This window comes from Massilia alkalitolerans DSM 17462 (genome assembly GCF_000427785.1).
GTDB lineage: Bacteria > Pseudomonadota > Gammaproteobacteria > Burkholderiales > Burkholderiaceae_D > Telluria > Telluria alkalitolerans.
The window spans coordinates 57,672-112,786 of the sequence record NZ_ATYR01000013.1 but is presented as its reverse complement, the minus strand read 5'-3'; the positions used below and the strand labels follow the sequence as shown (position 1 = coordinate 112,786).

Below are 55,115 nucleotides of genomic sequence, written 5' to 3'. Positions count from 1 at the left end.
GACCGCGCGCGCCGCGCACTGGCCGACGCAGGTTTCGACAATGGCCGCATCAGCGGGTTCTACCTGAGCCAGCCGGGCCAGCACGACCAGACCCCGATCGGGGGCGATCATCTGCAGTCTCCCGGCGCCAAGGAAACGCCGGAAGGCGTCGTCAAGGGTGTCGCCACCGGCGGCGCGGTCGGCGCGGTGATCGGCGCCGCCACCGCACCCGTCACCGGACCGCTGGGCCCGGTCGTCGGCGGCCTGGTCGGCGGTCACGTCGGCTCGCTGTTCAGCTTTTCCAAGATGAAGGACCGCGGCGAATCGGAAGAGGGCAGCAGCGAGAACCGGGTGCCGCCGCGCGAAGCCGGCATGCTGGTGGCGGTCGCGTTCGACGATGCCGGCATGGCGGACCGCGCGGTCGACGTGCTGCGCCAGCTCGGCGCCCACCACATCGAGCGCGCCGAGGGCAACATCGTCGACGGCGACTGGGCCGATTTCGATCCGGACAGCCGCCCCGAGCTCGTCGCTTGAGCTTCGGTCTTGCCTTGATCTTGGTCAACAAGGCTCGGAAGCCGCTTCCCTACACTCTGTAGATCGCATCCCGGGACAGTCCCGCCAGGCTTGTCCTTGAAGGATGCCGTATACCAAGTCCAAGGGATCCTTCATGAGCAAACGTGTCGCCCTCGTCACCGGGGGCATGGGCGGACTCGGCACGGCCTTGTGCCGCCGCCTGCATCTCGACGGTTTCACCGTCGCCGCCACCTTTTCGCCATCGAACCACCATGGTCGCGAATGGCTGGCCAGCCACCGCCGCGACGGCATGGAATTCATCGCGCTCGAGGCCGACGTGGCAGACTTCGAGTGCGCGGGCCGCGCCGTCCAGCGCCTGCTCGGGCACACCGGCCGCATCGACGTGCTCGTCAATAATGCCGGCCTGGCGCGCGACCGCAGCATGTGCAGGATGGGCCTGGACGACTGGCATGCGGTCATGGGCGTCAACCTCGACGGCGCCTTCAACATGGCGCGCCATACGATCGACACGATGGTCGCGCAGCGCTGGGGACGCATCGTCAACATCGGCTCCGTTACCGGGCAGCAGGGAGCGCTGAACCAGGCCAATTACGCAGCCGCAAAGGCCGGCCTGCACGGCCTGACCAAGGCGCTGGCGCTGGAGTCGGGGCGCCACGGCGTCACGGTCAACACCGTGTCGCCGGGCTACCTCGACACCCGCTCGACGCACGACGTGTCGCCCCAGGTGCTGCACGAACGCATCCTGCCGCAGATCCCGGTCGGACGCCTGGGCCAGCCCGGCGAAGTGGCGGCCATGGTGTCCTGGCTGGTGTCGGACGCGGCGGGTTTCGTCACCGGCGCCAACCTGGCGATCAATGGCGGGCAGCACATGTGCTGACGGCGGCCGCAAGGCGGCGCATCTTCGTGCCGGACTCAGCCTGCCTTGGCCGGAGGCTTCGGCTTGAGCGCATTGAGGGCCTTGCCGTGCTTGTCGATCTTGTCGACGGCGGCCAGGATCAGTGCCGGCTGGCCGGTCGCGGCGGCGCCGGCCAGGGCCAGCAGGCCGCCCACCAGGCCGGTCGCCTCGCCGATGGCGCCGATCTTGCGGATCTTCTCGGCGGCGTCGGCGGTCAGCTTGACGAGCTGGGCCTGCTGCTTGCCCAGGCCCTTGACGATGAGGGTGGCGGCGTCGGCGTGCAGGCCGTTGGCGCGCTGGCGCAGCAGCACTTCGTCCTCGAACAGGGCGCGGGCCTTGTCCTGCACGTGTTCGGGCACCGGACCGCCGGCATAGCTGCGGATCTCCTTCATCACGCGCTCGTGCAGCTGGTCGGCGCAGGCCGACAGGTGGTCGGCCAGCTCGACGATCTTCTCGGTGCTGGACAGGGCGGGGCCAGCGGTGGCGCCCGGGGCCTTGGCGGCCGGTCCGGCCGGCGCCGCGGCATCCGCCGCGTCGAGGACGGCGGCGGCATCGACGTCGGCCTCGGCCGGGGACGCAAGGTCGGCGGATGCGCTGCCGGAACGGGTCGGGGTGGTAGCCATGTGTCCTCCTGTTTACCGCGATAGGTTCTCAGTCGCCGGACAGCCCGTCGCGGATGGTGCGCAGGTCGCGTCCGTAGTTGGCCAGCAGGCGCCGGATTTCCGCGTCCGACAGCTTGCCGAGGTTCTCGCGCATTTTCTGGTGCCCGAGGGCCACCTTGGTCAGGCCCTGCAGGGCCAGCTCGTAGCGGCGGTCTACCAGCTTGTATTCGGTGGCCTTGTTCAGGTAGTGCACCTTGGCGAGCGTCACCAGCATGCGATCCGAGTTGCGCGTCGAAAATGGGATCTCGACATCGAAGATGCCGAGGATCGTCTTCTTCTCATTCTCGTTGGTCTTGTAGTAGAGGCGGGTGAGCGAGATCATGGCGTCCAGCAGCACCTGCACGTCGGCGTCGCCGTCGCGCACCATGGTTTCCACGCTGCGGTTCTGGTAGCCGGAGGCGATCACGCGCGTCAGCAGGCGGGTCAGGCCGGTGTAGGCCGTGATGTGGCGCTGCTGCAGGCCGGACTCGGCATTGGCTTTCAGGCCGTTACCGAGGTCGTCGATGCGCTCGGACAGGTCGTAGCGCGCATCGCCGGCGAGCAGGCTCAGGGTCTGCATGTAGAGCACCAGGGTCTTCTGGATAGCGATGAAGTCCTCGTGCACCGCCTTGCGCTTGGCGTCGTTCTCGCGCGCCAGCTTGTCGGCGGCGGGGGACAGGTAGGGTTGTTCGCGCTCGTAGGTGTCTCGGTAGCGGCGCGCCAGTTCGGCATAGCCGCCCAGCCGCGCGGAGGCATCGGCGAATTCGCGCACTTCCTGCAGGCTGACCGGGCCGCCGGTGGTTGTCCCGCAGCCGCCCAGCAGCAGGCCGCACAGGACAGGAAGGACGACGAGCAGGCGGATCGAGAGTTGTCGCAACATGGGGATCCTTTCTGGCCTGGGGGAGCGGCCCGAAAGTCCCCATTGTTTCAAACTCCGCGCGGCAAAGTCTTGCTGGCGGTCAAGTGCCAGAGCTTACACAAGCACGTATGCACGCCTTATTCGACTTTGCTGCGGTCGAAATGCGGGTTCTGGATCACGCCGAACAGGTTGCCGTAGGGATCGCGCACGGTCGCGACGCGGATGCCGCCACCGACGTCGGTCACGGGCGCGTCCACTTCCGCACCCAGGCCCGCCAGGCGCGCGACCTCGGCCTCGATGTCCTGGCTGCCCCAGTAGGCGGTGGCGCCGGCGCTGCCCGGCTGGCCGTCGGGGATCAGGCCCAGCTCGAAGCCGCCCACCTCGAAGCCGACGTAGAAGACTTCCTTGAAGTAGGGCGCCTTGCCGAGGACCTGCTCATACCAGGCGCTCGCCTCGGTCAGATCGGTGACGGGGTAAATTACGGTGCGCAATCCCTGGATCATCGTGGCTCCTTTGGCCGGGTAAAGCATCGATGCTGCCCGAAGCTTCAGGCCCTGTCCAGCCAGGATGCATGACGCTTGCGTTCTTCGTGCAGCCAGGCGAGTGAAGCCTGCGTGTCGCCCTGCGGCAGGTATTCGCAGCCGACCCATCCTTCGTAGCCGAGTTCGTCCAGCAGGCCGAACAGGAAGGGGAAATTGATCTCGCCGGTGCCGGGCTGGTGGCGGCCCGGCACGTCGGCCAGCTGGACATGGCGGATCAGGGGGAAGTAGCGGCGGATGGTTTCCGCCAGCTCGCCTTCCATCCGCTGCATGTGGTAGATGTCGTACTGCAGGCCCAGGTTGGGGGCGCCGACTTCCTCGATGACCGCCGCCGCCTGGCGCGTGCCGGTGAGGAAATAGCAGGGCATGTCGCGGTCATTGATCGGCTCGATCAAGAGGGTGATGCCGTGTTCCCGGCAGCGCGCCGCCGCATGGCGCAGGTTGGCGACGTAGGCGGCGTGGGCCCGTTCATGGCCGAGGTTCGGCGGCAGCCTGCCGGCCAGGCAGTGCAGGCGGCGCACGCCCAGTTCGAGCGCATAGTCGAGGGCCAGGCCGACCCCGTCCTGGAATTCCGCGCTGCGGCGCGGATCGCAGGCCAGGCCGCGTTCGCCCGCGGCCCAGTCGCCCGCCGGCAGGTTGTGCAGCACCAGTTCCAGTCCGTAGCGCTGCAGGCGCGCGGCGATCTGCTCGGCCTCGAAGGCATACGGAAACAGGAACTCGACCGCATCGAAGCCGGCCGCGCGCGCGGCGGCAAAGCGCTCGAGGAAGGGGAGCTCGCTGAACAGCAGGCTCAGGTTAGCGGCGAATTTCGGCATGCGGCAGGTCGGATGGCGGCGATCCCGCTATCCTAGCCGATTCGGCCCCATGCTTCCTGGCTTACTGACTACCGCCCAGCTCCGCCAGCAGGGTCGAAGTCGACTCGATCTGCTCACGCGAGGTCGCACCGAGCAGCATGCGGCTGACGTTGTGCACCACCAGGCTGGCATTGAGCACCAGCTCGCTGCCGGTGGGCGTGATGATGGCGTAGCCGACGCGGGCATCGCGCGGGTCGCTCTGGCGCCCGACCAGGCCAATTTTTTCCAGCGGCAGCAGCGAGCGGGTCACGCCGGACGCCGTCAGGCCCAGCTTCTCGGCCAGGTCGACCCGGCGCAGCCGCCCGCCCGGGGCGCGCTGCAGGTTCAGCAGCAACTGGTAGTCGGCAAAACTGATGCCGTGCAGGCTGCCGAGCGAACTGTCGAGGCGCCGCGACAGGGCCGCCCAGGCCCGTGCCATGCGCAGGCAGAACTCGCTGGTGGGGCTGTCGAGGGGGGCGGCGGTATCGGGAGCGTCGTTGGTGTCGGTCATGGCAGTGTCCAATTGTTGAGATAAAGTTGATTACTCAAATATATACCCGCCTGCGACACTTGGCAAGTACCTGAGTAATCAAGTATCACGAAAGGGCGAGAAAAAAGCCGGCGTCGATGTCGTCGACGCCGGCCTTCATGCGAAACGGGCAGGGCAGCGCTGGCTGCCCGTGCGATCAGCGCTCGCGGCGCGGTGCGGAACCGGTGCGGGGGCCGCGGCTGGCACTGCTGCCGTTGCGGTTGCCGCCGTTGGCACCCGCGGGGCGGCTGCCTGCCGGACGGCCGCCGTTGCCGCCACCGCCACCGCTTCCGGCACTGGCGCCGGCACTGCGCGGCTGGCCCTGGCCGCTGCGGTTGCCGCCAGGACGGCCGCCACGGTTGGCATGGCCCGGCGCGCCGCTGCGCAGCTGGATCGGCTGCGCCTTGGCGTTCAGGTCCGGCTCGAAGCCCGGAATCACGTGGCGGGGCAGGGTCTGCTTGATCAGCTTCTCGATGTCCTTCAGCATCTGGTGCTCGTCCACGCACACCAGCGACACCGCTTCGCCGGTCGCGCCGGCACGGCCGGTACGGCCGATCCGGTGCACGTAGTCTTCCGGCACGTTCGGCAGGTCGTAGTTCACCACGTGCGGCAGCTGGTCGATGTCGATGCCGCGCGCCGCGATGTCGGTCGCCACCAGCACCTGCAGGCTGCCGTCCTTGAACTCGGCCAGCGCCTTGGTGCGCGCCGACTGGCTCTTGTTGCCGTGGATGGCCATCGCGCCGATGCCGTCGCGGCCCAGCTGCTCCACCAGCTTGTTGGCGCCGTGCTTGGTGCGGGTGAACACCAGCACCTGGTTCCAGCTGTTTTCCTTGATCAGGTGGGCCAGCATCGGGTGCTTCTTGTCGCGGTCGACCGGGTGGATCTTTTGCGCGATCACTTCCACGGTCGAGTTGCGGCGTGCGACCTCGATCGACTGCGGGTTGTTCAGCAGCTTGTCGGCCAGGGCCTTGATGTCATCCGAGAAGGTGGCCGAGAACAGCAGGTTCTGGCGCTTCGCCGGCAGCAGGGCCAGCACTTTCTTGATGTCGTGGATGAAGCCCATGTCGAGCATGCGGTCGGCTTCGTCCAGGATCAGGATCTCGATCTTGGACAGGTCGACGGTGCGCTGGCCGGCGTGGTCGAGCAGGCGGCCCGGGGTGGCTACCAGCACGTCGACGCCGTGCTTGAGCAGCTTGATCTGCGGGTTGATGCCGACGCCGCCGAAGATCACGGCCGAGTTCAGGTTGGTGTACTTGCCGTACAGGCGCACGCTTTCCTCGACCTGGGCCGCGAGCTCGCGGGTCGGGGTCAGCACCAGGGCGCGGATGGCGCGCGGGGCAGTCTTGCTCTTCAGTGCGCTGCCGACCGCATCGGTCGACAGGCGTTGCAGGATCGGCAGGGTGAAGCCGGCGGTCTTGCCGGTACCGGTCTGGGCGCCGGCCAGCAGGTCGCCGCCGTTCAGGACGGCGGGGATCGCCTGGGCCTGGATCGGGGTCGGCGAGGTGTAGCCTTGTTCAGTTACCGCGCGAACGATCGCATCGGACAAACCGAGAGTAGAAAATGACATAGATTCTTTATAAAAAGGGGGCCTGCGCAACACAGCGCCGGTCCAGGCAAATCGGATTAGTCATTGCAGGCGGGACGCAGTACAAACCGCGGGAACGCCGGACGCTGCCGCGCACCGTAGACGCGCGCTGGCAGCCGGGATTATAGAGGACTTGTTTCTCTATGGAAAGTTTCTGACCGGGACTTTCCGTCCGGTGAAGCGGGTGCATTGTCTGCACCCGGAACCACAAAGCGTATTCTACGCGAAATCCCTGAAGCGGGCCTTAGGCGAACGCCGCCAGCAGCGGCACCATGGCGCCGAACACCTTCGGCCCGGCGGCGATGATGTCGCCCTTGTGCAGATAGTCCGACTCGCCGTTGAACTCGCCGACGATGCCGCCCGCCTCGGTCACGAGCAGGGCGCCCGCGGCGATGTCCCACACCTTCAGGCCCTTTTCGAAGTAACCGTCGATGCGGCCGGCGGCCACGTTGGCCAGTTCCAGCGCGGCCGAACCGCCGCTGCGCACGCCGTGGCAGCGCGAGGCGACCGTTTCGTACATGCGCAGGTATTCGGCCAGTGCGCGCGGATCCGGACCGTGGCCCGAAGCCAGCAGGGCCTTGCCGATGCGGTCCTTGCTGCTCACGCGGATGCGCTTGTCGTTCAGGTAGGCGCCGGCGCCCTTGGTGGCGGTGAACAGGTCGTTGCGCACCGGGTCGTAGACCAGGGCGTTGGTGATCACGCCTTTCTGTTGCAGGGCGATCGAGATGCAGAAGTTGGGGTAGCCGTGCAGGAAATTGGTGGTGCCGTCGATCGGGTCGATGATCCACACGTTTTCGCTCTCGTCATTCAGGTTCTTCGACGCGCCCGATTCCTCCGCCAGGATGGCGTGGTCCGGGTAGGCCTTCAGCAGCGTTTCCACGATCGCCTGTTCCGACGCCTGGTCGATGTCGGTGACGAAATCGTTGTGATTTTTTTCAGAAATGGTGATGCGATCGAGGTCGAAGGACGCGCGGTTGATGACGGTGGCGGCGCGGCGGGCGGCCTTGACGGCCGTATTGAGCATTGGGTGCATGGGCTTTCCGTGGAAAAACGCGAACGCCCACCGCGCCTGGATGCGCCGTGAACGGTCAGCTGAATAGAGAATGACAAAGAGCAAAGCGGTGTCGAACCCGTTACAATCCACGACTTTCCAGTCCTGGATTACAACAGTCCGCACCGCGCGTTGGCGCTATTTTAAATGAACCCGACCGAAATCAACACATCTCTGTTCAAAAGGCTCCGATTCGTGCTGGTCGAGACCAGCCGCGCGGGCAATGTCGGCTCGGTGGCGCGCGCCATGAAGACAATGGGATTCAGCGAGCTGGTGCTGGTGTCTCCGCGCTGCGACGACCCGCTGAACGATGCCGAGGCGGTGGCGTTCGCGAGCGGCGCGGGCGACGTGCTGGCCAATGCGCGCATCGTCGGCAGCATCGGCGAAGCGCTGGAAGGCTGCAATTTCGCCGCCGCCGTGTCGGCGCGCCTGCGCGAATTCTCGCCGCCGGTGTGGACGCCGCGCGCCTTCGCGGCCCACGCGGCGGATCAGGGCGAGCTGCAGCCCGCACTGGTTTTGGGCAACGAGCGGGTCGGCCTGCCGAACGAGATCGTCCAGCAGTGCAACGTGCTGATCAACATTCCCTCTAACCCGGATTATTCCTCGCTCAACCTGTCACAGGCGGCCCAGGTGCTGGCCTACGAATGCCGGCTCGCGGCGACCGGCGACACCGTCGAGGAACGCGGCGTGGGCTTCCACGGCGACGCCGCCAGCGTGACGCAGATCGACGGCATGTACGCCCACCTCGAAGAGGCGCTGGTGGCGATCGGCTTCCTCAACGCGAACAACCCGAAGAAGCTGATGCCGCGCTTGAAGCGCCTGTTCGCGCGCACCGGGCTCGAGACCGAGGAAGTCAACATCCTGCGCGGGATCGCGCGCGCGATCATCGAGCAGAAGCCCAGGGAATAGCGTGCAAATAATATTTGCCTCTGCAGCCCGCGCTGCAAATATCCTTTGCAAGCACTAGACGCCAGCCTCTAGTTTCCGGTCCCGCCCTGTTTTTCCTTTGACGTACACTAGGAAAAACACAAGAGGCAGCAATGGGGACATCACGACGGACTTTCCTGAAAGCCGGCGGCCTGGCCGCGCTCGCGCTGGCGGCCGGCGGCGCGTTCTATCGCGCCAGGTACAGCGGCACGCCACACCGCTTCGCACTGGACGGCGAAGCGCGCGCGGCCCTGCACGCGATCCTGCCGGCGATCCTGGCCGGCGCGCTGCCGCAGGATGCCGGCCGTGAAGCTGCGCTCACCAGCACCGTCGACGGCGTCCACCAGGCCATCCTCGGCCTGCCTCCCGGCACCCAGAAGGAAGTCCAGGACCTGTTCGGCCTGCTCGCGCTGGCGCCCGCGCGCCGCCTGCTGACCGGCATCGCAGGCGGCTGGGAAGGAGCACATATCGACGAGGTGAGCGCTTGCCTGGAGGACTGGCGCCAGCACCGCCTCGGCCTGCTGCGCAGCGCCTACCACGCGCTGCACGACCTGGCGCTCGGCGCATGGTATGCGCAGCCGGCCAGCTGGGCTGCCATCGGCTATCCCGGCCCGATGAAGGAGCTGGCGTGAACACGCCGATCGTCCCGGACCCGATCGCGGCCGGCGTCGCCAAGGGCTGGAAGATCATCGACGCCGCGACGCTGGCGCAGGACCGCACATTGGAAGCCGACGTGGTCATCGTGGGCAGCGGCGCCGGCGGCGGCGTCACGGCCGAGATCCTGGCGCGTTCGGGCCTGTCGGTCATCGTGGTGGAAGAGGGCGCACTGAAATCCTCGCGCGACTTCAGGATGCGCGAAGCCGAGGCCTACCCTGCGCTGTACCAGGAATCGGCCGCGCGCAAGACCGTCGACAAGGGCATCAACATCCTGCAGGGCCGCACCGTGGGCGGCTCCACGGTGGTCAACTGGACCTCGAGCTTCCGCACTCCGCCCGCCACCCTCGACTGGTGGCGCCGCCACTACGCGCTGCCCGACAGCACGCCGGAAGCGCTGGCGCCATGGTTCGCCATGATGGAGGCGCGCCTGCACATCGCCGACTGGCCGGGTGCGCCCAACGAGAACAACGCGGTCCTGCGCCGCGGCGCCGAGAAGCTCGGTATTCCCACGGGCCTGATCCGCCGTAACGTCAATGGCTGCTGGAACCTCGGCTACTGCGGCATGGGCTGCCCGACCAATGCCAAGCAGTCGATGCTGGTGACGACCATCCCGGCCGCGCTGGAGCAGGGCGCGCTGCTCATCACGCGGGCCCGCGCGCAGCGCTTCGTCATCCAGGGCGAGCGGATCGAGGAGCTCCTGTGCCAGGCCCTCGATGCGCCCGGCGTCCTGCCCACCGGCCGGATGCTGCGCCTGCGCGCGCGCCATTTCGTGGTGGCGGGCGGCGCGATCAATTCGCCCGCGCTGCTGCTGCGTTCGAAGGCGCCCGACCCCAGCGGCCAGCTGGGCAGGCGCACGTTTCTCCACCCGACCATCATCTCGGCCGCCTTTTTCCCGCAGCGCGTGGAAGCCTGGGCCGGCGCACCGCAGACCGTGTATTCCGACCACTACCTGTCCGGCCCCATGGACGGCCCGATCGGCTACAAGCTGGAAGCACCGCCGCTGCATCCGCTGCTGCTGGCCACCACCATGAACGGTTTTGGCGAGACCCACGCCGCCATGATGCGCGACTTCCCGCACCTGGCGGGCATGCTGGCCCTGCTGCGCGACGGCTTCCACGAGGACGCGCCGGGCGGCAGCGTGCGCCTGCGCGGCGACGGCAGCCCGGAACTCGACTATCCGATGAGCAGTTATCTATGGGACGGCGCGCGCCGCGCGCTGCTCACGATGGCCGAGATCCAGTTCGCCGCCGGCGCCAGCGGCGTGCAGCCGGCCCACGAGATGGCGCGCCGCTACGCCTCTTGGCGCGAGGCGAAGGCCGCCATCATGGCCCTGCCGCAGGGACTGCAGCGCACGCGCGTGGCGTCGGCCCACGTGATGGGCGGCTGCGCGATGTCGGGCGACGAGCGCCTTGGCGTCACCACGCCGGAGGGCCGTTACCGCGGCCTGGCCAACCTGTCGGTGCACGACGGCTCGCTGTTCCCGACCTCGCTCGGCGCCAATCCGCAGCTGACCATCTACGGGCTCGCCGCCAGGCTGGCAAGCAGCCTTGCCGCGTCGCTCACCGGCAGGCCGGCGGCCCGGCCGGCCGCATGAGGGCAGGACCATGAGCGCGCGCCGCCTGCTCCAGTTGCTGCTCCTGATCCAGGCGCTCGCCGCGCTGGGCATCGGCCTGGCCGCCGTCCAGATTTTCGGCGCCAGCCGCTGGCAGGCCCTGGCCCTGGGCCTGGGCAGCGTAGTGCTGGTGCGCCTCTTCATCAACCTCAACAACTTCTTCATGAGCGCGCGCTTCGCCAGCCCCACGCCGGGCGAGTACCGGCTCGGCTTCACGGCGCGCGTGCGCATGTTCCTGGAAGAGTTCAGCGCCAGCATGCTGCAGTCCTCGTGGACCATGCCGCGCGCCAGCGCCCGCACCCGCATCCATCCGGGTTCACGCACGCCGCCGGTCCTGCTGCTGCACGGCTATGGCTGCAACAGCGGCTACTGGGCACACCTGGTGCCGCGCCTCGACGCCGCCGGCATCAGCCACGCCTCGGTCGACCTCGAGCCGATCACCGGCGACATCGACGGCTACGCGCCGCTGGTCGAGCGCGCGGTCGAGGCACTGAGGACGGCGACCGGCGCGGACCAGGTGACCATCGTCGCGCACAGCATGGGCGGGCTGGTGGCGCGGGCCTGGATGCGCGCCTGCGGCACGCAGCGGGTGGCGCGCCTGATCACGCTCGGCACGCCGCACCATGGCACCTGCCTGGCCGCCTTCGGCCTCGGCCTGAACGCGGCCCAGATGCGACGGGCCGCGCGCGCCGAGCCGCCCGAATGCGCCTGGCTGCGCGCGCTCGCCGGCGCCGAGGACGCGACGGCGCGCGCCCTGGTCACCTCGATCTACTCCCATCACGACAACATCATCGCACCCCAGACCTCGAGCGAGCTGCCGGGGGCGCGCAACCTGGCCTTCGGCGGCGTCGGCCATGTCGCGCTGGGGCGCAATCCGCGCGTGCTCGACGCCGTGATGGAGGAGATTGCCCGCCAGGGCCTGGCGGCGCAGCAGGCGCGCGTCTAGCGAATCCGGTACTGGCCGTATTTACTGGCGCCGTGTTACAGTAAGCGCAACGCCGCAACTGGAGCGCCGAACTTGGCCCGCATCCTGATCATCGAAGACAATCCAGCCAACGTCGAGCTGATGGCGTTTCTGCTCACCGCCTATGGACACCATGCCGTCAGCGCCCCTGACGGCCCGCGCGGCATTGCTTGCGCCCGCGCCGCGCCGCCCGACCTGGTGGCTTGCGACGTCAACCTGCCCGGCATGGACGGCTTTTCGGTGCTGGCCGCGCTCAAGGCGGAACCGGCCCTCGCCAGGGCGCCGGTGCTGGCCGTGACCGCGCTGGCGATGGCCGGCGACCGCGAGAAGGTGCTGGCCGCCGGCTTCGACGGCTACATCAGCAAGCCGATCGAACCGGAGAGCTTCGTGGCGGAGCTCGAAGCCTTCCTGCCAGCCGCCGCGCCCGCGCATGGCGTTTCCGCCGCTCCGGCCCAGGCGCCTGTCGCGGCGCCGGCGGCCGTCCCGCAGGCGCAGGCCGCCCAGCCGACCATCCTGCTGGTCGACGACGATCCCTTCATGCTCGCCGTGCTGGCCGATATGCTCGGCGACGAACCGGTGCGTGTGCTGAGCGCAGGCTCCGGCCCCGAGGCCCTGGCCCTGCTCGAGCGCGAGCCGGTCGAGGTCATCCTGTGCGACCAGGCCATGCCCGGCATGCGCGGCACCGAGGTGCTGGCCCAGGTCGCCGCGCGCCATCCGCGCGCCGTGCGGCTGATGCTGACCGGGCAGCAGGACCTGGCCGAGATCGAGTCGGCGCTGCGTTCCGGCCTGGCCGATGCCCACTACGCCAAGCCGGTCTCGGCAGGCAGCCTGCGCCAGCGCATGCGCGAGGCCTTGGCGCTGCAGCGCAGCCGCGCTCTTTAGAATCCTGTTTCTAGCGTGCGTGCCTAGAATGGACCGCACAGGATTCGCAAGGAACTTCATGAGCAAGAAACTTCCCGTGGCCGACGACGACGAAGCGCTGGCGCGCGCCGTCCGCGCGTCGGCCCAGCAGATCTGGCAGGCGGGCCTCGGGGCCTTCGCCAGGGCCCAGGAAGCGGGCGAGGGCGGGCGCTCGTTCACGCGCCTGGTACGCGACGGCAGCGTGCTGGCCAAGCGCGCGCGCGAGGTCGAGGAAGCCACGGGCACGGTGGCGCGCGCCGCCGAGCGGGCCACCCGTCGCAGCAGCGGCTCCTGGGGCAAGCTGGAGCAGGTGTTCGAGGAACGCGTGGCGCGCGCCCTGGCCACCATCGGCGTGCCGGCCGCGAGCGAGGTCGAGGCCCTGCGCCGCCGCGTCGACGAGCTGGAGATGATGCTGGCCGAGCTCAGCGCGCGCCTGCCGGCGGCCACTGCCCCGAAAAAACGCACGCGCCGGGCGCCGAAGCCGGACGAACCCGAGGAAGAAGAAGGGGCCTGAGCAGCCTCTCGAATGCTGTCTCATTGATAGCATTTGGTGTTATCCTCGCGGCTGGAATCACAAACTTCGCCCTTCATGCAACAAAAAGCTCCGCGCCGGACCCGCGAACGCATCCTCGAGCTCTCGCTCAGGCTGTTCAACGAGTTCGGCGAGCCGAACATCACGACGACGGTCATTGCCGAGGAGATGAACATCTCGCCCGGCAACCTGTACTATCACTTCCGAAACAAGGACGACATCGTCAACTCGATCTTCGTCCAGTTCGAGGCGGAGATCGAACGCATCCTCACGGTGCCGGCCGGCCGCCGTTCGAACATGGAAGACGTGTGGCTCTACCTGCACCTGATGTTCGAGCTGATCTGGCGCTACCGCTTCTTCTACCGCGACCTGAACGACCTGCTGTCGCGCAACCGCAAGCTCGAGCTGCACTTCAAGGCGATCCTGGCCCACAAGATCAAGGTGGCGCGCCAGCTGTGCGAAGACCTGCGCAGCGAAGGCTCGCTGGAAGCGGGCGACCAGCAGATCGGCGCGATGGCCACCAACATGGTGGTGGTGGCGACCTACTGGCTGTCCTACGAATACGTGCGCAACCCGCGCAAGTACAGCGAGCAGCAGGCGATCGCCGACGCGCTCGCGCGCGGCTGCTACCAGGTGCTGGCCATGCTCGGCCCCTACCTGCGCGGCGACACCCGCCTGCTGTTCGAGAAGCTGTCCGAGGAATACCTCAAGAAGCTGTCCGCCGAGGCCCGTCCCGGCGCCGATTTCCTGTAACTTCTTTTCGCTCCACGACGATGAAAACCCTGGCCGTCTATTGCGGCGCCTCGCACGGCGTCAACCCGATCTACACCGATGCCGCGCGCGGCCTGGCAGCCGCGTTGGTCGAGCACAACATCGGCCTGGTCTACGGCGGCGGCAAGGTCGGCCTGATGGGCGTGATTGCCGACGAGGTGCTGCGCCTGGGCGGCGAAGCCACCGGCGTCATTCCGAAAGCCCTGGTCGAGCGCGAAGTCGGCCACGCCGGCCTGACCCGCCTGTTCGTGGTGAAGGACATGCACGAACGCAAGGCCATGATGGCCGAGCTGTCCGAAGGCTTCATCGCCATGCCGGGCGGGATGGGCACGCTGGAAGAGCTGTTCGAGATGCTGACCTGGGCCCAGCTGGGCATCCACGCCAAGCCGATTGGCCTGCTCAACGCGAACGGCTTCTGGGACGGCCTGGTGGGCTTCGTGCAGCACCAGAGCGCGGAAGGCTTCGTGCGGCCCGAACACGTGGGCCTGATGCGGGTCGATGCCGACCCGGGCGCCTTGATCCGCGGCCTGCGCGCCGCATCGCCGGTCGCCTGAAGCACAAGCCGGCGCCGGGCGACGCTCAGCGCGCGCTGCGCCAATACTGCGCCAGTTCCTCCAGCCCCAGGCTGCGCTCGGCCGTCCCATGGAAGCGGCAGGCGAAGGCGCCGCCGATGGCCCCGGTGCGCATGCATTCGTCCACCGTGGCGCCCCCGAACCAGGCGTGCAGGAACGCGGACGAGAAGGCGTCGCCGGCGCCGTTGCTGTCGACCACAGGCCCATCGAGCGCCGCACACCCGGTATGCCGGATCGTGTCGTCCCCGCGTGCCAGCGCATAACTGCCGCGCGCCCCATCGGTGGCGACCACCACCTGGGCCCGCCCGTTGCGGCAAATCGCCCGCATCGCGTCGAACACGCCCTCGCCCAGCACGGCCGCGCTCAGGAAGACCAGGTCGGCACGCCAGGCGAAGGGGTGGTAATAAGGATTGCTGCCGTCCCAGTCGTGCAGGTCGGTCGACACCGGCAGCCCGAGCGCGGCGGCATCGTCGAACAGGGCGGCTGCCCAGGGCATGATGCTCAGGTGGACGTGTTCCGCCTCCTGCATGCGCGGCAGGTAGAAGGTGCGCGGCATGCGCACGCTGTCGGGATGGCGGCCGTCGTACAGCGACAGCCGGCGCCCGTCGGGGGCGACCAGGTTGACGCTGCGCCGCGTCCCGCTCGGGTGGACCAGGTAGTCGAAGGGCAGGCCGCGCTCGCGGTAACGGGCGTGGATCAGCTGCGCCTGCGGGTCGTCGCCGATGAAGTCGATCAGCACCGGGTGATGGCCGAGCGCCAGCAGCCCGAGGGAGACGCCGTTGCCGGTGTGCGCCACGTAGTCGACGACCGGCGGCACGTGGATCGAATCGGTCATCGCCAGCGGCAGGGCGGGCACCTGCACGATGGTGTCGATGCCGACGCCGCCGGCCACCAGCACCCGCCTGCCGCCGGCGCTTACCACGCCAGCACCACCGACGTCATGGCCGGCAGCGCCAGCGGCGCGCCCAGGTCCACCCGGGCCCCGGTCAGGACATTGATGGCGCTGCGCGCGCCCTTGATCATGCCGGCGAAGCGCCCCAGGTCGAGGCGGGTGTCGCCGGCATTCTTGTTCAGCACCACCATCACGGTCTGCTTGCCGTCATGGCGGAAGTAGACGTAGCTGCCGTCCTTCGGCAGGTAGTGGGTCAGCTTGCCCTGCGTGACCGCCGAGCTGGTCTTGCGCCAGTTGAACAGGGTGCGCACGAAACCCTGCATGTCGCGCTGGGCCGGCGACAGGCCGGCGCCGGTGAAGGCATTCACCCGGTCGCCCGCCCAGCCGCCCGGCATGTCGGCGCGCAGCACGCCGTCGTCGCGTACCTTCGGGCTGCCGATCAGGACCTCGGTGCCGTAGAACACCTGCGGGATGCCGCGCGTGGTCGCCATCAGGATCAGGTTGGACTTCGCCAGCTCGACCTTGTTGTCGACCGCGGCCAGCATGCGCGGGCGGTCGTGGTTGTCGGGGAAGACCATCAGGCGCATCGGGTCGGCATACAGGTAGTCGGCCGCGATGGTCTCGTAGATCCGGATCAGGCCCTTGTTGTACGACTCCGGCTCGGCCAGCGCCTCGCCAGCGGTATCGGACAGCGGGAAGTCCATCACGGTCGGCAGTTCGGACGCATAGCCGTCGCGGTTGACGACGCCCTTCTGCCAGTAGGCCACCATGTAGGGCCGCGCGTCCATCTCTTCGCCGACCACGTTCATGTGCGGGTACTCGGCGGCCACGGCGCGGTTCCACTCGTTCAGGAAATCCTTGTCGGAGTACGAATAGGTGTCCTCGCGGATGCCCGACAGGTCGGCGTACTCGATCCACCATAGCGTATTCTGGATCAGGTAGCGCGCCACCAGGCGGTTGCGCTGGTTCAGGTCGGGCATGGTCTCGACGAACCAGCCGTCGAAGAAGCGCGCCTTTTCTTCCGGCGCCACGTGGATGTCCTGGGCCACCGTATGCTGGTTGTTGGTGGGCGTGAACGTGGTGCCATGATTGATCCAGTCGCGCGCCGGGAGGTCGCGCATCCACCAGTGGCTGGTGCCGATGTGGTTGAGCACGATGTCGTGGATGACGCCCAGGCCCTTCGCCTTCGCGGCGGCGACGTAGTCGCGGAACTCCTCGTTGCTGCCGAAGCGCGGGTCGATCTTGTAATAATCGGTCAGCGCGTAGCCGTGGTAGGAATAGGAAGGCTGGTTGTTTTCCAGCACCGGCGTCGGCCAGACCATGGTGAAGCCCAGGTCGCGGATGTAGTCGAGATGGGCGCGCATGCCGGCCAGGTCGCCGCCATGGCGCTTGACCGGGTTGGCGCGCTCGGCCCCTTCGAGCATGCCGGCCTGGTCGTTCGCCGGGTTGCCGTTCGCGAAGCGGTCCGGCATGAGCAGGTAGATCGCATCGCCGGCGCCGAAGCTGCGGCGCTCGGCCGAACCCGGGCGGCGCGGCTCCAGCCGGTAAGCGTGGCTGCTAACAAGTTCCTTGCCGCGCCGGAACTGAAGCTGGAGCTCGCCCGGCCGGGCGTCCTTGCCGATGGACAGGTTCACGAACAGGTAGTTCGGGTTATCGGTACGCTCGACCCCGGTAACGCGCACGCCCGGGTAGGGACGGGCCAGGGCGGGCGCCAGTTCGGCGATTTTTTCGCCATGTACCATCAATTGGAGGCCAGGCTGTTTCATGCCGGCCCACCAATTGGGCGGCTCGACGTGCTGGATCTGGTAAGGGGCCGCGTTGGCCCAGGCAGCCGGCAGGATGGCTGCAATCGCAAGGATGAACCGGTACACCGAACCCCCATCAAGAAGTTATCGATGTAGTAAAGTAACAGAATAAATTGCCAGAAACAATCTTCACGAGGCCTGGAAAGTAGTTTTATTTCTTCCACATGCTGGCGCCGGCATCGCCAAGCGCAGGCGCGAACACAGCATGCAACGGCAGCGCATCACGTGACATCTAATGTCGGAAAGGACGCAATACACGGACCTTGATCGAGGAGACCACCATGCATACCTTGCAACACAAGCTGATTGCCGCCGCGGCCGCCGCTGCGCTCGTGCTGGCCGGCGGCGCCGCCCTGGCCCAGTCCGTTCCGGACGACGCCCAGATTGCCGGCATCGTCGTCGCCGCCAACCAGGTCGATATCGACGCCGGCAAGCTGGCCGGGAAGACCAGCGGCAACGCCGAAGTGAAAGCCTTCGCCAGGCAGATGGTTACCGACCACAGCGGCGTCAACAAGCAGGCACTGGCCCTGGTGAAGAAACTGAAGCTGACGCCACGCGACAGCGAACTGGGCAAGAGCCTGAAGCAGGGCGGTAGCGACAACCTGGCCAGGCTCAAGGCGCTCGAGGGCAAGGCATTCGACCAGGCCTACGTCGCGCATGAAGTGCGCTACCATCAGGCGGTGATCGATGCGCTCGACAAGACCCTGATCCCGAATGCCAAGAACGCCGAGCTGAAGGACACGCTGGTCAAGGTGCGCCCGGCCTTCGTGGCGCACCTCGAGCATGCGAAGCAGCTCGACGCTTCGCTCAGGTAGGGGCGCGCCATGATCGCGCGTTCGATGGCCGCGTGGATGGCGGCGCTGACGCTGCTGACCGCCGTGCCCGGGGACGCGGCGCGCGGCGCCCCGGCGGTGCACACCGTCGTGATCGACGGCATGCGCTTCATTCCCGAGACCCTGGAGGTGCGGGCGGGCGATACTGTGGTCTGGCGCAACCGCGATCCGTTCCCGCATACCGCCACCGCGGGCAGCAAGGGCGGGCCGGCTTCGCCCGCCATCGCCGCCGGCGCGAGCTGGCGCTTCAAGGCGGCGCAGCGCGGACGCTATCCCTACCTGTGCACGCTGCACCGCACGATGCGGGCAACGCTGGTGATCCGTTGAGGAGGCGAACGATGGGCAAGGCGGGCATGGCCGCGGCGAGCGGGCCGGAACTGATGGCGCTGGTGGCGGCCGGCGAGCCGGGTGCGTTCGAGCTGCTCATGCGCACCCATAACCAGCGCCTGTACCGCACCGCGCGCAGCATCGTCAGGGACGATGCCGAGGCCGAGGACGTGGTGCAGGAAGCCTACCTGCTGGCCTACCGCAAGGCCGCGTCCTTCCGCGGCGAGGCCAGCGTCTCGACCTGGCTGACGCGCATCGTAGTGAACGAAGCGAACGCAAGGCTGCGCAGGCAGCAGCGCCGCGACGGCATCCTGCGGCTGGTGCCCGGCAGCGAGGAGGAAGCCATGGACGACGCCCCGGGGGCCGCGACCGACCTGCCCGAGGAAGCCGCGTTGCGCCGGGAAGCGCGCCGGCTGATCGAGGCGCGCATCGACGCGCTGCCCGAGCGCTTGCGCACCGTGTTCGTGCTGCGCGCGGTCGAGGACATGTCAGCCGGCGAGACGGCGGCGGCGCTCGGCATTCCGGAAGCGACGGTGCGCAGCTGCTTCTTCCGCGCACGCGCCATGCTGCGCACGGCGCTGGCGCGCGACTTCGACGAGGCGGCTGCCTCGGCCTTTGCCTTCGACGGCGCCCGCTGCGACCGCATCGTGGCGGCAGTGCTGGCCCGGGTCTGAGAGGGGCGTCAGCAGAAGCCGTGCCGCCCGAGGGCGGCTTTCAGCGCCCGCCGGAATTCGCCATAGTCGACCGCCTTGTGCACGTACTCGATCGCCCCCAGCGCGTCGGCACGGGCGCGGTCGGTCTCCAGCGCCGAACCGGACAGGACGATGACCGGCAGGTGGCCGGCGGCGCGCCCGCGCAGGCGTTCCATCAGTTCGAAACCGTCGACGCGCGGCATTTTGATGTCGAGCAGCAGCAGGTCGAAGGAGGCCGCGCCCAGCAGCTGGTACGCCTCCTCGCCATCGCTGGCCATCACGATGCGGTGCGCGACCTCGCAGTCCTGCATGGCGCGGCGCGTCAGGGCGACATCCAGCAGCAGGTCATCAACTAAAAGTACCTTGATTGTCATGCCCGCATGCTAGCAAACGGCATGGATGAGCGCCGCACCAATCGTGCGTCCTGCAGGCAGCGTCTCAGGCAGACACGATGCGGTCGCGCCCGGCCTCCTTGGCCTGGTAGAGCGCCTTGTCGGCGCGGTGGATGGCGTCGGCAAAGGGCTCGCCGGCGCGGCGCATGGCCAGTCCCGCCGAGAAGCTGATGCGGCGGTCCGGCAGGCCGGCTACCTGCATGCCATGGATGCGCTCGGCCATCCGCTCCAGCACGACGCGCGCGTCCTCGGGCCCGGCATTCGGCAACAGCAGCAGGAATTCCTCGCCGCCCCAGCGCGCCAGCACGTCACCGCCGCGCAGGCAGGCACGCGCGGTGCTTGAAAAGCTGCGCAGCACCGCGTCGCCCGTGGCGTGGCCGTACCGGTCGTTGACCTGCTTGAAGAAATCGATGTCTAGCAGGGCGATGCACGCGCCTTTGCCGCCCTGGCTGCCGTCGGGCTGGCGCCGCTCCTCGGCCTCCAGCACCTCGTGCATGCGGCGGCGGTTGACCAGCGAGGTCAGTTCGTCCACCGTGGCCAGCACGCGGATGGTGTCGAGCGCCTCGCTCAGCTCGTGGCGCTGGCGCTTCAGGCGCGCGCGCAGCTTGCTCATCTCGCCGCTCAGCACCGCGGTGGAGAGCAGGGCGCCGGCCAGGTAGCCGAAGGTGATCAGTTCGGTCATCGGCGGGTAGCGTTGCGGGTCACTGGCCTGCATCCAGTACATGGTGGCGCCCATGCCGGTCAGGGCGGCAATGGTGAGCAGCAGGGTCTGGCGCGGCCTGGCGGCGAACATGCAGAACACGATCACGACCACGGTCATGATCAGCATGGCGCCGCGCAGCGGCCCCGAGATCGCATAGGCGGCCATGCTGCAGGCCAGCGAGAACACCGCCTGCGACACCGCCAGCTGGTCGGGCGCCAGCCTGAGGCGCCCGCTCACCCGGATCAGGACGTAGAACACGAGCGCGCCGCAGCCTCCGAACGTGATGAGCTTGTCCGCAGCGGCCGGCTCGGCCATGCCCTCGCTGACCTGCAACAGCAGAAGGCCGATGCAGGCCACGTAGAGCACGCAGGTTGCAGCCCAGTACTGCAGCGTGCGCCGCAGTTTCGGATCGGCGCCGCACAGCAGTTCGACCAGGCGCGCCAGCATCGTCATGGCCGGTCTGACGGGCAGGCTGCGAGCAGTTCGGCAATCTGTTCCGGCGGCACCGGACGGCTGAACAAGTAGCCCTGCATCTCGTCGCAGTCGTTGGCGCGCAGGAAGTCGCGCTGCTGCTCGGTTTCCACGCCCTCGGCGATGACGCGCAGGTTCAGTTTGTGGCCCAGCGAGATCACGGCCATCGCGATGGCCTGGTCATCGAGGCTGTCGGCAAGGTCGCTGACAAAACTCTTGTCGATCTTCAGGCGGCTGATCGGGAAGGATTTCAGCGCCGACAGGCTCGAATAGCCGGTGCCGAAGTCGTCGATCGAGAGCGACACGCCCATGGCCTTCAGTTCGCGCATCTTGTCCACCGCGCGTCCAAGATCGCGCATGATCGAGCTTTCGGTCACCTCGACTTCCAGCGCTTCGGGCGGCAGGCCGGTGTCGCGCAGGGCGCCGGCGATGCGCTCGACCAGGCGCTTTTCCTCGAACTGGCGGGCCGATACGTTGACCGAGATGCTCAGGGGCGGCAGCCCGGCCGCGCGCCAGGCCACGCCCTGGGCGCAAGCGGTGCGCACCACCCATTCGCCCAGCGGCACGATCAGGCCGCTCTCTTCGGCCAGGCCGATGAAGCGCAGCGGCGAAATCATGCCCTGTTCCGGGTGTTTCCACCGGATCAGGGCCTCGACCCCGAACAGGCGGCCGCTGCGCAGGTCGACCTTCGGCTGGTACAACAGCTGGAACTGGCAGTGTGCGCCCTTGCAGCCGGGGTCGACGCAGGCATCGAGCGCGGCGCGCATGCCTTCGAGCAGCACCAGCTTCTCTTCCACGCTGGCGTTCATCTCGCTGGCGTAGAACTGGAAGCTGTCCTTGTGTTCCTTGGCGCGGTACATCGCCGCATCGGCGTTCATCATGAGGGTGTTGGCGTCCTCGCCGTCGCGCGGGTACAGCACCACGCCCATGCTGCAGCTGACCTGCACCTCCTGGCCCTCGACCTCGACCGGCTCGGTGACGGCCTCGCGCACCTTTTCCAGCAGCGGCGTGATCGCCATCGGGTCGCCCGAGATGTCGGGCAGCAGGATCACGAATTCGTCGCCGCCGAAGCGCGCCAGGGTGTCGTTGCGGCGCAGGCAGCGGCCCATGCGCGCGCCCACCACCTTCAGCAGTTCGTCGCCGGCGTTGTGGCCAAGCCCGTCGTTCACCAGCTTGAAGCCGTCCAGGTCGATGAAGGCAAGTCCCACCGCGTGGCCCTTGCGCTCGGCATCGCGGATGGCCTGGCCGAGGCGGTCGCGCAGCAGGCTGCGGTTCGGCAGGCCGGTGAGGTCGTCGTGGTGCGCCAGGTGGCGGATGCGCTGCTCGGCGAGCTTGCGCTCGGTGATGTCGCGCACGATCGCCACTACGCCGCCTTCCACCGGCACGACCTGGCGGTGCAGCCAGCGGTCCTCCACCGGAATCATGTGGGCCAGCCATTCGGCCTCGCGCGCCACGCCGTCGGTGGCCACCGCCGACAGGTCGTCGAAGATGCCCAGGCCCAAATGGGTCGGCAGCAGCACCGACATGCGCTTGCCCTGCATGCGCTCCTTGGTCAGGCCGGTGAGCTGCTCGGCGCGGGTGTTGGTGGTCTCGATCAGGAAGTCCAAGACGCTGCCGTCGGCGCCGGCAATGGTGCGCAGCACGAAGAATGCGTCCAGGCTGGCCTCGGAGGCGGCGGCATAGGTTTCCTGGGCCAGCCGTTCACGCCTTCGCGCCTTGGCCAGCTGCCACGACCAGGCGCTGACCAGGGTGACGACGAACAGCAGCAGGGCGGTGCCGGCGCCGGCGCCGAGCAGCCAGGCGCGGCGCCGGGCGTGGAATTCGGCCATCTGCTCGGCCTCGGACAGGCCGACCACGGCCACCAGCGGGAAACCGACCAGGGCGCGGGTGCTGGTGTAGCGCCGTTCGCGGTCGATCCCGCCCTGGCCCAGCACGATGACGTCGTCCTTGCCGATGGCGATGCGCTGGCCCCACGAGACCTGCTCGCCGACGCGTACCGCCCGCACGACGCCGTCGCTGCCGGCTACGCCGAGCAGGCCGCGCTCGCCCAGGCGCGAGTGTTCATAGGAACTGGTGAAGAACGCCGGGTCGACGGCGACGGTGGCGACGCCCGCGAAGCGGCCGTCGCTCGTGTTGATGCGGCGCGAGAACACCACGTGCGGCTCGCGCCGGCCGACGGTCGTGCTGACGTAAGGCGCAGGGCTGCCCTTGTCGCGGTGCCGGGCGAACCAGGGCGCGCGCGAGACGTCGCCGCCGGGGCGACTGTGCGGATTGCTCGCCAGTACGCGGCCGTCGTCGCTGATGATCGCGACCTGGAACACCAGGCCCGGCGGCAACAGGCCCTTGGCGCTCATCGCCCCCAGGGCGGCGCCCGGACCGTTGGTCTCGACCGCGTACTGCAGCACGCGCAGGGTCTGGTCGATGCCGCTCAGGCTGCGCGCCATCTGGGCCTCGTAGGTGTCGACCAGTTCGCGCGTGGTTTCGCGGGCCGCCGCGTGCGCGGCGCGCTCCTCGGCGCGGATCATGTGGACCGCGGTGGTCCACAGGGCCGCCACCAGCAGCAGCGCGAACAGCGGCAGCGAGATGTGGGTTTCCAGTCCGCGCCCGAGCCAGCCCAGCAGCGCCGCGCGGCGCCCGTTCGGCTGCGCCTGCGGCCGCGCATGCGGCGCCCTAGCAATGGTGGGCGGGACCATGTCGTTCATGGGATCAGTGCAGCACCAGCACCGGACGCACGCTGGCGTCCAGCGCGGCGCGGTCGATGTAGCCGATCATCGAAGGATTGTCGGCCACCATGCGGCGCACGCTGGCGCTGTCGCCGGCTTCGCGCGGCGGCTGGCCGCGGCCGGTGAAGACCATCTTCGACCAGTGCGCCTTGAGCAGGGCCGGGGTCTTGCCGGTGACCTGGGCGTAGAACTGCTCGCGTTCGTTCGAGCCGAGGCGCTGGTCGAGCGCGACCACTTCGCCTCCGCCGGGGAAGCGCCCGGCCTGGCCCAGGAAGATCGCGGCGACCTGGTCGGGCGACAGCGCCGGCAGCGGGTTGCGTGCCGAGACGATCACGACCAGTTCGGCCGAGGCATTGGCGCACGTCGCCAGCGCGAGCGCGGCGGCGGCCATCAGGTGTCGGATGCGGGTACCCATGCGCAGCCTCAGAAGACGAAGTCGAGGGCCACGCTCGCCACGTGCACGGTCTCGCCCGAGCGGAAGCTGGACGGCGTGTTGATCAGGGTGCCGCGCGAACCGTCGGTCGGCCGCAGGCGGTCGTACTGGAGCTTGAGTGCGGCATTGGTGGCCAGGTCCCAGCGCAGGCCGGTGCTGAGCGTGGTCTGGATCGGGATCGTCCCCAGGTAGATGTTCAGCCCGGCGTTGAGCGCGGCGGCGGTGGCGCGTGCCCGCGCCGGCAGTCCGGCCAGCGCCAGGCCCGGATCGCGGGTGGCGCCGTGCGCGCGCACCTTGGCAAAGCCGAGGTAGGGCGTCAGGCTGGCGAAGCGGTAGCCGCCGCCGGCATACATGGTGGTGGTCCGGCCGAGCAGCGAGTGGGTCTGGGCGTGCCCGGCTTCGGCGTTCAGGAACCACTGCCCCGGGTCGTAGCTGAGGCCGGCACTGACCATGCTGACGCGCTTGTGCTCGATCGCATAGCGCTCGGCCAGCGCCACCCCTTGCGGACCGAAGGCGCGCATGGCGGTGAAAACTTCTTCGCCGATTCCGGTCGTCAGGTGGGCGGTCAGCGCCGACAGGCGCGCGCTCAGCGGGCCGCGCTCGATGCTGTGGGACAACCCGGCAATGCCGTGCGCCTCCACGCGGCGGTCGTCGAACAGGCGGGTGTCGGTGCGGCCGAAGAAGGCCTGGGTGGCGTGGCGCGTGTCGCCGGCGCCCCAGCGCCAGGTGGCATCGAGGCCGTCGCTGCTGGAGATCGGCAAGCCGCCGTACACTTCGACCGGCGGGCGCACCCAGGCCATGGTATAGCCGACCTTGCGGGAGTCGGCCGCGAGGAAGACGGGCAGCGCGATGCGTCCGACGCGCAAGGCCAGGTCCGGGGTGGCCTGGTACTTGACATTGGCCCATTCGACGCGCGGGCGGTAGCTGCCTTCCATGTTCTGCTCGCTCACCACCTGCAGCACGGCCGACCAGCGGCCCAGCGACAGGTCGAGCTGCGCGCCCAGGCGGCTGTCGACGTCCGGGCTCCAGGCTTCGCTGCGGCCGGCGCCGTTGGCGCGCAGGATGGTGGAACTGAAGTCCGCGTTGCGCACGCTCGCGTAGACGGCGCCCAGGGTGCCGAAGCCGGAAAACTTCCATGCCGGCGCCGCAGCGGCATCGGCGGCTGCCGCTTCGCCGGTCGCCGCGACGGCGCGGCCCACGGTGACCATCAGGCCCAAGGCGAGCACGCCGCCACGCAGGGCAGCCGGCAGTGCGTAGCAGGGGAAAGAAAACTGGTACGTCATGGTTCAGGTTGCTGTGCGGCGGCCGGAAAGAGCGGGCCTTGCGAGGGGAAAAACGACGTCAGACTTTACCCAACGCGACAGGCAAAGTCGAGATGTTTACACGGTGAAACAAATTAATCTGACAAGCTTTGTTGTTCGATGGCAACGGAGTCCGCGCGGACGCCCCACAGCCGCGGCCCGCCCAGGTCGAGCCAGGTCAGGTAGAGCCGCAGGTCGAACTCGAGCTGGTGGTAGTGCGGCTCCATCCAGCAGCACAGCTTGTAGAAGGCCTTGTCGTGCTCCTTTTCCTTCAGGTGGGCCAACTCGTGCACCGCGATCATGCGCAGGAAGGGCAGCGGGGCGTCGCGGAACACGCTGGCGATGCGGATCTCGCGCTTGGCCTTCAGGCGGCTGCCCTGGACGCGCGAGATCGCGGTGTGCAGTCCGAGCGCGTGCTGCACCACGTGGATCTTGCTGTCGAAGGCGACCTTGACCACCGGCTCGGCCTGGCGCAGGTAGTCGTCCTTCAGCTCTTGCACATAGGCGTAGAGCGCCTTGTCGGTGCGGATGCCATGGGCCTCGGGGTAGCGCTGCAGGAGCACCGCGCCGAGCTGGCCGGCATCGATCAGCTGGCCGACCTGGGCGCGCAGGGTGTCGGGATAGGCCGTGAGGTAGGGAAGCTTGTGCATAGGGCCGGCAATGTACCATGGCGCCGGCGCGCGGTGTCGGGAGGGCCACGGCGTCGGCTGGCGCCGTGGTATGGATGCATCGTGGGGAAGCTTCAGCAGGATGGGGGAACGGGGCTAGTGCCCGGAAAGCTGCTCAGCTCTCCTTTTCGCCCTGGCGATTGCCGGCGTTCTTGGCCGCGGCGGCGGCGCGCTGGGCCGACTGCCGGCTTTCGCCCCCCTTGCGCCCGATGTCGGCCATGTGGGCGCGGTTGCGGCTGACTGCCTCGCCGCCTTTCTGGCCGGCGCGGCGTGCTTCTTCGGAATCGAACTCGTGCGCGGTACCTTTCTGGTGTGCCGCCTGCCCGCCCTTGCTGGCGATTTCACGCTGCTGGTTCTGGTCCATTGCCGCGAAACCGCGCTTGGCCGGCGCCTGGCCGCTGCCCGCGCCGCCTTTCTGGGCATTGCCCTTGCCGTTCTCTTTGCTTGTCGCCATGTCGCTCTCCTTGTGTGATCGCGAGCGCGTATGGATGCGCTCGTGCCGTTTAGAGAGAAGGCTGAAGCGTAAGTTCCTTCGCGCCGGGACCGGCATCGACGCACCGGCCCGTCGCGCGCTAGCGCGGACGCGAACGCCGTTCGCGCACGCGGCCGGTCGCGCCGCGCAGCAGGCCGCGCGGCTCGATGCCGTCGATCGCGGGCGGCGCGCTGGCGAGGTCGGATTCGAGCTGGGCACGGCGCGTGCGCAGGCGCAGGCCCAGGGCCTGCTGGTCGGCCCCGGCGCGCGCCAGCGCCGGGAACAGCAGGTTCTCTTCAAAGGCGACGTGGCGCTCCACTTCGTCGGCCAGCACCGCGACACAGACGTCGAAGTAATCGTCGTCCGGGAACAGGGCAGCGAGCTGCTCGACGAGTTCGCGCGTGCTGTCGTGTTCCAGCGCCGCGTCTTCGAGCAGGCCGTTGTCGACCGCGCCACGCAGCGCCGGGTAGAAGAGTTCGTCCTCGAGCAGCGCGTGCATGCTCAAGACGTCGCACAGCTCGTCGACCACACGCTCGCGCTGCGCTTCTTCTTCGCGGTCGAGCATGGCGAAGGCGTGGAACAGGGCGCGAACGTGCGCGTGGTCGGCGCGCAGCTGGGCCAGGATGCCGCCGGGCGGCTCGGCGCCTGTTTGTGGAAACTGAGCCATGTTCACCTCGCAAGACAATGCGCGCCAAATGGGTATAGACGCGCCCCGAGAGGAGAAGTTCAGTCAATCTCGCGGTGCTTCCTGGCTGGATCAAGAAGCACCGGGGAGGGCTCAGGCTTCCGCCACCTTGAGCACCAGCTTGCCGAGGTTCCTGCCTTCGAACAGCATCAGCAGGGCCTCGGGGAAGCGCTCGAAGCCTTCCACCACGTACTCGATGCTCTTGACACTGCCTTCCTGCATCCAGCTTGCCAGCGTCGCCACGCCTTCCGCATAGCGTGGCGCATAGTCGAACACGACCATGCCTTCCATGCGCGCGCGGTTCACCAGCAGCGACAGGTAGTTGGCCGGGCCCTTGACCTGGCTGGTGGCGTTGTACTGCGAGATCGCGCCGCAGATCACGATGCGCGCCTTCATGTTGATGCGGGTGAGGACGGCGTCCAGGATCTCGCCGCCGACGTTGTCGAAATAGACGTCCACGCCCTGCGGGCAGTGCTGCTTCAGGCCCGCATGTACGGAACCCGCCTTGTAGTCGATGCAGGCGTCGAAGCCGAGCTGCTCGACCACGAAGCGGCACTTCTCCTCGCCGCCGGCGATGCCCACCACGCGGCAGCCCATCTTCTTCGCCACCTGGCCGACCGTCATGCCGACCGCGCCGGCCGCGCCCGAGACCACCACGGTCTCGCCGGGCCTGGGCTGGCCCACCTCGCGCAGGCCGAAGAAGGCCGTCATGCCGGGCATGCCGAGGGTGTTGAGCCAGGCGGTCGGCGCGGCGATGCGCGGGTCGATCTTCGTGAACGCGGCGGTCTTGTCGTCGGCCTGGCCAGACCAGTAGCGCTGCACGCCGGTGCCGCCCGCCACGTGATCGCCCACCGCGAAGCGCGGCGAGCGCGAAGCCACCACCACGCCCAGGCCGCCGGCGCGCATCACCTCGCCGATCGCCACCGGACGGATATAGGATTTGCCCTCGTTCATCCAGCCGCGCATGGCCGGGTCGAGCGACAGGTAGAGCACCTTGACGACGATGCCGCCTTCCTCCGCCTCGGGCACGGCTTCTTCGTGGAACTGCCAGTCCTCGTTGCGCGGCATGCCGAGCGGACGGGCGGCGAGCAAGAACTGCTGGTTTGGGGGGAAGGCATTGGTCATGGGAGTCTCCGCTACAAGTTGGATAATATTGGCAACGTGACTATACCGGTTCTCCAGCGCCGCTCCTATACCGGTCCCGTGCGGCGTGCGACAATAGCGGGCTTTCCCACCCCCACGCAACCCGATCACATCCCTATGGCTCTCAAGGCAACCATCTACAAGGCCGACCTGTCGATCGCCGACATGGACCGCAACTACTACGGCGACCACACCCTGACCATCGCGCGCCATCCGTCCGAGACTGACGAGCGCGTGATGATCCGGGTACTCGCTTTCGCACTCCATGCGGACCCGGCGCTTGTCTTCACCAAGGACCTGTTCGACGTCGAGGAGCCGGCCATGTGGCAGAAGGACCTGACCGGCGCCATTCAAACCTGGATCGAGGTCGGCCAGCCGGACGAGAAGCGCCTTCTCAAGGCGGCGGGCCGCTCGGAGCAGGTGCTCGTGTACAGCTACAGTGCCACCAGCGACATCTGGTTCAGGGGCCTGGCCAACAAGATCGACCGGGCCAGGAACGTCGCGGTGGTCAACATTCCGAACGAAGCCAGCGTCCAGCTGGAGAAGATGGCGAAGCGGAACATGCAGCTGCAGTGCACGATCCAGGACAGCCAGGTGTGGCTGACCGACGGCATCGATACCGTGCTGGTCGAGCGCGAATACCTGCGCGGCGGCCCGTGAAGCTATAATTCCCAGTCCACCTCATTTCACATTCGTCGCCATGAAACATCGCTTCCTCGCTTTCCTCGCCGGCAGCCTGCTGTCGGTCTCCGCGTTCGCCCAGGTGAGCGTGTCCGAACCCTGGATCCGCGCCACCGTGCCGGCCCAGAAGGTCACCGGCGCCTTCATGCGCTTGCAGGCAGCACAGCCCACGCGCCTGGTCGGCGTGCAGACCGAGGTCGCCGGCCGCGCCGAGCTGCACGAGATGGCGATGGAAGGCCAGACCATGCGCATGCGCCGCGTGGACGCGATCGAGCTGCCCGCGGGTAAGCCGGTCAACCTGGCCAGCGGCGGCTACCACATCATGCTGATGGACCTGAAGCGCCAGGTGAAGGAAGGGGAGAGCATCGAGCTGACCCTGCAGGTCCAGGACGCGGCGGGCAAGCGCCAGGACGTGAAGGTGAACGTGCCGGTGCGGCCCCTGAGCCACAGCGCCCACGCCGGGCATTGATGTCTCAGCGCGGCGCCGCCGCGATCCGGCGTGCATCTCCCGAGCCCACGACCGACTTGCTGACTCGCGGGTCGCCATAGTAGTTGACGTCGCCCGAGCCGGCGATGGTCATGCTCAGCTCGTGGCGCACCCACACCGTCGCTTCTCCCGAACCCGCCACGCTGATGCTGGCGTTGTCCGCCTGCACCCGGCCCATGTCCACGGTGCCCGAGCCGCCGATCGATACCGACAGCTTGCGCGCCTGGCCGGCGCCGGCCTTGAAGTCGCCGCTGCCGCCCAGCGTGACCGAGACCGAGTCGCTGTCCAGCTGGCGCACATTGATTTCGCCGGAGCCGCCCAGGTCGATGTTCAGGCGCGGTGCACGCAGCAGGTCGGCATCCACCGAGCCCGAGCCGCCCAGCGCCAGACGCTCGATCTGGCGTGCGTTGACGACGATCTTCAGGTTCTTGGTGCGCAGGTTCAGGTTGCGCTTGGCCGGGCGGATCTTCAGGGTGCCGTTCTCCACCACTGTCTCGATCAGCGGCAGCAGGTTGTCGTCGGTTTCGATCGTGACGCCTTCGCTGTCGCCCGTGCGCAGCTCCAGCTTGCCCGGCACTTCGAGGGCCAGGCCGGTGAAGTGCGATACCTGGCGGGCCTGGCGCTTGATGCTGCCGTTGCCCTCGACGCGCTCGCCGCCGAAGGACCAGCTGGCGGCCAGCGCCGGGGCGGCCGTCGTGGCCAAACCTGCGGCGAAGGCGCCGGCCACCAGCGTGGAAAGCAGAATGGCGCGCAGGATGCCGGCCGGGCGGGAAGAGGTCTTGTTCATGCTTGTCTCCTGTCGAAGCGTTTGTCGATGCTGTCATCCTAGGCAAAGGCCGGGTCCGGCGCATCCCGGATGCGACGAAGCGCACAGTCCACTGTCCAGAATGCACCCTGGCAGGACAGGCCGTCGCGCCCATGCGGTGTGCATGGCTATCCCGAATGCCCGGATTGCACTAGAATCGTGCGCTTTTTGCCCCGGTATGCATCCGGCGGAGGTAGCAATGAACCTGATTTTCCTTCTGATGGCCTTCTGCGTCGGCATGGCCATGTCCATCCAGGCGGCCGTGAATACCCAGTTGGCCGCATCGATCGGCGCCAACTCGGTGGTCGCCGCCCTGGTCTCCTTTGCCTGCGGCACCATCGTGCTGGCCGGGGTCGCGCTCTCGCGCGGCGGGCTGGGCCCGAGCTTTGCCGCGCTTGCCGGCCAGCCCCTGTGGAAGTTCGCAGGCGGCTTCCTGGGCGCGGCTTTCGTCTTCGGCACGGTATTCCTGGCCCCGCGCATCGGCCTGCTGAGCCTGATCGTGCTGGTGATCGCCGGTCAGCTGATCACTTCGATGGCGATCGACCACTTCGGGCTGGTCAACATGGCGATGCGCAAGGTGTCGGGCGTGCGGGTGCTGGGCGCCTGCATCGTCGCGCTGGGCGTGGCCGTCACCCTGTTTGGTGACCGCATCCTGGCCGGCCTGCGCCACTGATCACCGGCGCGCGCGCACATCCCCGTTAACGCTGTCTTGACACTGCAAGCGTAAGATAGTCGCCTGGCCGCTGTAAAAAGGGGAACGGCATGTTCGCGAGCAAGGCCGCCGCTGGACGGAAGCATGGGCATCCGTATGCCATCACGCTGCTGCTCGCGGCGCTGTGCGCGTTCAGCCAGTATGAGGGGCGCCACGTGTTCGGCCGGCGCGCCCCGCTCGGCCTGCTGTACCTGCCGGTCATGGCCAGCGCCATCCTGGGCGGCTGGCGCCCGGCGCTACTGGCCTCGGTATTGTCGCTGCTGCTGTCCCCGCTGCTGGTGGCGCCGCAATTCACCTTCATCATCGCGCGGCCGCAGGACGTCGGCGCCATCCTGGTGCTGGTCATGGTCTGCCTGTTCACCTGCGGCATGGCCGCGGTGCTCGAACGGTCCGAGAACAAGGCGCGCGCCTACCTGGCCGACCTGCAGGGCAGGGAGCATACCTTGCGCGCCCTGCTGGGGGCCTCGGTCCACGCCATCCTCGGCATCGGCCACGACGGCCGGATCCAGTTCGCCAGTGCCTCGGTGGCGCGCCTGTTCGACTTCGCGCCGCAGGAACTGATCGGCCAGTCCTACGAGGTCCTGGTCGTGAACGGCCTGCGGCAACTGCGAGGCGGCGGCCTCGACAACCTGTTCCACAGCGGCGCGGTGGGGCCGGTCGGCGAGATCCAGGAAATCGAATGCCGCCGCAAGGACGGCAGCCTGTTCCCGGCCGAAGCCAGCCTGGCGCTCGCCGACGTGCCGGGCGGGCGCCTGGTGGTCAGCCATATCGCCGACATCAGCGAACGGCGCGAAGCGGAGCGGCGGGTCCTGCACGCGGCCCGCCACGATCCGCTCACCGGCCTGCCGAACCGGGCCCTGGTCTATGAGCTGGGTGCGCAGCTGCTGGCCTCGGCCAAGCGCCACGGCGACCGCATCGCCATCCTGTTTTTCGACCTCGACCGTTTCAAGCCGATCAACGACACCTATGGGCACACGATCGGCGACCGGATGCTGCAGCAGGTGGGCCAGCGCCTGAAGGACGGGCTGCGCGGCAACGACCTGGTCGGACGGCTGGGCGGCGACGAATTCGTCGCCATCCTCGCCGATATCCGGACCGACGACGCGGTGCTGCACATGGCCACCCAGCTGCTGCATACCCTGCGCGAACCCTACCGGATCGACACGCTCGACCTGAAGACCTCGCCCAGCATCGGCATCAGCATCTACCCGGAAGACGGCGACGAGCTCGATATGCTGATCCGCCATGCCGATGCGGCGATGTACCATGCCAAGAATGCCGGCCGCAACCGCTGCCAGTTCTTCACCCAGGAGATCTACTTGCATGCCCGGCAGACCTTCGACCTCGAGCAGCGGCTGCGCCACAGCATCGCCGAGAGCGACTTCGAGCTCGTGTACCAGCCCTTCATCGACCTAAGCCACAGGCGCTTCGTCGGCGTGGAGGCGCTGCTGCGCTGGCGCGGCGGCCCGACCGCGCCCGGCGCGCAGGAGCGCTTCATTGCCGCCGCCGAGCGCATCGGACTGATCACGGTGCTGGGCGACTGGGTACTGCAGGAAGCCTGCCGGCAGCATGAAAAATGGCGCGAACTGGGTTTGCCCGCCATCCGCATGGCGGTGAATGTCTCGCCGGTGCAGTTCCGCGAGAAGAATTTCAGCGAGCGCGCCGCCTGCATCATCCGCAGAAGCGGCATCCCCCCTGGCTGCATCGAGTTCGAGGTGACCGAGAGTGCCGTGATGAGCGACGTCGAAGATGCGGCGAAGATGCTGGAACGGCTCAAGGGCGACGGCGTCAGCATCGCGCTGGACGACTTCGGCACCGGCTATTCCAGCCTGAGCTACCTGTCGCAGTTCCCGATCAACAAGCTCAAGATCGACAAGTCCTTCATCCACAACATCGATACCGACCCCCGCTCGCTGGCCATCGCCGAGACCGTGATCGCGCTCGGCAAGAAGCTGGGCATGACCGTGATCGCCGAAGGCATCGAGTCGCAGGCCGGCATCAAGCTGCTGGCGGACATCGGCTGCGACCTGGGGCAGGGCTTCTTCATCAGCAAGCCGGTCCGTCCGGACAAGCTGGTCGACTGGTACTACCAGGGGCAATACAAGCACCTGTTTGCATAGCAATCTCAAGCGTTGCGGCTTGGTAGCACCACGAACAATTTTATTTCAGATTTGCAATCTTTTTGATATGCATGGTTCTATAATGTCCGGCACTGTTTAACTTTTTGCCACGTGCCGGCCAGATGGAATATCACCAGTCCTCGCAGATCCCCACCCTGTCGTACATCGAGAACGAAGACCACCCGGTATTCGGGACCCTGGTCGAGCAGATCCTGCACCTGCTGAATTCGCGCCTGGTGTTCTCCGACATCATCATCCACCAGAACAGTCCGCTGATGCTGCGCCAGCCGAAGGGCCTGGTGGCGGTGACGGATTCGCCCATCACCAAGGAAGAGCTGGAAGAATTCTTCGACGTCATCGAGCCGAACTGGGCCGAGCGCATCGCGGTGCGCGCCTTCGATCGCTCGATCGACCTGCACACGGCGCGCATCCGCGCCAACTGCTTCAGCTTCCAGGGCAAGAAGCGCCTGGGCTGCGTGATCCGCCGCTTCCCGAAGGAGCCGCTGGCGCTGTCGGAACTGGGCCTGTGGCCGGACGAGCAGGAATTCGCGCGCCTCAATAGCGGCCTGGTGCTGATCATCGGCGATACCTGCCAGGGCAAGTCGACCACGATCGCCTCGATGATCGACGAGATCAACAAGCAGCGCTCGGGCCACATCATCACCATCGAAGACCCGGTCGAGACCCTGATCCCCCAGCGCAAGTGCATCATCACCCAGCGCGAGGTGGGCGAGGACGCCGACGTGGCCAGCTACTACCTGGGCGCGCTGGACGCGCTGCGCGAGCGTCCGGACGTGATCGTGATCGGCGAGATCCGCGATGCCGAGACCGCCCAGGAAGCCCTGGCCCTGGCCGAATCCGGCCCCTTGGTGCTGGCCACCCTGCACGCGCGCTCCACCGAACTGGGCCTGCAGAAGATGCTGCGCCTGCTCGGCAATTCGGAAGCCCAGTCCCAGGCCCTGGCGCACGCCCTGCGCGGCGTGCTGTGCCAGGCGCTGCTGCCGTCGGTGGAAGGCAACCGCTACCACCTGGCCACCGAATGCCTCACGCCCAGCGCGGCCGTGATGCGCATGCTGGAGGCGGGCGACGTCGGCGCCATCCGCGCCCACATGAACCTTGGGCGCGATCCGGGCTGCCACACCATGAACGCGTCGCTCGAGGGGCTGCTGGCCTCGCACAAGGTACGGGTAGAGGATGCGCGCAACGCCACCACCGACCGGGTTGGGTTTGCGGACATGGTGTAGGTCGGCGCCGCCGTGCCTGCCTCCCGGCCGGATTCCGGTATAGTCGGCGACAAACCGGATGGCCGAAAGGAGTGCAGGTGCGACACATTCTTCTGCTTGCAGCGCTGGCGCTGCTGAGCGCATGCACGGAGCGCGCGCCGGCGCCAGGCAAGGGCGCAGACGACGGCAGCGCATCGATTCCCACTCCGCGAGCTGCCCTTAAAGCCGCGCCGCGCCTGAGCGACGCCGGGTTCGGCCCGATCCGCTTCGGCATGCTGCTGCCGCAGGCGGAAGCGGTGGCCGGCAAGGCCAGCCTGCCCCAATCCTTCGATCCCGCCTGCAGCATGGTGCGCTTCGCCACGCTGCCCGGACTGCGCTTCATGGTCGAAAGCGGCATTGTCACGCGCGCCGATGCCGACGCCGGTATCCCGAACGTACTCGGCCTGGCCGTCGGCGATACGCTCGCGCAGCTGCGAGCCCGCTATCCCGACGCGCAGCTAGCGCCCCACAAGTATGTGGAGGATGGGCATACCATCAGTTTTCCCAACGCCGACGGCAGTGCCGCCATCGTGCTGGAAGAGGAGGGCGGCAAGCTTACCAGGATACGCGCCGGTCGCCAGCCGGCGGTCGCCTACGTCGAGACCTGCGGATAAGCGCGACCGGCGTTCAGGCGGCACTTCCCGCGAACGGGATCACGCCGAAGACCAGCGCAGCCACCAGCAGCACCAGCGATGCCGAGATTGCCCATGTCAGGGTATAGCGCTGGTGGTCGCCGAATTCCACCTTCGCCATGCCGACCAGCAGGTAGGTCGAGGCCACCAGTGGGCTGAGCAGGTGGACCGGCTGGCCGATCAGCGCTGCGCGGCCGATTTCCGCCGGGCTGATGCCGTACACGGCGGCCGCCTTGGCCAGGATCGGCACGATGCCGAAGTAGAACGCATCGTTCGAGATGAAGAAGGTGAAGGGGATGCTCAGCAGCCCGGTCACGATCGCCAGATACGGCCCCATCCATTCCGGCACCGCGGCGATGACACTGAGCGCGATCGCATCGACCATCTTGGTGCCCTGCAGGATGCCGACGAAAATGCCGGCGGCGAAGATCAGCGAGACCACCGGCAGCACGTTGGCGGCGTGGTGGGCGATGCGCTCCTTCTGCTCTTCCAGGCCGGGGTAGTTGATCATGATGGCGACCGCGAAGAAGACCATGAACAGCACCGGCAGCGGCAGGACGCCGGCGACCAGCAGGGCCAGCAGCGACGCGGTCATCAGGAAGTTCACCCAGATCAGCTTCGGGCGCGCGGTGGCGGGCGAGGAGACGCCGGCGTCCGGCTCGCTGCCGCCGCCATCGCCGTGCGCGCCGCTGCCGGCCGATCCGGCGGTGGAAGCGTGCGCAAGCCACTGGCCGGTGGTCCCGTCCATTTCACCGGCAACCGCCAGCCTGGCGTGGGCCGGCTGCAGCACGCTGACGTTAGAGGCCTGCACGGTGCTGGCCTGGACCGGCATCCGGAGCATGCCGAGCCGCATGCGTTCCTTCTTGCCCAGCACGTAGGCGACGAACAGCACCCAGGCCACGCCGGCCAGCATCGGGGCGATCATGGGGACGAAGATCTCACCGACGTCGACACCCAGGGCGCTGGCGGCCCGTGCGGTGGGACCGCCCCAGGGCAGGATGTTGAAGACGCCGCCGCCCAGCATGATGACGCATGCCAGCACCAGGCGGCTCATGCCCAGGCGCACGTACAGCGGGAGCATCGCCGACACCGTGATCATGTAGGTCGTGGCCCCGTCGCCGTCGAGCGAGACCAGCATGGTCAGCGCCGCCGTGCCGACGACGATCTTGACGGGATCGCCGCGCACCAGCCTGACGAGCCGGCGGATCACGGGGTCGAACAGGCCGGCATCGATCATGATGCCGAAGTAGAGGATCGCGAACATCAGCATGACCCCGGTCGGGGCCAGGTTCTTGATCCCGGTGAGCATCATGGGCCCGAGCTCGGGGCCGAAGCCGCCGATCACCCCGAAGGCAATTGGCACCACGATCAGGGCGACCATGGCGGGCAGGCGCTTGGTCATGATCAGGAACATGAAAACGATGATCATCGAGTAGGCCAGGATGGTCAGCATGGGTTGTCTCCGAATATTGTGGGCGTTATGTGCCGTCTGAATGACAGCCTATAAGCCAACTATATGCGGGGCCGGCTTTCAGTTAGCTTTCAGGGTGTGCGCCGGCGGGAACAGCACGCTCACCTTCAGTCCGCGCCCGTCCTCACCCTGGCCGAGCGCGAGGCTGGCGCCGTGCATGGCGGCGATGTCGCGTACGATGGCCAGGCCAAGGCCGGTGCCGCCGGGATTGGCCTCCAGCGTAGCCTGGGCGCGGTAGAAGGGCGTGAATACCTTGTCGTGTTCCGCCGGCGCGATGCCGGGGCCGCTGTCGAGCACCTCCAGCAGAACGCCGTCGCCGCGCCGCGCGATGCGCAGCTGCACGCTGCCGTGCGCCGGCGTGTAGCGGATCGCATTGTCGACCAGGTTGGACACTAGCTCGTGCAGCAGCAGCGCGTCGCCTTTCACGGTGGTGTCGGCGCCGTCCTCGGCGTCCAGGCCCAGGTCGATTCCTTTCTGCACCGCCGCCACGGCCAGCTCCAGGCCGACCTGGCCCGCTACCGCGGCCAGGGAGACGGGGCTGCTCTGCAGCTTGCCGCCGCCATGCTCGATGCGCGCCAGCGTCAGCAGCCGGTTGGCCAGGTGGATCGCGGAATCGGTGGTGCCGGCCACCGAGCGCACGATGGCGCGCATGGCTTCCGGATCCTCCTCACGCAGGGCGAGTTCGGCCTGGGTCTTGAGCACCGCGAGCGGGGTGCGCAGCTGGTGCGAGGCGTCGGCGATGAAGCGGCGCTGGCTGGCGACCAGGTCGTGCATGCGCGTCATGGCGCCGTTCATCGCCAGCACCAGCGGCCGCACTTCGCGGTGCACCAGGTCGGGGTCGACGTCGCCCAGGTCGGACAGCGAACGCGTCTCTACTTCGTTCTTCAGGTCCATCAAGGGGCGTAGCACGAGGCGCACCGCGAACCACACCAGGGTCGCCACCGCCAGCACCAACAAGGCCTGGCGCAACAGGGTGTTGATCAGGATGCGGCGCGACAGCGCACGGCGCGCATCCAGGGTCTCGCCAACCTGGATCAGGGCGATGCCGCGCATGCTGTCGTCGAATACCGGCTGCAGCAGCGCCGCGATGCGCACCGTCTCGCCGTTGTACTGCGCATGGTAGAAGCGCACCAGGGCCGGATACAGGTCCGAGCGCGGCACGTCCTTCGGCACCGGCGGCAGGTCGTCGAAGCCCGACACCGTCTCGCCGCGCAGCCCCGTCACCTTGTAGTAGATGCGGCCCAGGGTGTCGGTCTCGAAGCTGTCCAGGGCCACGTAGGGCACCTCGGCCGCCACCTGGCCGTCGCGCACCGAGACGCGCTCGGCGAGCGCGCGCGTGGAGGCCAGCAGCGAGCGGTCGTAGGCGATGTCGGCGGCTTCCAGCGCGTCGCCGTACAGCGATACCGCATTGAGCGCGACCAGCCCCACCAGCGGCAGGATCAGCCAGCGCAGCAGCTGGTTGCGCAGGCTGCCACGCGGCCGCGCGGTCTTCAGCGCCATGGCGGACCCAGGCTCACGCGGGGCGTTCCTGCAGCAGGTAGCCGATGCCGCGCAGGGTGACGATGGCAGTGTTGCCTTCGGGCTGGCGTTCGAGCTTCTTGCGGATGCGGTGGATATAGAGTTCGATGGCGTCGAGGTTGGCGTCGTCGACCAGCGCGAACACTTCGTCGAACAGCTTTTCCTTCGAGAGCGCGCGGCCCGGGCGCGCGATCAGCGCTTCCAGCACCGCGTGTTCGCGCGGCGTCAGGCCCAAGGGCTCGCCGCAGTAATGGAACATGCGCGAGACCGTGTCGAAGCTGAGCTGGCCGCAACGGTGCACCAGGGCTTCGGTGCCGCCGCCGTTGCCGAACCTGCGGCGCAGCAGCGCCTTCACCCGCGCTTCCAGCTCGGCCAGCTCGAAGGGCTTGGCCAGGTAGTCGTCGGCGCCCAGGTTCAGGCCCTGCACCTTTTCTTCCAGGCCGCCGCGCGCGGTCAGGATCAGCACCGGCGTGCCGCCGCGGGCGCCGCCGCGTGCGCGCAGGCGGCGCAGCACCTCGAGGCCGTCCATCCGCGGCAGCGTCAGGTCGAGGATCACGAGCGCGTAATCCTGGGTGTGGAGCAGGGCGTCGGCGTCGGCGCCGGTGGCCGCGCATTCGACGGTGAAGTTGGCGTCGCGCAGCGCCTTGGATACCCAGTGCGACAGCTCGACATGGTCTTCGACTAGCAGGATTCTCATCGCGCCAGTGTAAGCCCAAACCCGGCGCCGCGAAAAGGCCGGGTGCGCTGAAAGCGAACTGAAAGCTCGGCCTGCCTATAGTGGGGCCAAACAGAAGCTGTACATAACGATGACAGTACCGGAGACAAGATGAAGAAGTCGGCCCTCGCGCTCGCCGTCCTGGCAGCGCTTTCCCTGAATGATTCCGCCCTTGCACAAGGCAAGACGCAAGTCTATGGCCTGATCGATGCGGGCGTCGAGTATGTGAACAATGCCGCCGACGATGGCGGCAGCATGGCGCGCGTGGTCTCGGGCGGCAAGAACACCTCGCGCTGGGGCCTGCGCGGCAGCGAAGAATTGAAAGGCGGCCTGAAAGCCGTTTACCAGCTCGAAGGCGGCATCCTGATGGATAGCGGCGAATCCGACGGCCCGCTGTTCAAGCGCCAGGCCAACGTCGGCCTGGAAGGCGATTTCGGGCGCGTCGTCATCGGCCGCTCCTTCACCACCACCTATGAGCTGGTGATCAAGTTCGATCCGATGGGCTTTGCCCCGAACTATTCCTGGGCCACCGGGGGCAGCGCCAGTGGGCCGTCGAAGTACAGCATGACGACCTCGTTCGACAACATGGTGAAATATACCGGCACCAGCGGCGGGTTCACCTATGGCGCATCAATCGGGCTGGGTGAACGCAGCACTAGCGCGGCCGACGGACGGAAAGTCGCGCTCGGCGGTTCCTGGTCCGGCGGCGGGCTCGGCCTGATGGCGGCCTGGGAACAGGTCAACGGCGCCACGGCAGCAAGCACCGGCAATCGCGACCGCACCACCGCGCTGCACCTGGCGGCGAACTACCAGTCCGGTCCATGGCGCACCGGCGCGGGGCTGCGCAGCTACCGGCTGCGCTCCGGCGGCGCGGGCGTGGCCGACCTGCGCGGCGACACCTGGTGGGGCGGGGTGACCTGGCTGGACGGCCCGGTCACGCTGACCGGCGCCGTCTACCACGTGAATACCAGGGAACTGCCGGCCGCGCGCGACGCCGATCCGACCATGCTGGTGGCGCGTGCGATGTACTCGCTCTCGAAGCGCACCACCTTGTACCTGTCGGCGGCGCATGCCAGGGCGGCGCACGGCCAGCTCATCAGCCTGTCACGCGACGATGCCGGTACCGGCGACACGCAAACCGGCATCACCGCCGGCATCCAGCACCGCTTCTAAGCGGCTATGATAGGCGCATGAACCTGCTGCGCACCCTGTCCTCATTGGTCCTCGCTGCCGGGCTGGCGCTGGCCGGTCCCGCGGCGAGCCAGCCTCGTGAGGCCGAATGCCTGGTGCCGTCCAAGCCCGGCGGCGCGATGGACCTGACCTGCAAGCTGGTACAGCAGGGCCTGCAGGGCCGCCCTGGCGCGCCGCGCCTGAAGCTGCGCTACATGCCGGGCGGCGTCGGCGCGGTGGCGTGGCATACCCTGGGCTCGCAGCGCCGCGGCGAGCCGAATACCCTGGTGGCGTTCTCGGGCGGCTCGGTCCTCAACCTGGCGCGTGGCAAATTCGGCAAGGCCAGCGCCGACGACGTGCGCTGGGTCGCGGCCTTCGGCGCCGATTACGGGATGGTCGCGGTACCGGCGAACTCCCCGTACCGCAGCTTGCGCGAGCTGCTGGTGGCGCTGCGGCGCGATCCGCGGCGCGTGCTGGTGGGCATGTCCGGCACCATCGGCAGCCAGGACTGGATGAAGATGGCCTTGTTGGTGAGCAAAGCCGGGGTCGACCCGCGCAAGATGCGCTTCGTCGCCCTGGAGGGCGGCGGCGAGCAGTTCGTGGCGATGCAGGCCGGCCACGTGCAGGCCATCTCGGGCGACAGTTCGGAAGCGCTGCTGTACGCGGGGCGCGGCACGGTCCGGGTGCTGGCGGTGCTGTCCGAGCACCGCCTTCCCGGCCTGCTGGCGGGGGTGCCGACCGCACGCGAGCAGGGCTACGACGTGGTGTGGCCGGTGATTCGCGGGGTATGGATGGGGCCGGGCGTGAGCGATGCCGACTACCGGCGCTGGGTCGCCGCGTTCGCGGACATGGAAAGCGATCCCGGATTCGCCCGCATGCGGGCCGAAGCCGGGCTCTACCCGTTCTCACGCACCGGTGACGCGCTGGGGCGGCACATCAAGCAGTCGATTGCCGAATACAACCGGCAGGCTGCGCAGTTCAATCTCGTGCGCGAGCGTTAGGACCCCGACACCGCCTTGAAACGCAGGCGATGCCGGGCTGGTCCCGGTCAGCGCTCGATCAGCACCGGCTCGTCGAAGCCCAGCTCCTTCATGCGCGGCAGCTGGGTCTTGGCGTCGCCCACTACCAGCCACACCATCTTCGATGGATCCAGGTACTTCTGCGACAGGGCCTGCACCTGCGGCAGCGTCATCGACTTGACGATGCGCTCGCGGTCCTTGACGTAGTCGGCGCGCCAGCCGTACTTGCTGATGTTATCCAGCATGCCCAGCTTGGCCTCGGCCGTCTCGAAGGCGCGGGCATTGCTCTTGACCAGGAAGTTCCTGGTGGTCTCGAGGTCGGCTGCCGAATAGGTCGGGGCGTAGTCCTGCAGGATCTTCTTCACCAGCTGGGTCGACTCGAGCGTGACGTTGCTGCGCACGCCGCTGGCGATGATGAACGGACCGGCGCTCTTGCTGCCGGCAAAGCTGGAACGGATGCCGTAGGTGTAGCCTTTGCCCTCACGCAGTTCCTGGGTCAGGCGCGAGGCGAAGCCGCCGCCGCCCAGGATGTAATTGCTGACGACGGCCGGGTAGTAGTCCGGATCGGTCGCCGCCAGCGCGCGGTAGCCGATGTGCAGCACCGACTGCTTGGCGTCCGGCACGTCGACGAAGTAGACCTTGCCGGGCGCTTCGCCGCGCGCCGCGCTGGCTGCTGGGAAGGCGACCGGCTTGGCTTGCCAAGCGCGGCTGAGCGAGGCCAGGGGACGCGCCACGGCATCCTTCGGCAACGCGCCGATCACGTGCATGCGTGCCCGCGATGGCGACAGGTTGGCGCGGTAGTAGGCCTTCAGGTCCTCGATGGTGATCGCGTTCACGCTCGCGCTGGTACCGAGGATGTTGCGCGAACGGATGTCCGCCTTGCCGTAAATGAGCTTGTTGAAATTGCTGCTCGCAAGCGCGTTCGGGTCGGCTTCCTGCTGGCGGATCTGGCTCAGCACGCTCTGCTTGACGAGGGCGAACTCCTTCTCGTCCCAGCGCGGCTCGAGCAGGATTTCCCGCACCAGGTCAAGCGTTGCCGCATAGTTGCGGGCGAGGGTGGTGACGCTGATGCGCACGTCCTCGGTACGGGCGAAGACGTTGATGCTCGCGCCCAGCTGCTGGATCGCTTCTTCCAGTTCCTGCGGGGTTTTCTTCGCCGTGCCCTGGGTCATCAGGCGCGCCATCAGGTTGGCCACGCCCACCTTGTCCGGATTGTCGAGCAGCAGGCCGCCGTCGATCGCGATGTCGAACTGCACCAGCGGCACTTCCTTGTTCTCGATGCCGTAGACGCGCATGCCGTTGGCCAGCTTCGTGTCCCAGACCTGCGGCACCTTCACGCTCGGGGCCGCGCCGTAGGGCGGTTCCTTGCTGCGGTCGAAGGTGGACGGGGTGCGGGTGTATTCGGCGTTCGTGCTCGGGTCGACCTTGTCCTCGGCGCCCTGCACGACCTTCTCCTCGACCACGTCGGCCTTGTTTGAACCGCTCAGGGCCAGGTCCAGCTTGCCCTTCGGGACGAAGCTGGTGGCGACATAGGGCTTGCCCTTGATGTAGGTGTCGTACACGCGCCGCACGTCGGCGGTGGTGACGGCCAGCGTCTTCCTGACGCCTTCCTCGACATAGCCCGGGTTGCCGGTCAGGTAGTTGTACTCGGCCAGCAGGGCCGACTTGCCGAGCACGCTGGATACCGAACTGTAGAAGCGGGTCTCGAGGCCGGCCTTGATGCGGTTCAGGTCGCGCTCGGAGATGCCTTCGCGCTCGAACTTGGCGAAGGCCTGCCCGATCGCGCCGGCAACGTCATCCAGCGGCTTGCCCTCGAAGGCGCGCACGCGCAGCATGAACTGGCCTGCCAGCTCGGCCGCCTGGTTGCCGATCTGGACGCTGGGCGCCAGCTTGCTGTCTTCCACCAGCATCTGGTAGAAGGGCGCGCGCTTGGTCTGCGACAGGTATTCGGCCAGCACTTCGAGCGCATACGAATCCGGATGCAGGTCCTCGACCGTCGGCCAGGCCATGGTCAGCTCGGGCAGCTTGGCGAAATTGTCTTCATGGGCCAGCTTGACGGTCTGCTTCACGACGCCGGGACGCTTGGCCATGACCTCGATCGGCGCGCCGCGCTTGATCTCGGAAAAATACTTCTCGACCCACTTGCGGGCCTGGACCGGGTCGAAGTCGCCCGCGATCACCAGGGTCACGTTGTTCGGCACGTACCACAGGCGGAAGAATTCCTTGACGTCGTCGAGGGTGGCGTTCTGCAAGTCCTCGAGCGAGCCGATCACCTGCCAGTTGTACGGGTGGTCGGCCGGATACAGGGCCTTGTTGATCACGTAGCGGGTGTGGCCGTAGGGCGCGTTGTCCACGCCCTGGCGCTTCTCGTTCTTGACGACCTGCTTTTCCTTGGCCAGCACCGGATCGGTGACGGTATTGATGAACCAGCCCAGCTTGTCCGCCTCGGCCCAGATCATCTTTTCCAGCGCGTCCTTGGGCACCGTCTGCAGGTAGTTGGTGCGGTCCTGCGAGGTCGAACCGTTGGCGCCGGAGCCGCCGATGCGCGCGCTCATCTTGTCCAGGCCGCCCTTGCCGAGGTTTTCCGATTCCAGGAACAGCAGGTGCTCGAACAGGTGGGCGAAGCCGGTGCGGCCGGCCTTTTCACGGGCCGAGCCCACGTGCGCCGTCAGGTTCACGGCCACCACCGGGTCGGAGCGGTCGATATGGAAGATCACGTCCAGCCCGTTGGGCAGGGTGAACTTCTGGTAGTCCACCTTCAGGCCGGCCGCCTGGCTGGCAACTGCCGGCTTGGCGGCATGTGCGGGGACCAGGGCGGTCGACGTGAAGCACGCGGCCAGCAGGAGGGGCAGGGGAGACATCTTCATGCAATCGGATCCTTACAAGAGAGAACGTTGGCCAGGCGGCCATCTGTTCTGGATGGTATTGTAATTTCCTGATTGCTACAATCACCCGCCGCGTTTGGCAGGCATGTATTCCATGCGCATCGAATGCGGCGCGGCGCCGTTGGCCGCCGGCCTGTTGCTCAGGTAGGCCCGTGCGAGCGGATCGTTCTTCAGGTAGCCGTTGAGGAAGTTGAGGATGTACCTGGCGCCCAGGCTGTAGGCGAAGGAGACTTCCTCGGGCGTGTATTCCTTGTATTCGGCGGGGTCGTCGAGCCGGATGTATGCCGACCCGAAATGGACGTGTTCCATCGGGTACATGGTCAAGAGGTACACGTCCGCATTGACCATGTCGCTGATGAAGCTGCCGCTCATGTCTTCCTTGTAGCGGATGTTCGCTTCCATCGATGCCGGCGACTGCGCCAGGAACAGCAGGGGCGTCCTGAGCTTCGCGGGCCGGGCATATGTCGCCTGGCTGACGATCGTATTGAAATAGCGTACCGCGCCATCGATGCACACCAGGGCCTTGATGCGCTCGTCCTTCGCCGCGGCGAGGACGTTGCTCAGCCCACCCCAGCTGAACCCGGCCGCGGCCACGCGCGTCATGTCGGCCTGCGGCAGCGTCCGGGCATAGTCGACCAGGAAGCGGATGTCGTCCGCCTGCAGTTCCGCATGCATCAGGTTCTTCGTGATCCAGCGGCTGCTCAAGCCGACGCTGGGCGCGGCGATCACGATGTAACCATGGCTCGCCAGGTATTCGGCGATGTCGGCATTCTCGAACGTCGTGTTGTTGATGCTGGGTGCGTAGATCACCACCGGGAACTTGCCCGCTTTCGCCACCGCGTCGCGCACCGCCCACATGCGCCGGCGCCGCTCAGACGCGACCTGTTCCTTGCGCTTGCCCTCGGTGGCCATCTGCAGCCAGGTGTCGATCGTGCGTGCCTGCTCCCTTGGCGAGGCGTCCAGCGCTGCAGGAGGGCGTCCGCGGCTTGACGATTCTCTGCCGCCAGGATTGCGGGAAGGATGTCGAGCAGCGCGCCGTCCCTCCGGTGTCGACCCGCGGTGACAGCGGGATGGTGATACTTCAGGAAGCCGTTCCTCCAAACTTAAGCAAAGCTAGCCCTTGTTATTCAAAGCTGCCATGCTGTTGGATTCCTGCTTCGCCGGGGCCGGTTTCGTCCCGCGCTGGCGCGCCGGACCAGTGCNGTCCCCTCCACAGGCAGAGACGGTGGAACTCACCGCCACACTTTTCAAATTGATGGCCGCATTCACGTCGCGGTCGTGCTGCGTGCCACAGCCTGCACAGCTCCATCGCCGCGTTCCCAAGGCGAGCGCTTCCAGCAGACGCCCACAGCACGAGCACAGCTTGCTGCTCGGGTACCAGCGGTCCGCGACCACCACCTGGCCACCGCGCCAGTCGGCCTTGTATTCCAGCTGGCGGCGCAGTTCGGAAAATCCCATGTCGGCCACCGCGCGCGCCAGATGCCGGTTGGCCAGCATGCCCTTCACGTTCAGGTCCTCGATCCCGATGGTATGGAAGCGGCGCGTGATGCTTGTGGTGAGCTTGTGCAGGAAATCGGCGCGGACGTTCGCGATCCGGGCGTGCAAGTTGGCCAGCCTGTCCTTGGCCTTGCGCCGGTTGCTCGCCCCCTTGACTTTGCGCGACAGCGCCCGCGACAGGCGGCGCAGCCGTGCAAGCAGGGCGCGAAGCGCCTTCGGGCCGGGCCACTTCTCGCCTGTTGATAGCGTCGCCAGCGTCGATATTCCCAGGTCGACCCCGACCGCGCCTTGGTTCTCGGCAGTTGGCAAGGGTTGATCCTCAAGGGTGTCGACGGTGAGGCTGGCGTACCAGTGGCCGGCGCGGCGCGCGATGGTGGCCGAAACGATGCGCCCCGTGAAGCGCAGGGCTTCGCGCATGCGGACCCAACCCAGCTTCGGGATGCGGATGCGTTGGCCCTCCACGGCGAACTGGTCGTTCGACAAGGTAAAGCGGTCGTCGCGGCCCTTGCGGCGAAACCGCGGGTAGCTGGCCCGTTTCGAAAAAAAATTCTCGAAGGCCTGGCCGAGCTGGATGATCGCCATCTGCGGCGCGTTCTTGGTCACCTCGAGCATCCAGGGAAACTGGTCGCGTTTGACGGCGTTCAGTTGCCGCCGCAGCGACAACTGCGAGGGGGCCGGGAGCGCCGGGTTGTTCTGGCGCGCCAGGAATTGCTTCTGCCACTCGGCCAGCGCCCAGTTGTAGGCGAAGCGGGCGGTGCCGGCTGCGCGCGCCAGATGGGTCGCCTGCGCGTTGTTCGGGGCGAGCCGGATCCGATGCGCCGCTAGCACTGTGCCTCCTGTACGACCTTGCGCACGCCGTCGATCGGCTTGCGGTTATTGTGGCTTCGGCTTCCGTACAGGCGGGCGGAGAACACAGTGACGATCTCGAGCACGTCGAGGGCCAGCTCCTCCTCGAAACTGCTTTCCTCGCCCTGGTTGATGATGACCACCTCGACCAGCTTCGCCTCGCATAGGGCGAACACCAGCGCGGCGCCGAAGCGCAGCAGGCGGTCCTTGTGCGTGAGCACGATGCGGCCGACGCCACCTGCGAGAATGGCGTCGAGCAGTTTTTTCAACCCCCGCTTGTGGTAGTTCATGCCCGAGCCGAGGTCTGCCACCACCTCGAAGGTCCAGCCCCGGCTGGCACAGTACAGCTCAAGCACCTGTTTCTGGCGTTCGAGGTCGCCCTTCTGGTCGTGACTCGAGACACGCGCATACGCCAGGGTGGCGCGCGGCCCCGATGCGCCGTGCAGTTGTTCCGGGAGCAGGGCGGCGAGGTCGTAGCGGCGCTGCCCGCTTGCGGTCCTGGTCGGGACCATCCTCCCCGACGCTTCCCAGCGGCGCAAGGTGCGCACCGAAACGCCCGGGGTCTTTGCCGCTGCGCTGATGGGTACGAGCTTACTCATGATGAGTAAGACTGGTGATGAATGAGAAGGTTCCTGATTCACAGTAAAAACCCCACACCTTGCCGGTAACCGCGAGGTTCTCCAGCTGCAGCGGACTCAGGGCCTGCAACTTGATATTTGAGCTGGCCTTGAAGTCGTGCTCGCCCGTGGCGGCAGGGGCGTCGGCCCGGGCAGGCGCGATCGGCGCCGCGACGATACCCAATACGAGCGCGCTGCGGATCAGGTATTTCAGCATGAAGCCGGTCTCTTTCCTGGTTGAACTGTGCATGTCGACGTTACCAGAACCTCAGGCCTTGAAGGTCGCGGATTGTCACTGGGCTCAACAATGCGCCATGCTCTTTGCATTTTCGATAAGATCGGGCCAAGCCAATCCAGGAAGGACCACGTCATGTCTTCTCAAACCACGGTCAACGCGACCTACCGGAGCCCGCCGGGACTGCTGCACACGGTCCTGCTTGCGGGGTCCGTCCCCCTGTTCCTAGGCGCCTTGCTGAGCGATATCGCCTACCACAACACCTACCAGATCCAGTGGAACAACTTCGCCTCCTGGCTCCTGGCCGGCGCCGAGCTGTTCAGCGGGCTCGCCCTCCTGTTTGCGCTGGTGAACCTGCTGCGGGCAAAGCGCAAGGCAGGGCGTCCACTGACGTACTTCCTGGTGCTGCTGGCAGCCTGGGTGCTGGGACTGGTCAATGCCTTCGAACATGCGAAAGACGCGTGGGCTTCGATGCCGACCGGCCTGGTGCTGTCGATCGTCGTCAGCGTATTGATCCTTGCCGCGGCCTGGCTGGGACTCGCTCCGCAAGCCGCTCCACGCCATGGAGGTGCGCAATGAAGCCGTCATCGACCCTCGTGTTCCTGGGCATGGCCCTGCTGCTGGGCGCTTGCAGCAAGGAAGGCGGCAAGCTGGCCCACGGCCCGGATCCGCAGCTGCCCGCACCGGAACGCGGCTTGTTGCCCGATATGAAGATCGCCGAGCCCGTGGAATGGGGCAAGCAGAAGCCGACGGTCCCGCAGGGCTACAGCGTCACCGCGATCGCGACCGGCCTGAAGATTCCGCGCCAGACCCTGGTGCTGCCGAACGGCGACATCCTAGTGGCGGAAGGGCGTGGCGGCAACGCGGCCAAGCTCAAGCCCAAGGACGTGATCGCCGGCTATATCAAGGCGAAGGGCAATACCAAGGTCAAGGGCGGCGACCGCCTGACCCTGCTGCGCGATGCCGATGGCGACGGCGTGTACGAACTGCAGACCGTGTTCGCCGACAAGCTGAATGCCCCCTACGGCCTGGCCTTCTTCGACAACAAGCTCTACGTCGCCAACCAGGACGAGCTGGTGCGCTTCGACTACACCGAAGGCCAGACCCAGGCCGGCGCCCCCCCAAGCAGCGTCGCCAAGCTGCCTTCCGAGATCAACCACCACTGGACCAAGGCGCTCACGATCAGCCCTGACGGCCGCTTCCTGTACGTCGGCATCGGCTCGAACAGCAACATCACCGAACGCGGCATGGAAGCGGAAGTCGACCGCGCCATGGTGTGGCAGGTCGATGCCGCCACGGGAGCGCACAAGCCCTATGCGACCGGCCTGCGCAACCCGACGGCCCTGGCGATCCAGCCCGGCAGCGGACAGTTGTGGGCGGTGGTCAACGAACGCGACGAGATCGGGCCGGACCTTGTGCCGGACTACCTGACTTCGGTGCGCCCGGGCGCCTTCTACGGCTGGCCGTACAGTTATTGGGGCCAGAACGTCGACACCCGGGTCAAGCCGGGCGATCCGAAGAAGGTCGCCGCCGCCGTCAAGCCGGACTACAGCCTGGGTGCGCACGTCGCCGCGCTCGGCCTGGCGTTCTCGCTGCCGGCGATGGGCCAGGCCTATGCCGACGGCGTCTTCGTCGGCGAGCACGGCAGCTGGAACCGCGCCGATCCGGTCGGCTACAAGGTGATCTTCGTACCGTTCCGGAATGGCCGTCCGGCGGGCGAGCCGATCGATTTCGTCACCGGCTTCCGCGACGCCGACGGCAAGACCCGCGGGCGGCCGGTCGGCGTCACCGTCGATCCGCGCGGTGCGCTGATCGTCGCTGACGACCTGTCGAATACGGTGTGGCGGGTGGTTCCGAGCCGGTAAGCCCGAGCGGCAGGCAGCGTGCTTTCATGCCGCATGGGTAAGCGGAATACCTATCCATGCGGATACAATGCATGTCGTCGATGCAACACGGGCCATCGTCGCCAACCACCATGCTTCACCTGAAACAAAGTCCTCTCAAGCAGCTGGGCTACGTCGGTATCACCATCATTGCGTTTCTCTGCCTGAACTGGATCAACGAGCTCCTGTTCATCGGGTTGGAGCAAAGCAGTGGCGTCAACTGGGTCTTCCTCCCTGCGGGCATCCGGCTGCTGGCGACGCTGCTGTTCGGGTTCGCCGGCTTCGTCGGCCTGCTGCTGGCGGGCCTCTATCTCAACTTCTACCATTTCGCTTTCACGGATGAGGTCCGTGCGGTGTATGGCGCGGTGGCAGGGGCGGGCGGTCCCTACCTTGCCTATCTCTTCGCCAAGCACTGGTTCGAGCTGGGGCCGCGCCTGAAGAACCTGACGGCGCGGCGGTTGTTGTTTACCGGGGTCTTGTGCGGCGTCGTGAGCCCGGCCTTTCACCATGCGTTCATGTGGGTCCAGACCGGCGTGGTGGACTGGACCGCGCTGGTCGCGATGATGGTCGGGGACATTGTCGGCATCCTGGTCGTGCTTTACATTGCGAAGGGACTGATCACATTGACTGACCCGCGCGATGTCGAGTCGCAGCTGGACTAAAGAAGGCCTGACAAATCGTTCGGTATTCTTTAAGCAGATGAGGGGCGAGCGAAAGTAGTTGTGTGCGTCCGCTATCGACCCAAAGCAGACGATTGCAATGAGGACCGCTTCAGATCCCTCTGTCCTCTTGGGCAAAAGTTTTGCCTACCTGGTACGCTCCAGCGCTTTGCTTTCCGGTGACAGGTGTAGAACGAGAAGCCAACCAACGAAAGAAAGCTCGCGCTGTAGCCCTGTGAAGCACAGGAAGTACAGTACCCATTGCGAAAAATTGTAGGGGTGCTCGATACCAGCACTGCTTACAAAATGTAGCGTCAAGATTGCCGCTAGGGCACCAACTGGGAGGGCGAACCACCATTTTCGTTCAAGCTTGGACGTCATATTTACGTATCAAATTTGCGTTGGACTCGTCTGCGCGAGTCAAGGGGTTATGTCTGCTGTTGGCCGATAGCGGAACTAAAGTAGAGTCTGCTTACAACCCAGCACAGATATCGCAGACCTGACCAACGGCCCATCAAAAAACTTAGCCAGCCACTCCGACATCAATGTCGTTCCGGCGATAACTACGCCGTTTACAGCAAGCGAAACGTCAATGACTGTTTATCAGTTTACCTACGCACGGCCTGTCTCAGGAATGCGCTGGAGCCACTACGGCAGGATCAGGTCAATCTCGACCAAGGCCCTGCCTTTCGCCACATAGCCGAGCTTGGCGGCGGCCACGTACGATAGATCGATAATCCTGTCGGAGAGGAAGGGACCGCGGTCGTTCACGCGAACGATTAGCGATCGACCGTTCTCGACGTTGGTAACCCTGACATAAGAGGGGATGGGAAGCGTCGGATGCGCAGCCGTGAGCTTCATCACGTCGTAGAGTTCACCACTTGCCGTCGGCAATCGGTGGTAACGGGTTCCGTACCAGCTTGCCACCCCACGCGCACGGTAGGGCATTAACTTGGTCATCGGCCGGTAGCTGTTTCCCATGACAACATAAGGCTTGAGCGTACCGGAGACAAACCGTTCTGTCCTGGGTATTGGCTCCTTGACTGCATCAATCTGCGCCTGCGTTACGCCTTTTGGTGGGCCATCATTGAGGTAATAGCGCCCGCCAGCTTTCGTTGGCTGAACTTTTGGTGTCGAACAGGCTACAAGAGACAGCGCCAGCGCAGCGACCAGCCCTAGTCTTGAACAGATAGGTAAAATGCTTCTCATCCTTGACTTTCACATGTTTTTCATCGCGCCCGACGGTTCGCAGACTTGTCACTATCTCAGGCGCTCCGAGCGCTTGCCCTGCTAATCCAGCGGCACGCTACGGTAACGGTTGACGTCCGGCGCCGACACCGGCGCCGCCGCCGCCGCGTTGCCCCAGCTGGCGCGCACATACGTCAAGACGGCCGCCACCTGCGCATCGTCCAGCTCGTGGCTATAGGGCGGCATGCCATAAGGGCGCGGATTGCCGGCGGTGCCGGGCGGAAAGCCGCCATGCAGCACCATCCGGATCGCGTTCACGGCCGGGGTGAGCGTCACCGCGCGGTTGCCGGCCAGCGGCGGATAGGCCGGGGCCTTGCCCTTGCCGTCGGCTCCATGGCAGTCCACGCAATACTTGCCGTACAGGCGGCGTCCCTCGGCCAGCAGCGGCTCGCTGGCACGCTCGCCGCTGTCTGCTGGTTTGGTGTCGGAGGCGGGGAGCGATTTCAGATAAGTCGCCATCGCGCCCAGGTCGGAGCCGTTCAGGTGCTGCAGGCTGCGCGCCACCACTTCGGCCATCGGCCCGGTGGCTGAGCCGCGCGGCGATATGCCGGTGGCAAGCAGGGCGACGATGTGTTCCTTGTCCCAGTCGCCCAGGCCCGCCTCGCTGCTTGCGGTGAGCGAGGGGGCGTACCAGCCGATGGTCGGAATCAGGCCGCCCGAGAGCGTGCTGCCGGCGGCGCCCAGCCGGTTGCGCGTGCTGTGGCATGCGCTGCAGTGGCCCAGGCCCTCGACCAGGTAGGCGCCGCGGTTCCATTCGGCGCCGCGGGTGGGCTGCGGCGTGAACACGGCCGGGCGGAAGTACAGCAGGCGCCAGCCCGCCAGCAGCGCCTGCTGGTCGTAGGGGAAGTCCAGTTCGTGCGGCTGGTTCGGGCGGCGCTGCGGCGCCAGGCTCCGGAAGTAGGCGAACATGGCATCCGAATCCGTGCGCGAGACCCGGGTGTAGTTGGTGTACGGGAAGGCCGGGTAGAGCAGGCGGCCGTCGCGCGACTTCCCGTTGTGCAGGGCATTCCAGAAGTCGTCGGCGGACCATTGGCCAATGCCGGTCTCGCGGTCCGGCGTGAGGTTGGGACCATACAGGCGGCCGAAGGGCGTGTCGAGCGCGCGCCCGCCCGCATACTCCGCACCGCCGCGTGCGGTGTGGCAGGCCACGCAGTCGCCGGCGCGCGCCAGGTAGGCGCCGCGCGCGATGTTCTCGGGCGTGGCCGCCCAGGCTGCGGGCGAGGCCGAGGGGATGAATTCCTCGCGCGGCCAGGCCAGCGCCACGACGACGACGGCAACCAGCGCCAGGACCAGGGCATAGCGTTTCATGGCGCCTCCGGGGCGCTGCCGCAGGCCAGCGGCAGGGGACGCGCGATCGCGGCCGCCGGGCGCGGGTCGGCGGGTGTGGGCTGGGCCGCGAGCCAGTGCGAGACGGCGTTCACGTCTTCCAGCGTCAATCTGGCCGTGATTTCGGCCATGCAATCCGGCGCATGGGCGCGGCGCGCCTTGTTGCGCCAGGCCCCGAATTGCGCGTTGACGTAGTCGCGCGGCAGGCCGAGCAGGCCAGGGATCGTCGGTTCGACGCCGGTCAGGCGCTGGCCGTGGCAGGCCACGCAGGCCGGCAGCTTGCGCGCGCTGTCGCCCTGCATGACCAATTGGCGTCCACGCTCGAGCAGCTGGGCCGGCATGCTGGATGCCTCGGCGGCGTGCGCCGCGGGCGGCTGCGCCGCGAAATGGCCGGCGATCTCGCGCAGGTAGGCGTCGGGCAGGTGGTCCACCAGGTAGGTCATGAGCGGATACTGGCGCCGGCCGTCGCGGAAATTGAGCATCTGGTTGTACAGGTAGCCGGCCGGCTTGCCGCTGATGCGCGGGAAGTAGCTGTCGTTCACGGGATTGCCGCGCGCGTCGATGCGCGCATGGCAGGAGGCGCAGGCCAGCAGGCGCTGGGCCAGGGTGTCCGGCACCTGGGCGGGCGGGCTGGCCTGCGGCGCGGCGTGGAGCGCGCCCGCGGACAGGATCAGGACTGCGAACAGCATGCGGCGTCGACTCATGGATGAACTCGGCAGTAGCAATGCCGGCATGATAACGCGGATAGGGTGCCGATGGGCATTGATACCATCGTAGGGTGGTCGGCTCTGCCGACCGCGCGTTCGACTCCCGGATGCGCTGTGGCGGATCATGCCGGCGCTGAACGCGCGCACGGCACAGCCGTGCACCCTACGTCAGGAAGCGCGGCGCGGCGGTAGGCTGGTGTCGTCGGCGGGCGGATTGGCGAGCCAGTGGCGGTATAGGCGCAGCGCCACGTGGGCGTCGTCGGCCGCGTACAGGACTTGCTTGTCGCTCAGTTGGGGCAGGGCCCAGTTGGTAGTGGTGATGCGGCGCGACTTCTGCAGGCGCTGGCCGAAGAAGCGCGCCACGGCGGTCTTGGCGCCGAGCGTGTTGCGTTCGCCGCGCCGGCGCATGGCCGTGGCCAGGTCCAGCACCTCGTGCGCGTCGATGCCGAGCTTGCTGCGCAGGCGTCTCAGGTCGTCGCCCAGCCCGAAGCCGACCTTCAGGATGCTGCTTGACTCGAGCACGGGCTTGAGCACTTCCAGCGCCGTTTGTGCGCTGGCGGCGCTGCCGATCTGGAACAGGTAGGCGATGTCGTCGGTGGCAAGCTGCACCAGGTGCGGTCCGGTCGAGACCTCGCCCTTGGAAAAGGTGGGCTTGGATTCGGTGTCGAAGCCGATGACATCGGCCTGCGACAGCGCCGCCAGCGCGGCCGCCGCCTCGACCGGCGTGCGCACGATGCGCACGTCCGTCAGGCGGATGCCTTCGTAGGGCGGCAGCAGTTCGTCGGACTCTGCGACGCTCGGCCCGGACATCAGTTGCGCGAGAACTTGGCCGCGAGGGCGTTGAGCTTTTCCTGGCGCTGGCGGTTCGCCTCTTCGGCCGCGGCGGCGTCGCGCTCGGCCTTCTTGCGCTCGGCTTCCTTCTTGAAGCGCTCCTGCAGCTGTTCCTTGGCGTGCTGGCGGTGGGTGTCGGTGACTTCGGCGCCCGGGCTGCCATCGAGGTTGTAGCGGACCTTGGCCTTTTCCATGGCGCGCAGGTAGCGCATCGAGCCGGTATGGATGCCGAGCGCGGCGCGCATCGCCTTGCGGTTCAGGTCCGGCATCTGCGCCAGCAACTGCTTGTCGATGCCGATCGCCAGCGGCAGGCAGTCGCGGAAGGCCGGGAACTCCTGTTGCAGCTGCTTGAGCAACGCGCGGGCCGACGGGGCCGGGGCAGCGCCGGCAGGGGCGGCGGCCGGCGCTTCTGCGCCAGGCGCGTCGCCGGCAGTGCTGTCCTGTGCCGGCGCCGGGGTGGACGTGTCCACGGATGGCGGCGTGTCGGGCGTGGCAGAAGCGGTGGTGTCGACGGTCTCGGCAGCGGTAGTGGTATTCATTGACTTCATTGTAAGAACGGGAAAGCGAAGGATAGCACGGCGCCCGTACGCCGGTGCGGGCCGTATTGTACTTGTTCCATTAATCTTGAGAATTTGATTGAAGATGCGATGCGGGTGGACAGGCGTGCTGCCGTGAAATCGTGTATGATCCGCCCCTTGCCTTGCGCACGGCTTGCGCCGGCGCAGATGGGCCGGAGGACCCGGCGAAGCGTCCGTGTCATATTCAGTTTGGTGATATCCCTTATCGGATATTTCAATTATCACCAATTCTTGCAATGCGGCATAATATCGCCTTCCTCCTGTTCTTCACTGAACATGAGATGCAAGCCCGTTTCATCCGACGGGCTTTTTTTCGTTCCGACATGCACACCGTGATTTTAAACACCGTTTACTTCTCCCCAGCCCGCCGCCATCCCGCCAGGAGTGCAGGCCGCCCCGGGGAAACCGTGCTTGAAGTCCGCGTGTCCGCCCTCAGCTAGGGCCATCCCGCTTCCAAACCCACACCGGACCCGACCGCGGGTCCCGCTGACATTGATTCGCAGGCAGCCGCATGCCTCGACTGGAGAGAGTTTTACTATGAAAAACACCGCCAAGACACTGACACTGACCGCCAAGAAAGCGCCCGCCAAGGCTACGGCACAGCTGGCAGTGCCGAAAACCGCGACCTCCTACTTCCTCGAGACGGAAGCGGCGGCCAAGGTGACGGTGGTGAAGACCCGCTCGCGCCTGGCCTCGGCCAAGGCCGCGCTGGAAGCGGAGCAGGCGCCTGGCGAAGTGGAAGCCGCGGCGAACGAAGCCGTGCTGGACACCCCGGCCGTCGCCGAACCGGTGGCGGAAGTTGTCGAAGCGGTCGCCGAAGCCGCGCCGGCCGCACCGGTTGCACAGGCCGAGGCTGCTCCGGCCGCCGAGCCGGCGCCGTTCGAAGACTACACGGCCGCCGTGCCGAACACCGCGGCGACTGTGGTCGTGCGCAAGCGCGGCTCGAAGCTGGCCGCTTTGAAAGCCGCCGCTGCCGAAGAAGCGCCGCAGGCGGCGGCCGAGGCCGCGCCCGCAGCAGCGGCAGCACCTGCCGCGCCGGTCGCGGAAGAAGCCCCGGCCGCGCCGAAGGTCGTGCGCACCCGTACCCGCCGCACCGACGCCAACGCACTGCCGGCGCCGGCAGCCGCGAGCACCGCCGTGGGCGCCGTCAGCGCCACCACCGACGCCGCCGCACTGGCCGCGATCGACACCTCGGGCTACCTGCTGCCGCAGGTGAAGGTCCCGGGCCGCCGCGGCCGCAAGCCGAGCGAGTTCGTGCCGGAGAACGACGAAGTCGCGGCACTGAACGCGG

At 67.3% G+C, this 55,115-nt stretch carries 57 protein-coding genes (2 of these 57 cut by a window edge); 25 read left to right on the top strand and 32 right to left on the bottom strand.

The window, feature by feature from the left end; translation table 11 throughout:
• Positions 1-513, top strand: the 3' portion of a protein-coding gene (locus YWC_RS0114920) for a membrane protein (protein ID WP_027866102.1). It extends 45 nt beyond the left edge of the window; only the last 513 of its 558 coding nucleotides appear in the window; its start codon lies off the left edge, out of view; its stop codon occupies positions 511-513.
• A gap of 133 nt (positions 514-646) precedes the next feature.
• A complete protein-coding gene (locus tag YWC_RS0114915) occupies positions 647-1,390 on the top strand; it encodes a 3-oxoacyl-ACP reductase family protein (protein ID WP_027866101.1) in 744 nt (247 codons plus the stop codon).
• Between the two features lie 35 nt (positions 1,391-1,425).
• Here YWC_RS0114915 and YWC_RS0114910 read toward each other — a convergent pair whose 3' ends face one another.
• From YWC_RS0114910 to YWC_RS0114880, 7 genes are all read right to left on the bottom strand, one after another.
• A complete protein-coding gene (locus YWC_RS0114910) occupies positions 1,426-2,031 on the bottom strand; it encodes a hypothetical protein (protein WP_229413112.1) in 606 nt (201 codons plus the stop codon).
• A gap of 28 nt (positions 2,032-2,059) precedes the next feature.
• Positions 2,060-2,929, bottom strand: coding sequence for a hypothetical protein (locus tag YWC_RS0114905; protein WP_027866099.1), 870 nt, complete (start codon positions 2,927-2,929; stop codon positions 2,060-2,062).
• A gap of 116 nt (positions 2,930-3,045) precedes the next feature.
• Positions 3,046-3,411: a VOC family protein gene (locus YWC_RS0114900; protein ID WP_027866098.1), complete on the bottom strand. Its 366-nt coding sequence runs from the start codon at positions 3,409-3,411 to the stop codon at positions 3,046-3,048.
• A gap of 44 nt (positions 3,412-3,455) precedes the next feature.
• The gene (gene hyi / locus YWC_RS0114895; protein ID WP_027866097.1) at positions 3,456-4,262 is read right to left on the bottom strand and encodes a hydroxypyruvate isomerase; all 807 of its coding nucleotides are present in this window, start codon (positions 4,260-4,262) and stop codon (positions 3,456-3,458) included.
• Between the two features lie 61 nt (positions 4,263-4,323).
• Entirely contained in the window at positions 4,324-4,791 is a 468-nt protein-coding gene (locus tag YWC_RS0114890) for a MarR family winged helix-turn-helix transcriptional regulator (protein ID WP_027866096.1), read from the bottom strand.
• A 175-nt stretch (positions 4,792-4,966) separates the two neighbouring features.
• A complete protein-coding gene (locus YWC_RS29500; protein WP_051306478.1) occupies positions 4,967-6,376 on the bottom strand; it encodes a DEAD/DEAH box helicase in 1,410 nt (469 codons plus the stop codon).
• 262 nt (positions 6,377-6,638) lie between these two features.
• Complete coding sequence (locus tag YWC_RS0114880) at positions 6,639-7,418, bottom strand: inositol monophosphatase family protein (RefSeq protein WP_027866095.1); 780 nt, start codon at positions 7,416-7,418, stop codon at positions 6,639-6,641.
• 174 nt (positions 7,419-7,592) lie between these two features.
• Here YWC_RS0114880 and YWC_RS0114875 point away from each other — a divergent pair, with 174 nt between their 5' ends.
• The 8 genes from YWC_RS0114875 to YWC_RS0114840 all read left to right on the top strand — a co-directional run bounded on the left by YWC_RS0114875 (position 7,593) and on the right by YWC_RS0114840 (position 14,362).
• Positions 7,593-8,354 carry an RNA methyltransferase gene (locus YWC_RS0114875; protein ID WP_027866094.1) on the top strand — a complete coding sequence of 254 codons (762 nt, stop codon included), beginning with the start codon at positions 7,593-7,595 and terminating at the stop codon, positions 8,352-8,354.
• Positions 8,355-8,485: 131 nt separating this feature from the next.
• On the top strand, positions 8,486-9,004 hold the full coding sequence (locus YWC_RS0114870; protein WP_027866093.1) for a hypothetical protein: 519 nt from the start codon (positions 8,486-8,488) through the stop codon (positions 9,002-9,004).
• Positions 9,001-10,623, top strand: coding sequence for a GMC family oxidoreductase (locus tag YWC_RS0114865; protein WP_027866092.1), 1,623 nt, complete (start codon positions 9,001-9,003; stop codon positions 10,621-10,623). The genes YWC_RS0114870 and YWC_RS0114865 overlap by 4 nt, the downstream gene beginning before the upstream one ends.
• A gap of 10 nt (positions 10,624-10,633) precedes the next feature.
• Positions 10,634-11,587 (top strand): alpha/beta fold hydrolase, encoded by a 954-nt coding sequence (locus tag YWC_RS0114860; RefSeq protein WP_027866091.1) that lies wholly within the window; start codon positions 10,634-10,636, stop codon positions 11,585-11,587.
• A 72-nt stretch (positions 11,588-11,659) separates the two neighbouring features.
• A complete protein-coding gene (locus YWC_RS0114855; protein ID WP_027866090.1) occupies positions 11,660-12,487 on the top strand; it encodes a response regulator in 828 nt (275 codons plus the stop codon).
• A 58-nt stretch (positions 12,488-12,545) separates the two neighbouring features.
• On the top strand, positions 12,546-13,019 hold the full coding sequence (locus YWC_RS0114850; RefSeq protein WP_027866089.1) for a phasin family protein: 474 nt from the start codon (positions 12,546-12,548) through the stop codon (positions 13,017-13,019).
• 75 nt (positions 13,020-13,094) lie between these two features.
• The gene (locus tag YWC_RS0114845; protein WP_027866088.1) at positions 13,095-13,790 is read left to right on the top strand and encodes a TetR/AcrR family transcriptional regulator; all 696 of its coding nucleotides are present in this window, start codon (positions 13,095-13,097) and stop codon (positions 13,788-13,790) included.
• Between the two features lie 20 nt (positions 13,791-13,810).
• Entirely contained in the window at positions 13,811-14,362 is a 552-nt protein-coding gene (locus tag YWC_RS0114840; protein ID WP_027866087.1) for an LOG family protein, read from the top strand.
• Positions 14,363-14,387: 25 nt separating this feature from the next.
• Here the strand turns inward: YWC_RS0114840 and YWC_RS0114835 are convergent, their stop codons facing one another.
• Both YWC_RS0114835 and YWC_RS0114830 read right to left on the bottom strand, forming a co-directional pair.
• The gene (locus YWC_RS0114835) at positions 14,388-15,302 is read right to left on the bottom strand and encodes a carbohydrate kinase family protein (RefSeq protein WP_027866086.1); all 915 of its coding nucleotides are present in this window, start codon (positions 15,300-15,302) and stop codon (positions 14,388-14,390) included.
• Positions 15,296-17,143 carry a glycoside hydrolase family 13 protein gene (locus YWC_RS0114830; RefSeq protein WP_027866085.1) on the bottom strand — a complete coding sequence of 616 codons (1,848 nt, stop codon included), beginning with the start codon at positions 17,141-17,143 and terminating at the stop codon, positions 15,296-15,298. Before YWC_RS0114830 ends, YWC_RS0114835 begins: the two co-directional genes overlap by 7 nt.
• Before the next feature lie 215 nt (positions 17,144-17,358).
• On the opposite strand from YWC_RS0114830, the gene YWC_RS0114825 reads away from it, so the two are divergent.
• From YWC_RS0114825 to YWC_RS0114815, 3 genes are read left to right on the top strand one after another with little or no spacing between them, the layout of a single operon-like run.
• Positions 17,359-17,892 carry a DUF4142 domain-containing protein gene (locus YWC_RS0114825; protein ID WP_036214496.1) on the top strand — a complete coding sequence of 178 codons (534 nt, stop codon included), beginning with the start codon at positions 17,359-17,361 and terminating at the stop codon, positions 17,890-17,892.
• Between the two features lie 9 nt (positions 17,893-17,901).
• The gene (locus YWC_RS0114820) at positions 17,902-18,237 is read left to right on the top strand and encodes a cupredoxin domain-containing protein (protein ID WP_027866083.1); all 336 of its coding nucleotides are present in this window, start codon (positions 17,902-17,904) and stop codon (positions 18,235-18,237) included.
• Positions 18,238-18,248: 11 nt separating this feature from the next.
• Positions 18,249-18,911 carry an RNA polymerase sigma factor gene (locus tag YWC_RS0114815; protein ID WP_027866082.1) on the top strand — a complete coding sequence of 221 codons (663 nt, stop codon included), beginning with the start codon at positions 18,249-18,251 and terminating at the stop codon, positions 18,909-18,911.
• An 8-nt stretch (positions 18,912-18,919) separates the two neighbouring features.
• Here the strand turns inward: YWC_RS0114815 and YWC_RS0114810 are convergent, their stop codons facing one another.
• The 9 genes from YWC_RS0114810 to YWC_RS0114770 all read right to left on the bottom strand — a co-directional run bounded on the left by YWC_RS0114810 (position 18,920) and on the right by YWC_RS0114770 (position 27,902).
• Positions 18,920-19,303: a response regulator gene (locus YWC_RS0114810; RefSeq protein WP_027866081.1), complete on the bottom strand. Its 384-nt coding sequence runs from the start codon at positions 19,301-19,303 to the stop codon at positions 18,920-18,922.
• Between the two features lie 64 nt (positions 19,304-19,367).
• Entirely contained in the window at positions 19,368-20,477 is a 1,110-nt protein-coding gene (locus YWC_RS0114805) for a GGDEF domain-containing protein (protein WP_027866080.1), read from the bottom strand.
• Complete coding sequence (locus YWC_RS0114800; RefSeq protein ID WP_027866079.1) at positions 20,474-23,197, bottom strand: bifunctional diguanylate cyclase/phosphodiesterase; 2,724 nt, start codon at positions 23,195-23,197, stop codon at positions 20,474-20,476. Before YWC_RS0114800 ends, YWC_RS0114805 begins: the two co-directional genes overlap by 4 nt.
• A 4-nt stretch (positions 23,198-23,201) precedes the next feature.
• The gene (locus YWC_RS0114795; protein ID WP_027866078.1) at positions 23,202-23,633 is read right to left on the bottom strand and encodes a type 2 periplasmic-binding domain-containing protein; all 432 of its coding nucleotides are present in this window, start codon (positions 23,631-23,633) and stop codon (positions 23,202-23,204) included.
• Between the two features lie 8 nt (positions 23,634-23,641).
• Positions 23,642-24,934 (bottom strand): porin, encoded by a 1,293-nt coding sequence (locus YWC_RS0114790; protein WP_051306477.1) that lies wholly within the window; start codon positions 24,932-24,934, stop codon positions 23,642-23,644.
• A 113-nt stretch (positions 24,935-25,047) separates the two neighbouring features.
• The gene (locus tag YWC_RS29495) at positions 25,048-25,602 is read right to left on the bottom strand and encodes a M48 family metallopeptidase (RefSeq protein ID WP_036214448.1); all 555 of its coding nucleotides are present in this window, start codon (positions 25,600-25,602) and stop codon (positions 25,048-25,050) included.
• A gap of 133 nt (positions 25,603-25,735) precedes the next feature.
• The gene (locus tag YWC_RS29490; RefSeq protein WP_027866076.1) at positions 25,736-26,074 is read right to left on the bottom strand and encodes a KGG domain-containing protein; all 339 of its coding nucleotides are present in this window, start codon (positions 26,072-26,074) and stop codon (positions 25,736-25,738) included.
• A 118-nt stretch (positions 26,075-26,192) separates the two neighbouring features.
• Positions 26,193-26,759, bottom strand: a complete 567-nt coding sequence (locus YWC_RS29485) for a hemerythrin domain-containing protein (RefSeq protein WP_051306476.1) — start codon at positions 26,757-26,759, stop codon at positions 26,193-26,195.
• A gap of 111 nt (positions 26,760-26,870) precedes the next feature.
• A complete protein-coding gene (locus YWC_RS0114770; RefSeq protein WP_027866075.1) occupies positions 26,871-27,902 on the bottom strand; it encodes an NADP-dependent oxidoreductase in 1,032 nt (343 codons plus the stop codon).
• Positions 27,903-28,037: 135 nt separating this feature from the next.
• Between YWC_RS0114770 and YWC_RS0114765 the strand changes: the two genes are divergently transcribed.
• Together YWC_RS0114765 and YWC_RS0114760 are read left to right on the top strand one after the other, a co-directional pair.
• On the top strand, positions 28,038-28,580 hold the full coding sequence (locus YWC_RS0114765) for a YaeQ family protein (RefSeq protein WP_027866074.1): 543 nt from the start codon (positions 28,038-28,040) through the stop codon (positions 28,578-28,580).
• Positions 28,581-28,620: 40 nt separating this feature from the next.
• Positions 28,621-29,070, top strand: a complete 450-nt coding sequence (locus YWC_RS0114760; RefSeq protein ID WP_027866073.1) for a copper chaperone PCu(A)C — start codon at positions 28,621-28,623, stop codon at positions 29,068-29,070.
• Between the two features lie 4 nt (positions 29,071-29,074).
• Here the strand turns inward: YWC_RS0114760 and YWC_RS0114755 are convergent, their stop codons facing one another.
• Positions 29,075-29,875 carry a head GIN domain-containing protein gene (locus YWC_RS0114755; RefSeq protein WP_027866072.1) on the bottom strand — a complete coding sequence of 267 codons (801 nt, stop codon included), beginning with the start codon at positions 29,873-29,875 and terminating at the stop codon, positions 29,075-29,077.
• A gap of 217 nt (positions 29,876-30,092) precedes the next feature.
• Here YWC_RS0114755 and YWC_RS0114750 point away from each other — a divergent pair, with 217 nt between their 5' ends.
• The 4 genes from YWC_RS0114750 to YWC_RS0114735 all read left to right on the top strand — a co-directional run bounded on the left by YWC_RS0114750 (position 30,093) and on the right by YWC_RS0114735 (position 34,601).
• Positions 30,093-30,566 carry a DMT family transporter gene (locus YWC_RS0114750; protein WP_027866071.1) on the top strand — a complete coding sequence of 158 codons (474 nt, stop codon included), beginning with the start codon at positions 30,093-30,095 and terminating at the stop codon, positions 30,564-30,566.
• 89 nt (positions 30,567-30,655) lie between these two features.
• The gene (locus YWC_RS29480; RefSeq protein WP_051306475.1) at positions 30,656-32,725 is read left to right on the top strand and encodes a putative bifunctional diguanylate cyclase/phosphodiesterase; all 2,070 of its coding nucleotides are present in this window, start codon (positions 30,656-30,658) and stop codon (positions 32,723-32,725) included.
• A gap of 122 nt (positions 32,726-32,847) precedes the next feature.
• A complete protein-coding gene (locus tag YWC_RS0114740) occupies positions 32,848-33,969 on the top strand; it encodes a type IV pilus twitching motility protein PilT (protein ID WP_027866070.1) in 1,122 nt (373 codons plus the stop codon).
• A gap of 77 nt (positions 33,970-34,046) precedes the next feature.
• Positions 34,047-34,601, top strand: coding sequence for a hypothetical protein (locus YWC_RS0114735; protein WP_156923686.1), 555 nt, complete (start codon positions 34,047-34,049; stop codon positions 34,599-34,601).
• Positions 34,602-34,614: 13 nt separating this feature from the next.
• On the opposite strand, the gene YWC_RS0114730 is transcribed toward YWC_RS0114735, so the two are convergent.
• The 3 genes from YWC_RS0114730 to YWC_RS0114720 all read right to left on the bottom strand — a co-directional run bounded on the left by YWC_RS0114730 (position 34,615) and on the right by YWC_RS0114720 (position 38,305).
• Positions 34,615-36,072 (bottom strand): CitMHS family transporter, encoded by a 1,458-nt coding sequence (locus YWC_RS0114730; protein ID WP_027866068.1) that lies wholly within the window; start codon positions 36,070-36,072, stop codon positions 34,615-34,617.
• A gap of 78 nt (positions 36,073-36,150) precedes the next feature.
• The gene (locus tag YWC_RS29475; RefSeq protein ID WP_036214446.1) at positions 36,151-37,590 is read right to left on the bottom strand and encodes a sensor histidine kinase; all 1,440 of its coding nucleotides are present in this window, start codon (positions 37,588-37,590) and stop codon (positions 36,151-36,153) included.
• Between the two features lie 13 nt (positions 37,591-37,603).
• On the bottom strand, positions 37,604-38,305 hold the full coding sequence (locus tag YWC_RS0114720) for a response regulator (protein ID WP_027866067.1): 702 nt from the start codon (positions 38,303-38,305) through the stop codon (positions 37,604-37,606).
• A gap of 129 nt (positions 38,306-38,434) precedes the next feature.
• Between YWC_RS0114720 and YWC_RS0114715 the strand changes: the two genes are divergently transcribed.
• Together YWC_RS0114715 and YWC_RS0114710 are read left to right on the top strand one after the other, a co-directional pair.
• Positions 38,435-39,496, top strand: a complete 1,062-nt coding sequence (locus YWC_RS0114715) for a porin (RefSeq protein WP_027866066.1) — start codon at positions 38,435-38,437, stop codon at positions 39,494-39,496.
• 17 nt (positions 39,497-39,513) lie between these two features.
• A complete protein-coding gene (locus YWC_RS0114710) occupies positions 39,514-40,494 on the top strand; it encodes a tripartite tricarboxylate transporter substrate binding protein (RefSeq protein WP_027866065.1) in 981 nt (326 codons plus the stop codon).
• Positions 40,495-40,541: 47 nt separating this feature from the next.
• Here the strand turns inward: YWC_RS0114710 and YWC_RS0114705 are convergent, their stop codons facing one another.
• From YWC_RS0114705 to YWC_RS0114685, 5 genes are all read right to left on the bottom strand, one after another.
• Positions 40,542-43,379: a M16 family metallopeptidase gene (locus YWC_RS0114705; RefSeq protein ID WP_211238972.1), complete on the bottom strand. Its 2,838-nt coding sequence runs from the start codon at positions 43,377-43,379 to the stop codon at positions 40,542-40,544.
• 81 nt (positions 43,380-43,460) lie between these two features.
• Complete coding sequence (locus YWC_RS29470; protein WP_051306473.1) at positions 43,461-44,309, bottom strand: dienelactone hydrolase family protein; 849 nt, start codon at positions 44,307-44,309, stop codon at positions 43,461-43,463.
• A 201-nt stretch (positions 44,310-44,510) separates the two neighbouring features.
• Positions 44,511-45,722, bottom strand: a complete 1,212-nt coding sequence (locus tag YWC_RS0114695) for an RNA-guided endonuclease InsQ/TnpB family protein (RefSeq protein WP_027866063.1) — start codon at positions 45,720-45,722, stop codon at positions 44,511-44,513.
• On the bottom strand, positions 45,716-46,339 hold the full coding sequence (locus YWC_RS0114690) for an IS607 family transposase (protein WP_027866062.1): 624 nt from the start codon (positions 46,337-46,339) through the stop codon (positions 45,716-45,718). Before YWC_RS0114690 ends, YWC_RS0114695 begins: the two co-directional genes overlap by 7 nt.
• Positions 46,332-46,574, bottom strand: a complete 243-nt coding sequence (locus tag YWC_RS0114685) for a hypothetical protein (RefSeq protein ID WP_027866061.1) — start codon at positions 46,572-46,574, stop codon at positions 46,332-46,334. Before YWC_RS0114685 ends, YWC_RS0114690 begins: the two co-directional genes overlap by 8 nt.
• A 153-nt stretch (positions 46,575-46,727) precedes the next feature.
• Here YWC_RS0114685 and YWC_RS0114680 point away from each other — a divergent pair, with 153 nt between their 5' ends.
• The 3 genes from YWC_RS0114680 to YWC_RS29465 all read left to right on the top strand — a co-directional run bounded on the left by YWC_RS0114680 (position 46,728) and on the right by YWC_RS29465 (position 49,137).
• Positions 46,728-47,171: a DUF2231 domain-containing protein gene (locus YWC_RS0114680; RefSeq protein ID WP_027866060.1), complete on the top strand. Its 444-nt coding sequence runs from the start codon at positions 46,728-46,730 to the stop codon at positions 47,169-47,171.
• Between the two features lie 29 nt (positions 47,172-47,200).
• Positions 47,201-48,457 carry a PQQ-dependent sugar dehydrogenase gene (locus tag YWC_RS0114675; protein WP_229413116.1) on the top strand — a complete coding sequence of 419 codons (1,257 nt, stop codon included), beginning with the start codon at positions 47,201-47,203 and terminating at the stop codon, positions 48,455-48,457.
• 71 nt (positions 48,458-48,528) lie between these two features.
• Positions 48,529-49,137, top strand: coding sequence for a hypothetical protein (locus YWC_RS29465; RefSeq protein WP_156923683.1), 609 nt, complete (start codon positions 48,529-48,531; stop codon positions 49,135-49,137).
• Between the two features lie 645 nt (positions 49,138-49,782).
• On the opposite strand, the gene YWC_RS34110 is transcribed toward YWC_RS29465, so the two are convergent.
• From YWC_RS34110 to YWC_RS0114645, 5 genes are all read right to left on the bottom strand, one after another.
• Positions 49,783-50,343 (bottom strand): septal ring lytic transglycosylase RlpA family protein, encoded by a 561-nt coding sequence (locus YWC_RS34110; RefSeq protein ID WP_051306471.1) that lies wholly within the window; start codon positions 50,341-50,343, stop codon positions 49,783-49,785.
• 81 nt (positions 50,344-50,424) lie between these two features.
• A complete protein-coding gene (locus YWC_RS0114660) occupies positions 50,425-51,690 on the bottom strand; it encodes a c-type cytochrome (RefSeq protein ID WP_027866057.1) in 1,266 nt (421 codons plus the stop codon).
• On the bottom strand, positions 51,687-52,412 hold the full coding sequence (locus YWC_RS0114655; protein WP_036214442.1) for a c-type cytochrome: 726 nt from the start codon (positions 52,410-52,412) through the stop codon (positions 51,687-51,689). Before YWC_RS0114655 ends, YWC_RS0114660 begins: the two co-directional genes overlap by 4 nt.
• A 171-nt stretch (positions 52,413-52,583) precedes the next feature.
• Positions 52,584-53,225, bottom strand: coding sequence for a 3'-5' exonuclease (locus YWC_RS29460; RefSeq protein ID WP_036214439.1), 642 nt, complete (start codon positions 53,223-53,225; stop codon positions 52,584-52,586).
• Entirely contained in the window at positions 53,225-53,716 is a 492-nt protein-coding gene (locus YWC_RS0114645) for a ProQ/FINO family protein (protein WP_027866055.1), read from the bottom strand. The genes YWC_RS29460 and YWC_RS0114645 overlap by 1 nt, the downstream gene beginning before the upstream one ends.
• Positions 53,717-54,361: 645 nt before the next feature.
• Here YWC_RS0114645 and rpoD point away from each other — a divergent pair.
• Positions 54,362-55,115 carry the 5' portion of an RNA polymerase sigma factor RpoD gene (rpoD, locus tag YWC_RS0114640; protein WP_027866054.1) on the top strand. 1,964 nt of this gene lie beyond the right edge of the window, so only the first 754 of its 2,718 coding nucleotides appear in the window; it begins with the start codon at positions 54,362-54,364; the stop codon falls past the right edge of the window.

Coding starts and splice junctions, on each gene's coding strand:
- YWC_RS29485 (WP_051306476.1), bottom strand. CDS start 26,759: ATGGCTCAGTTTCCACAAACAGGCGCCGAGCCGCCCGGCGGCATCCTG.
- YWC_RS0114655 (WP_036214442.1), bottom strand. CDS start 52,412: ATGAGTCGACGCCGCATGCTGTTCGCAGTCCTGATCCTGTCCGCGGGC.
- YWC_RS0114815 (WP_027866082.1), top strand. CDS start 18,249: ATGGGCAAGGCGGGCATGGCCGCGGCGAGCGGGCCGGAACTGATGGCG.
- YWC_RS29490 (WP_027866076.1), bottom strand. CDS start 26,074: ATGGCGACAAGCAAAGAGAACGGCAAGGGCAATGCCCAGAAAGGCGGC.
- YWC_RS0114705 (WP_211238972.1), bottom strand. CDS start 43,379: ATGAAGATGTCTCCCCTGCCCCTCCTGCTGGCCGCGTGCTTCACGTCG.
- YWC_RS0114890 (WP_027866096.1), bottom strand. CDS start 4,791: ATGACCGACACCAACGACGCTCCCGATACCGCCGCCCCCCTCGACAGC.
- YWC_RS0114820 (WP_027866083.1), top strand. CDS start 17,902: ATGATCGCGCGTTCGATGGCCGCGTGGATGGCGGCGCTGACGCTGCTG.
- YWC_RS0114870 (WP_027866093.1), top strand. CDS start 8,486: ATGGGGACATCACGACGGACTTTCCTGAAAGCCGGCGGCCTGGCCGCG.
- YWC_RS0114800 (WP_027866079.1), bottom strand. CDS start 23,197: ATGAACGACATGGTCCCGCCCACCATTGCTAGGGCGCCGCATGCGCGG.
- YWC_RS0114805 (WP_027866080.1), bottom strand. CDS start 20,477: ATGACGATGCTGGCGCGCCTGGTCGAACTGCTGTGCGGCGCCGATCCG.
- YWC_RS0114755 (WP_027866072.1), bottom strand. CDS start 29,875: ATGAACAAGACCTCTTCCCGCCCGGCCGGCATCCTGCGCGCCATTCTG.
- YWC_RS0114760 (WP_027866073.1), top strand. CDS start 28,621: ATGAAACATCGCTTCCTCGCTTTCCTCGCCGGCAGCCTGCTGTCGGTC.
- YWC_RS0114740 (WP_027866070.1), top strand. CDS start 32,848: ATGGAATATCACCAGTCCTCGCAGATCCCCACCCTGTCGTACATCGAG.
- YWC_RS0114675 (WP_229413116.1), top strand. CDS start 47,201: ATGGCCCTGCTGCTGGGCGCTTGCAGCAAGGAAGGCGGCAAGCTGGCC.
- YWC_RS0114750 (WP_027866071.1), top strand. CDS start 30,093: ATGAACCTGATTTTCCTTCTGATGGCCTTCTGCGTCGGCATGGCCATG.
- YWC_RS29460 (WP_036214439.1), bottom strand. CDS start 53,225: ATGTCCGGGCCGAGCGTCGCAGAGTCCGACGAACTGCTGCCGCCCTAC.
- YWC_RS0114685 (WP_027866061.1), bottom strand. CDS start 46,574: ATGCTGAAATACCTGATCCGCAGCGCGCTCGTATTGGGTATCGTCGCG.
- YWC_RS0114730 (WP_027866068.1), bottom strand. CDS start 36,072: ATGCTGACCATCCTGGCCTACTCGATGATCATCGTTTTCATGTTCCTG.
- YWC_RS0114810 (WP_027866081.1), bottom strand. CDS start 19,303: ATGACAATCAAGGTACTTTTAGTTGATGACCTGCTGCTGGATGTCGCC.
- YWC_RS0114765 (WP_027866074.1), top strand. CDS start 28,038: ATGGCTCTCAAGGCAACCATCTACAAGGCCGACCTGTCGATCGCCGAC.
- hyi (WP_027866097.1), bottom strand. CDS start 4,262: ATGCCGAAATTCGCCGCTAACCTGAGCCTGCTGTTCAGCGAGCTCCCC.
- YWC_RS0114680 (WP_027866060.1), top strand. CDS start 46,728: ATGTCTTCTCAAACCACGGTCAACGCGACCTACCGGAGCCCGCCGGGA.
- YWC_RS0114850 (WP_027866089.1), top strand. CDS start 12,546: ATGAGCAAGAAACTTCCCGTGGCCGACGACGACGAAGCGCTGGCGCGC.
- YWC_RS0114710 (WP_027866065.1), top strand. CDS start 39,514: ATGAACCTGCTGCGCACCCTGTCCTCATTGGTCCTCGCTGCCGGGCTG.
- YWC_RS0114790 (WP_051306477.1), bottom strand. CDS start 24,934: ATGACGTACCAGTTTTCTTTCCCCTGCTACGCACTGCCGGCTGCCCTG.
- YWC_RS0114860 (WP_027866091.1), top strand. CDS start 10,634: ATGAGCGCGCGCCGCCTGCTCCAGTTGCTGCTCCTGATCCAGGCGCTC.
- YWC_RS0114915 (WP_027866101.1), top strand. CDS start 647: ATGAGCAAACGTGTCGCCCTCGTCACCGGGGGCATGGGCGGACTCGGC.
- YWC_RS0114845 (WP_027866088.1), top strand. CDS start 13,095: ATGCAACAAAAAGCTCCGCGCCGGACCCGCGAACGCATCCTCGAGCTC.
- YWC_RS0114875 (WP_027866094.1), top strand. CDS start 7,593: ATGAACCCGACCGAAATCAACACATCTCTGTTCAAAAGGCTCCGATTC.
- YWC_RS29500 (WP_051306478.1), bottom strand. CDS start 6,376: ATGTCATTTTCTACTCTCGGTTTGTCCGATGCGATCGTTCGCGCGGTA.
- YWC_RS29495 (WP_036214448.1), bottom strand. CDS start 25,602: ATGCACAAGCTTCCCTACCTCACGGCCTATCCCGACACCCTGCGCGCC.
- YWC_RS29475 (WP_036214446.1), bottom strand. CDS start 37,590: ATGGCGCTGAAGACCGCGCGGCCGCGTGGCAGCCTGCGCAACCAGCTG.
- YWC_RS0114880 (WP_027866095.1), bottom strand. CDS start 7,418: ATGCTCAATACGGCCGTCAAGGCCGCCCGCCGCGCCGCCACCGTCATC.
- YWC_RS0114900 (WP_027866098.1), bottom strand. CDS start 3,411: ATGATCCAGGGATTGCGCACCGTAATTTACCCCGTCACCGATCTGACC.
- YWC_RS0114690 (WP_027866062.1), bottom strand. CDS start 46,339: ATGAGTAAGCTCGTACCCATCAGCGCAGCGGCAAAGACCCCGGGCGTT.
- YWC_RS0114825 (WP_036214496.1), top strand. CDS start 17,359: ATGCATACCTTGCAACACAAGCTGATTGCCGCCGCGGCCGCCGCTGCG.
- YWC_RS0114910 (WP_229413112.1), bottom strand. CDS start 2,031: ATGGCTACCACCCCGACCCGTTCCGGCAGCGCATCCGCCGACCTTGCG.
- YWC_RS0114770 (WP_027866075.1), bottom strand. CDS start 27,902: ATGACCAATGCCTTCCCCCCAAACCAGCAGTTCTTGCTCGCCGCCCGT.
- YWC_RS29465 (WP_156923683.1), top strand. CDS start 48,529: ATGTCGTCGATGCAACACGGGCCATCGTCGCCAACCACCATGCTTCAC.
- YWC_RS29470 (WP_051306473.1), bottom strand. CDS start 44,309: ATGGCCACCGAGGGCAAGCGCAAGGAACAGGTCGCGTCTGAGCGGCGC.
- YWC_RS0114715 (WP_027866066.1), top strand. CDS start 38,435: ATGAAGAAGTCGGCCCTCGCGCTCGCCGTCCTGGCAGCGCTTTCCCTG.
- YWC_RS0114840 (WP_027866087.1), top strand. CDS start 13,811: ATGAAAACCCTGGCCGTCTATTGCGGCGCCTCGCACGGCGTCAACCCG.
- YWC_RS29480 (WP_051306475.1), top strand. CDS start 30,656: ATGTTCGCGAGCAAGGCCGCCGCTGGACGGAAGCATGGGCATCCGTAT.
- YWC_RS0114660 (WP_027866057.1), bottom strand. CDS start 51,690: ATGAAACGCTATGCCCTGGTCCTGGCGCTGGTTGCCGTCGTCGTCGTG.
- YWC_RS0114905 (WP_027866099.1), bottom strand. CDS start 2,929: ATGTTGCGACAACTCTCGATCCGCCTGCTCGTCGTCCTTCCTGTCCTG.
- YWC_RS0114720 (WP_027866067.1), bottom strand. CDS start 38,305: ATGAGAATCCTGCTAGTCGAAGACCATGTCGAGCTGTCGCACTGGGTA.
- YWC_RS0114795 (WP_027866078.1), bottom strand. CDS start 23,633: ATGGGTACCCGCATCCGACACCTGATGGCCGCCGCCGCGCTCGCGCTG.
- YWC_RS34110 (WP_051306471.1), bottom strand. CDS start 50,343: ATGAGAAGCATTTTACCTATCTGTTCAAGACTAGGGCTGGTCGCTGCG.